Here is a 55661-nt window from a genome sequence, read left to right as displayed (position 1 = left end):
CACCGACTCGTTCACCGGGCAGGGCACGGCGCCCGACCTCCCACCGTTCTCCATCCCGGAGGCCGAGCGGCTGCGCGTCGCCCTCGGCAGCGCCGTCGTGCGCATCGCACGACAGGAGCAGCGCGAACGCCAGCTCGCCGCGCAGGCCTCCCACGAGCTGCGGACCCCGGTGACGGCGCTCCGGCTCAGTCTCGAGGACCTGTCGATGTGGCCCGAGACGACGCCTGGAGTGGCGTCCGAGCTGACCCGAGCCGTGAGCGAGCTCGACCGGCTCGACGCTGCCGTCACGCAACTGCTGGAACGTCCCGACGACGGAGCAGCCGTCGACCTCGGACGCCTGGTCGCCCACGGGGTCGAGCGCTGGTCCGACTCGTCGGAGCAGCGCGCCACGGTCGTGATGGGCGAGACAGAGCCCCTACCCACTCGCATCGATCCTCACCAGCTGCTCGTGGTGTTGGAGGCGATGCTGGACGACTCCCGCGACGCCCCTGGCCCGATCGAGGTGGCGGTCCGCGCCGTCGGCGCCGGGGTCGAGATCCGTGTCGGCGACGCGGGGCCGCGGCGCATGGACCCCGGCCACGTCCACCGCCTCGGTCCGGACGACGAGGACCCGCTCTCCGTCGCCGGCGAGCGCGCCGAGGCCCTGGGCGGTCACCTGCGCGTCGACGACACGGACCGCCACTACCTCGTGCTCACGCTCCCCCACCGCGACTGACGACGACCCCCGCCGCTCGTGCCGTACCCTGACGCTCGTGCGGGCCCGACCCGCGCGGGCCTCTAGCTCAACTGGCAGAGCAGCGGACTTTTAATCCGCGGGTTGTGGGTTCGAGTCCCACGGGGCCCACCGTTGTGTGATGTCTCAAGACATTGCGGACAGCCCGGACCCTCATTGTGGGGGTCCGGGCTTCCTCTTCTTGGCGGGGCCGCGGGGTCGGCCAGTGGGCTGGTAGTCGCGGTCCGGGTCGATGGTGAGCTCGCGGAGGAGCTCGCCGGTGGTGACGTTGACGACGCGGACGTGCAGGTCGTGGGTGAGGACCAGGACGTGGGTTCGGGCGTGGGTTCGCCCGATCCCGATGTGTCGGAGCCGGCCGGCGACTCGGAGGGTGACGGTGCCGTTGGAGCCGACTTTGTCGGTCCGGACCCGGTCGTAGGTGTCGGCGGACCGGTCGCTGGTGGGGGTGGCTTTCGGCCGTGCGGTATAGGCCGTGGCCGGGGTCGCTCGGTGCGGCAGCGAGCGGTGGGGCCGGTCGTGGTTGTAGTCGCTGACGAACTGATCGAGCAGTGTCTGGAGGTCGGTGATCGTGGCCGGTTGGACTGGTTGGGCGCGGAGCCACCTCTTCAGCGTCTGCTGGAATCGTTCGATCTTGCCGCAGGTGGTCGGGTGGTTCGGGCGGGAGTTCTTCTGCCGGACGTTCAGCTGCCGGAGCTCGTGCTCGAGGTGGTTGCGTCCGCCGCGGCCGCCGGAGAATCGGGTGGTGGGGGCACCTCCCTGCACGAAGTGCTTGGGGGAAAGACCATGCCGTTGTCGGTCAGCACCGACGCCGGCAGTCCGTGATCTTCAGTCGTGGCGCGGAATGCGGCAGTGGCGGGTCAGGATCCGGTGGATCGTCGACCGCGGAACCTGATGTCCGTGTCGGTGCGCCAGGTGCCAACTAATGGTGTCGGCGCCCGCGTCATGACCCCGCGTCGTGAGGTCGTCGCGCAGCGCGAGGATCCGCTCGACCACCACCGCTGCCCTGGGAGACACCGTAGGTGCGGGCGACCTCGCTCTACGACGAACCCGACAGGACGGCGGTGATGACCAGGTGACGCTTCGACATGCACCAGCATCAGGTGCCGCCGGATCGTCGGTTCAGCAATTCCGAAGTCGTGAGACACGCCCATTCCGATGACGCGGGACACCCCATCCCGATGTCGTGGACCAGGACACCACGGGGCCCACCGTCTCAACCGTGGTCGTGTCCTGCGACGTCGCCGTTGCCGGTGGAGCCACGGTCCCCTCGCATGGCGCTCGAGCTGGTTCTGGCTTCGTCCGTCGATCTGGTCCGGGTCCAGTCCGCCGAGACCTGGATCCCGCGCGAGAACCGCTAGAACGAGAGGGATCTCTCCGACGGATCGTCATGCTTCGGGCATGACGCGCAGGCGACCTTCGAATGTGGTCCCTCGTCGAAGCACCGTCCGGATCGAGGGCGGGGCCGTGGGCCGAGACTCACGATGCCGGGAGGACGAGGTCCCATGTGTTCCCGTCGTCGTCACTGACGACGACGCCCCGGTCGTCGGCGACCGCGACAGCGAGCCCACCGCGCACCGGATGCACCGCCACAGCGACGGCCGGCCCCTGGGACGCGCCGAGACGCTCGAAGGTACCGGGCATGACGGCTGAGCCTCTCCAGATCGTGGAGTCGGCTGCGACGCCGACGACACCACCTTCGCGGGTCGGGTCCGCGGCGACGACCACCAGCAGGGGCGCGTCCTCGACCGGCGCGAAGGTCCGTCCGGCGTCGCGACTGACCAGCGGTCCGTCCTCGGTGGTGACGACGACGATCGCGGGGTCCACGTGATCGACGGCGAGGTCTCGCGCTTCGACCGTGGCGCGGTCCGTCCAGGTCGTCCCACCGTCCTCGGAGACCGCCAGCGCGTCGCGGTCAGCAGGGAGTCCTGCGACGACGTCGGGGGTGGCGTCGGACGTCGCCAGTCCGTGGAAGTCGGTCTGCCCGGCGAGCGCCACCGATTCCCAGCCGCGCTCGGGGGTGTGCCGCACGAGGCCGATGTCGGGCGGCACGAACACGTCGTCGGTAAGGTCACCGGGATGGCCGGAGGCGAGGATGTCCTCGCCGGCGCCGGCCATGCCCATGGCGTCGAACTCGACGTCACCGACGAGCTCGGCGGTGCGCTCGGCAGCGTCGATCGCGTAGACGCCGTGGTGGCTGGCGACGAACAGCTCGCCGGCATCGTCGAAGGCGAGCGCGTGGACGTGTCCGAGGTCCGGCGGTGCAGGGTCATCGGCCGATGGTGCGCAGCCGGCGAGGGTGAGACCGGCGAAGCAGAGGGCTGTCAGTCGGGACGGTCGGGTCATGTCATCTCCAAGGGGTGCGAGGTGGCAGTGCTGTGCGAGGCAGTAGGGAGAGGCGTGCCGGGGCAGACGTCGCGTCCACCCCGCCCAGACCTCCCGTCAGAGGGTCTGGAGCAGACGTTCCATCTGCTCGATCTCGGCCGAGCGCAGCTCCGCCAGGTCGGCCGCCGACATCATGCCGCTCATCGAGCCGTGGTCCATCCCGCTCATGTCGTCGGGATCGACGCCCCAGTCATCGAGCCAGCCCTCCAGCTGCTCGACCTCCGGCTCGAGGCCGTCCTTCTCGAGCACGATGTCGGACACCTCGATCACCTGCTCGTGGTGAGGCAGCACCATCGTGGCGAACCTGACGTCGGCGTCGTTGACGTCGGCGTCGGCCTGGCCCGTCTCCGCGGCACCGGAGCGGGTGTCGTCGGGGCCGGCGCAACCGGTCAGGCTCACGGTGAGCGCGAGGACGATGGCAGCCGTCGCGGGTGTGGTGTTCTTCATCTCTGGTCCTGTCGTTCAGTCGTGGGTGCGGGCGACGACGGGGCCCGCCCGAAGGGTCGGCTGGAGAGCACCACCCGGTGGGTGGGCGCCAGCGTCCCTCAGGTCCGACTGATGCAGAGGACGTGCAGACAGGGTGGCCGAGGCGGTCGAGCCGTGACCGACGGCAGCCACCGGGCGTCGCGCAGACGCAAGGGCGTCAGCGACCACCGGGCGAACAGGCGTGGCCGCAGCAGGAGCAGCGAGATCGCCACCGCGAACAGCAGCGACAGGCACATTCCGGCCATCCCGGCGTGGGAGTCCGCACACTCCGGACAGGAGTGACCGGCCGTGGCACGGGCCTCGGGAGCGACCGACCCGTGAACGGCGTCGGAGTGAGCGCCCGGCACCACGGTCGACGACGCAGCGGGAGCACTCGTGCCGTGCAGCCCGATCGTGTGCATCGTGAACAGTCCGGCGAGCACAGCGGCCAACGCCGCGAACCTCACGCTCCGACGATGCCTCAGGGCGCTCGAGGGGGACTGTCCTTCCACCACGCCAGACTAACCGGCAACACCCGGGACTCAGTCGGATGACGACGCCTGACCTGTGCGTCCTCAGTGCGCGAACGGGTTGAACGTCCGCCCCATCACGTACTGGGCGCGGAACGGCACCGGACGCATGGCGTGGGAGAGCACCTTGTTCACCCGACCCGGGACGCAGACGGGCTTGCCCTTCTGGACGGCGGTCCACCCCTCGCGGACGACCTCGTCGGACTCCTGCCACAGGACCGACGGCAGCTTCGCGGCGGCATCGGCGCTGCCCATCGTCTGGTGGAACTCGCTGCGGGTGAATCCGGGGCACAGGGCCGTGACGTGCACGCCGAACGGCTTCAGCTCCATGTCGAGCGCCTGGGACATGTTCAGGACGTAGCTCTTGATGCCGGTGTAGAGCAGGCTCTCGCCCGGGGGCGCGAAGGCCGCGAGCGACGAGACGTTGACGATGCGGCCCCAGCCGCGCTCCTTCATGCCCGGCGCGAGGAGGTGTGCCAGCTCGGTCACCGCCGTCACCATCACCTGGATCTCCGCGGCCAGCGACGACCAGTCGGTCGCGAGGAAGGCCTCGCTCCCCGACAGGCCGGCGTTGTTGATGAGGACGTCGATCGCGAGACCACGCTCGCGGAGCTCCTCGACGATCGCCCTCGGCGCCGCCGGGTCGCTGAGGTCCGCCACCACCACCTCGACCCTGACCTGGTGTCGCTCCGCAAGCTCCTGGGCCAGCGCGTCCAGCTTGTCCCTGCGTCGGGCGACGAGCACGAGGCTCATGTCCTCGGCGGCGAGGTGACGGGCGAACTCTGCACCGATGCCGGACGAGGCGCCGGTGACGAGGGCGGTGCGGGACGTGCTCATGCGTGCTCCTTGGGGAGGGGTGGGACGTGCTGGAGGAGGAAGTCGACCTGGTCGGCGACGACCGTGTCGAAGAGCGGCGCGACGTAGGGGTCGAAGTGCCCGCCGTCGTAGACGCGCACGGTGGAGCGCCGGATGCGAGAGGCGGCCCGCTCGGCGACGCGTCGCGGCGTGATCGCGTCCTGTGCGGCGATCTGCACGAGGACGGGGCAGTCGATGCCGGCGACGTGCCGCTGCGGTGAGTAGAAGCCGATCCTCAGGGCGATGCGGGCGGCGACCGTCTGGGGATAGGCGTCCTCTGTCAGGCCCGACTCGTGCAGGAGCCGCAGCATCCCGGGACGAGCGTCGGGGGAGGTCATCATCGCGGTCTCGCCCGGCCGTCCCACGCAGAGCACGTGCACCGGTTCGCGACCGAGCTGCGCGGCCACCACGTCGCGGACAGCAGGGCCGATGGTCCGCAGCGCGGCGCGCACGCCCGCCGAACGGAGCGCGGCCGGGCCGCTGACGTGCGGCACCTGCGCGATCACGGCAGCCAGGGGCTCGCCCCGGCCGCCGAGCGTGAGCACGTGCCCGCCGGCGAACGACGTGCCCCAGGCGACGACCCGGTCGGCGTCGACACCGTCGAGCGACCTGGCGAAGCGCAGGGCCGCCCGCCAGTCGGCGTGCTGCATCGCGATGTCGAGCACCTGGCGCGGTCGACCCTCGCTCTCGCCGAAGCCCCGGTAGTCGAAGACCACGACCGCGTAGCCGGCCGCGGCGAACCGCTCCGCGTAGGCGTAGAGCCGCAGGGCCCGCACCGAGCCGAACCCGTGGGCCATCACCACGACGGGCGTCCGGCGTGCGGTGCCGGGTCGGTGGACCCGCGCGGCGCACCGCGTGCCGCCGGAGTCGAACCACTCCTCCGAGACCACGATGCCGCCGTCGACCGACTCGCCCATGTCTCCTCCTGACCCGGCGTGCCACCGCTCTTGAATGATGTTCAAGAGGCTACCGGATGTCTTGAACGTCATTCAAGATAAGGTGACGTGTGCCTCGCAACAGACGTCCGCAGGACCGGGAGACCAAGTCCGCGGAGATCGTCGCCGCGGCGGCGACCCTGTTCGCCGACGTCGGGTACGAGAAGACGACGATGGCTGCCGTCGCGCGGGCCGCCGGCGTCACCACGACGACGATCTACTGGTACGTCGAGGACAAGGAGGCACTGCTCCTCGCGGTCCTCGACCACCTGCTCGCCACGATCCTGGGCGACCTCGAGCAGCTCGTCGACCGGTCGCCCACCGACCAGCTGCTCTGGATCGTCGAGCGCCTGCAGGAGCAGAGCCGCCTCGTGACCACCGTCCACGCCCTCGCGACCACGTCGGAGGCGGTCGGAGCGTGGCACGACGGGTTCCACGAGCTCACCGACGCCATGCTCGCCGAGGGCCTCCGGGAGGTCGGCGTCCCCGAGGAGCGGGTGCCCGCGATGACGCGCCTCGGGGTCTTCGCGATCGAGGGTCTGCTGATGCACCCCCTGCCGCCCCAGGAACAGCGGGCGGTGCTCGAGCTCCTCACGACCGGCCACGGGCACGGGTGAACGAGCGTCCTCGCATGGTCGTGGGCTACGTCGCGTTCTCCTCGCTCCAGTGACCAGGGCGAGCGAGTCAGCGACCCGCTCCTCCTGACGCCGGCACCTGGCCGGCCTCGCGGAGTCCCGCCGCGTCGTGGCAGGACGCTCACCGCAGCTGAGCCGTCGGGCCGTCGAGGGATGTCAGTGGTCGAGCGTATGTTCGTTACATGGACATCGGAACCACCGCATGCGACCGGCCGCTCGCTCTCGCGGCCCGGACGCTCGCGATGGCAGAGGCTGCGTCGTACGTCGCGATGGTCCGGTTCCGTGACGCCGAGGTGGCGCGGATCGAGGCGTCGGCCTCGCCGATGCGCGCCCTGGTCGAGCGATCGATGATCGCTCTGGAGATCGGGCAGGAGATGGGCTTGTCGCAGGCACAGGTCAACGCGCGGCTCGCCATCGCCGACCGGATGATCGAACGCGCGCCAGTCTCGTGGGTGGCGTTCCTGGACGGGCGGATCGATGCCGCTCGGGTGCGGGAGATCTCCACCGGCCTGGACCGACTCGAGCGGGAGGAGTCCTGGGCGCGGCTGGACGAGGCGGCGCTTCGCTACGCGACCACCCACACCACCAGCGAGCTACGAGCCTGGGTCAAGCGCTTCCTCACCCGGGTGGAACCGGAGGAGGCCCTGGACCGAGCAGAGAAGGCTCGGGCCGACCGGTACGTGCAGGTGACGCACCTGGACGACGGCATGTCCTGGCTCTCGGCCTACCTCCCGTCCCACCAGGCGACCGCGGTCATGAAGCGACTCGACCGCGCCGCCCGCACCCCCGTCGACGAGGACGATGATCGGACGCTGCCGCAGCGTGCGGCCGACATGTTCGTCTCGTGGCTCACCCACGGCGAGACCACCGACCTCCCGACCATCAGTGGCGACGTCGCTGTGATGATCCAGGCCGATGTCCTCACCGGACTCGCCGACGGCCACGCCGAGTCCTCCGACGGCGAGTGGTCGGTGCCGGCGTCGTGGATCCTCGACGACCTCGACGCGGACGACACCTTCTGGCACCGCATCATCACCGACCCGATCCACGGGGACACCTTGGCTCACGACTACGCCGGCAGGTTCGCCCCCGAGACCCTCGCCAAGGCGATCAGGTTCAGGGACGGAGTCTGCCGAGCACCCGGATGTCGAGTTCCGGCGGAGAGATGTGACCTCGACCATCGAGAACCTTGGCCCACCGGGGCGACGAACGGATCGAACATGTGGGCACTGTGTCGACGGCACCACTCCATGAAGGGCCACGGGGTCCTGCAGTGGACCCTGCGCTCCGGCCGCACCATCGACACGGCCCCGTCCGAGCACGCCCCCCGCCCAGCACCACCCACGATCCTCGGCGACGGCTTAGCCCGCATGATCATCGAGTACACCGCCGCCTGAGCGTCAGCCGTCCTGGCGCCGGTCCGTCATCTCGTCGTAGAGCAGGTCCGACGGCAGCCGGGCACCCGAGCGGAAGATCCCGCGACTCAGCGACAACCCGCCGACCGGCGCGGTCAGCAGCTGCAGGACGATCGCCATCGCGAGCTTGACCCCGTTCTGCACACCGGGCGCGGCGATCATGACGGCGAGCAGCACCAGCACCAAGCCGAGGGTGCCCGACTTCGTCACGGCCGTCAGCCGCGTGTACGGGTCGGGGAACCTCACCAGTCCGACGGCCGCGACGACGAACAGCCCGACCCCGACCACGATCATCGACGCCGCGACCACACTCGCGACGGCCCCGAGGACGTCCGCCGGACTCATCGGTCGCCACCGTCCTCACGCTCGGCCCGCGTGGCACCGAGGTAGCGGCCCAGGACGAGGGCCGAGATGAAGCCGATCACCGTCACGACGACGACCAGGTCGATGAGCAGGTCCCGGTCCCAGACCAGGCTCAGCAGCATCAACGACCCGACGAGCACGAAGAACACGTGGTCCGCACCGACCGCACGGTCGGCCTCGTCCGGACCTCGGACCACCCGGTACAGCGCCGGCAGGACGGTCAGTGCCAACACGGCGAGACCGACCCACCCGAAGGCCTCCAGCAGCGACACGCCCATCACCCCTCCTCCTCGGCCACGAGGTCGCGAGCAGGACGCACGACCCGCAGCAGACGGTCCTCGAGCTCACGGAGCTCGGCATGGAAGTCCCGCGCGTCCGCGGGTGCGTAGAGCCCGAGCACGTACAGCACCTGGTCGTCGTCCCGCTCGTCGACGTCCACGTCGATCGTCAACGTCCCAGGCGTCAAGGTGATGAGGCTCGTGAGCGCGGTCAGCTCCATGGGCGAGAGCCGACGCGTCCGGTAGGCGACGATCGCGGGCGTCGAGGCGCTGCCCGGCGTCAGCAGGTCAGCCGCGACCTGGGCGTTGGCCCTGAGCATCTGCCAGGCGAACCACACGGCGAACCCGGGGAACCGGAGCAGTCGGCGCACGATCGTCACGGCGTCAGCACCGCCTCGACGTAGGCGGTCGAGTCGCTGAGTCCCTCGCCGGCGGTCATGCTCAGCTCGAGCAGCACCTCCGCGCCCAGCCCGATCGTCACCGTGCACGCGGCCAGGAACGCCGCCGGCAGGATCAGTCGACGCGGCACCCTCGTCGGCCGCTGCACCCGGGCGGTGACGAACTCCGGGCGCAGCCTGCCCGAGGAGGGGTCGGTGACGTCCGGGGCGGTCGCTGCGGTGTCGAGCGGCCCCTCGCGCTCGAACTCCGGGTCGGGCCCCCAGAACACCCCGTTCCAGATCTTCAGCATCGACAACAGCGTCAACAGGCTCACGACGACGGCGAACGCGGCCGCCACGTACGACCCGGCCGACAGGGACTCGCGGATCACCAGCGCCTTGGCGACGAACCCCGACAGCGGGGGGATGCCGACGAGCGACAGCGCGCTGACGATGAACACCAGACCGAGCCAGGGCTCGCGTCGTGCGTAGCCGCCGAGGTGGCTCAGCCGTCCGCTGCGGGCGTGGTGCTCGACGGCTCCGCAGGCGAGGAACAGCGCGGCCTTCACGATGATGTGATGAACCATGTAGAAGATGCCTGCGGCCATCGCGAGCGGTCCGAAGAAGGCCAGCGGCACCATGATGTACCCGACCTGGCTCGTCATGTGGAAGCTCAGCACCGCGCGCATCGTCGACTCACCGAGCGCGCCCAGGACGCCCACGACCATCGTCGCGAGCAGCACCACCAGCCACACGGTCTCCAGGCCGCGACCGTCGTGCAGGAGTCCGTAGACGCGGAAGACGCCGTACACGCCGATCTTGGTCAGCAGTCCCGAGAGCAGGGCGGTGACCGCCACCGATGCGAACGGGTAGGACCGCGGGAGCCAGGAGTGCACCGGCACGAGGGCGGCCTTCGCGCCGAGCGCGAGCAGGACCACCCCGGCCGCCAGCGCCACCGCCGTCGAGTCCGACGCACGCCCGGCGAGCTCGGCGAGGTTGACGGTGCCCGCCGCGCCGTAGACGAGCCCGATCCCCGACAGCAGCACCCCGGAGACGAGGAGGTTCACGCCGAAGTAGATCCGTCCTGCTGCGACCGCCGCCGCCGACCCGCTGCGCGTCAGCAGGACGTAGGACGGGATGAGCGCCACCTCGATCATCACGAACAGGTTGAACAGGTCCCCGGTGAGGAAGGCTCCCAGCACCCCGGCCGACAGCACGAGCACCAGCGGGTGGAAGAAGGGGTCGACGTCGTCGTGGGTGAGGACAGCGAACACGCTGCACACCAGGACCATCAGGGCGGCCACGGTGAGCATGAGGGCCGCGAAGGTGTCCAGCACGAACGGGATCGACACGCCGGGCACCCAGCCGGAGACCTGTTCGACCACGAGGTCACCACCGCTGACCGCGACCAGGCCGACCACCGCGCCGACCAGCATCGCGGTGTGAGCGCTGAACGCCACCGCGCGCTGCGCCACGACGGACCTTCGGACGGCCAGGGCGATGCCGCCGGCGAGGATCGGCAGCCAGACGAAGGCGGGCAGCAACGGCTGCAGGACCTCAGTGCTCATCAGCGGCCTCCTCCTCGACGTCGCTCGGCGCTCCGTCGTCGTCCCCACCGTGCCCGGCAAGCGCGAGCAGGTAGACCGTCAGGGCGAAGGTGATCACGATGGCCGTGAGGGCGAAGGCCTGCAGGAGGGGGTCCGACAGCCCGGCCGACGACCGACCCTCGCCGACGTAGGCGGGCTCGCGACCGTCCTGCCCGCCCGCGGCGAGGATCATGACGTTGGCGGCATGACCGATCAGGACGAACCCGAGCGTCGCGCGGACGAGCCCGCGCTGCAGCACCAGGTAGACGCCACCGGCGACCAGGACCGTCACGAGCACCACTGCGCTCATCGGATGGCACCTCCCGTAGGGGTCGCGCCGCGCGAGAACCGGTCCATGGCCGCGACGACCAGACCGAGGACGGCCAGGAAGACCCCGAGGTCGAAGATCAGCGACGTGGTCAGACTCAGGTCGAGGCCGAGGATCTCGATCGAACCGGTGAGCGGACGCAGGAAGGACCCGTCGAGCAGTCCCAGCGCGCCGGCCGCGACGGCGACGACCAGCCCCGCGGTGAGCAGGACGGCCGGGTCGAGGCGCGACCGCGCGTCCGCCCCGCGAGGCAGACGCGCCAGGACCAGGGCGAGTGCCGCCGCGAGCGCCCCCACGAACCCGCCTCCGGGCTCGTAGTGCCCACGCAGCAGCAGCCACGCCGAGACGGCGCAGATCACCGGCACGAGGATCCGTGCGGCGCTGCGGATGACGGTGCGGTCGCCGGGCAGGTCCATGGACCGCGCCCGCACGTCGGGCGCGGCGTCCGCCCGAAGGAACGCGAGCAGGCCGATCGCCGCCACGGCCAGCACCGTCATCTCCCCGAACGTGTCGAGGCCGCGGAAGTCGACGAGGATCGCGTTCACCAGGTTCGTGCCGCCGGCGGCGTCCTCGGACTCCTCGACGTACCACTGCGCCGCTGCGGTGGGCCCGCTGCGCCCCGTGAGGAGCAGGGTCGCGGCACCGGCGGCGAGTCCCACCGCGACGGCCAGCGCCGCCGCACCCACCCGCCGTGTCCTCGGCGTCGGCGCGAACCGTGCGGGCAACCGCTGCAGGACGAGCACCGCGACCGCGACGGTGAGGATCTCCACGAGCATCTGGGTCAGGGCCAGGTCGACACCGCCGAGCAGCAGGAACCAGGCCGCAATCAGGAAGCCGACGACACCGAGCACCACCACCGCCCCCAATCGGGAGGGGCTCAGGCACAGGCCGAGCACGGCCAGCGCCGTCAACGCGACGACGACCCAGTCCTCGGGTCGAGAGACCGGCGGACCGACCCCGTCGACCCCGCCGAGCACGACGACGCCGACCGCGAGCACGACGAGCGAGAGCAGCGGCCACACCAGGTGGGGTGCCAGCTCACCCGAGCGCGCCGGCGCCGCGACCCGGTCGCACGCGCGCAGCAGGGCCGCGTAGGCGCGGTCGTAGACGTCGACGCCGCGCACCCGCAGGTCGAGCCGCTGCAGCGCGCGGTCGACGGGCTCGCGGGCCCGGAACAGCATCAGACCCAGCAGCACTGTCGCGATCGACATCGCGAACGCCGGGGAGGTCAAGGGATCGGGGACCAGGCGCAGGTCGGCACGCGCGGACTCCGCGAGCACGGTCGCCTGGACCGACCGGTCGAACAGCGGGTTGAGCTGGGCGACGAACAGGCCCAGCAGCAGACCGACGACCGCCGGTACCGCCGCCGGAGCGAGGAAGCTCGGCGCGGCGTCGTAGAGGCGACGCTGCTGCGTGGGACCGGCGAACGCGCCCCACACGAGGCGGACGCTGTAGGCGAAGGTGAAGGCCGCCGAGAGGACGGCGACCCCCCCGACGACGAGGCCCCACGTGCCGGGGAGGTCGAGGAACGCGTAGTAGCTCTCTTCCTTCGACACGAACCCGAGGAACGGCGGCAGCCCGGCCATCGACATCGCCGCCATCGCGGTGAGGACCGCCGTGAACGGCATGACCCGGTACAGGCCGGAGAGCTCGCGGATGTCCCGACTCCCGGCCTCCCGGTCGATCACTCCGACGAGCATGAACAGGGTGGCCTTGAACAGGGCGTGGGAGAAGGCGTGCAATCCTGCGACGCTCAGTGCGTCCTGGGTGCCGACGCCCACCAGGGCGACGATCCAGCCCAGCTGGCTGACGGTCGAGTAGGCGAGCAGGGCCTTGAGGTCGTGCTGCTGCAGCGCGAAGAGCGCACCGATGACGGTGGTGATCAGACCGATGGTCACCAGGACGAACGTCCACCACCAGAAGTCGGTGAACGGCTGGGAGAAGCGCATCAGCACGTAGATGCCGGCCTTGACGAGCGTCGCGGCGTGCAGGTAGGCACTCACGGGCGTCAGGGCGACCATCGCATCGGGCAGCCAGAAGTGGAAGGGGAACTGCGCCGACTTCGTGATCGCGGCGTAGATGACCAGGCCGCCGATCCACGGCGCGAGCGGCGAGTCGGTGACCTGGTCGGCGTCGGCGAGGATGGCCGTGAGGTCGGTGGTGCCGGTGACGTGCCACAGGAGCAGCACGGCGGCCAGCAGCGCCAGGCCTCCGGACGCGGTGACGACGAAGGCCCGCGTGGCCGGCTTGGCCTGGTGCAGACCCTGCGCGCCGATGAGGAAGAACGAGCACAGCGTCGTGATCTCGAAGAACACGAACAGGACGATGATGTCGGCCGACAGGACCATCCCGAGCATGGCCGTGGCGAACAGGCTGAGCAGCATGTACAGCCGGCCGTGGTCGTACTGCTCGCTCAGGTACCGGGCGCAGTAGGCCATGATGAGCGCGCCGACGCCGAGGGCCAGGATCGCGAAGATCAGGCTCAGGCCGTCGAGCCGCAGCCGCAGCGCGACGTCGAGGCTCGCGATCCAGGTCCACCGGCCCTCCACCACGCCACCGGACAGCACCTCCGGCGCTCCGCGCAGCACCAGGGCGAGCGCGAGCAGGAAGAGCCCCGCCATGGGGTAGCCGGCGTCGCGCCCGAGCCGGTACGCCAGCGGACGAGCCACGACGACCGCGACCAGCATGGTCGCGAGGGCCAGCAGCAGCGTCACGGGACGTCCTTCCCTCAATCCATCGGCGGGGGCGATCCTGCGGCCGTGGTCGCCGAACATCTTCGCACAGCCGGGCAGGGTCCACTCGACGGTACCGCGATGTCCGCGAGCACGGCGGCGGAGCCGTCAGCGGCTCGGGTCGACCAGGATCTTGGCGTGCCTCTCCGGGTCGGCGAGGGCATCGAACGCGTCGGCCACACCGTCCAGGCCGACCGTCCCCGTCACGAGTGGGCTCGGGTCGACCTTTCCCGACGCGACCATCTGCAAGGTCTCGTGGAACTCGGCCGGGTCGTAGCAGAACGCGAACCGCAGCTCCACCTCCTTGTTGATCGCCATGACCGGACGGAACGAGTCCGGCTCCATGCACACCCCCACGACGACGATCCTCGTCAGCAGCGGGGCCTCGGCGATGATCGAGTCGAGGATGCCGGGCACGCCGACACACTCGAAGACCACCGGACCGCTCGGCCGGGCACCGAGACGCTCCCCCAGCCGGAACACGCTCTGCCAGGGCACGATCGAGACCGCCCGCAGCCGCTCCATCGTCGTCATGCCGAGACCCATGAGGTCCTCCGCGCTGGTCAGGTAGCGCTTGTCCGACGCGAAGCGCGCCCAGGGCGACTCCGAGGACGGGTCCACCACCACGTCGGCACCGCACCGTCGGGCCAGCTCGCGACGACCCGCGGACAGGTCGCTGGCCACCACCGTGCGCACCCCTGATGCCTTGAGCATCAGGATCACGGCGAGACCGATCGGCCCGCAGCCGATGACGACGGCGACGTCCTTGGCACCGACGTCCCCCTTGCGCACCGCATGCCAGGCGACGGCGAGCGGCTCGGTCATCGCGGCGTGCTCGACCGGGACGTTCGACGGCACCTCGAAGGCGACGGCCTCGGAGACCGCGACGTACTCGGCGTACCCGCCGCCGGCCTTCGGTGACAGGCCCGTCATGTGCAGGCCGTCGGGCTGACGCAGCAGCGGCAGCGCGACCACCGAGGTCCCTGGCGCCCACCGACGCTTGGTCCCGGGCCCGTACTCGACCACCTCGCCGACGAACTCGTGGCCCATCACCACCGGGGTGTCGGGACGCATGAAGTCGTCGTAGCCCACCTCGGCGGCGACGTCCGCGGCGGCGTCGGCGTGGACCCGCGCGTGCAGGTCGGACCCGCAGATGCCGGTCCGCTGCACCTTCAGCAGCACCTGGCCCTTCGCCGGGACGGGGGTCGGGGTCTCGCGGACCTCGAGGTTCTGGTGCTCGCAGACGACGGCTCTCATGGGGTCATGATGCCCTCCGCCGGTCCGCGGGACCGGCCGAACGGTCGGATCGGACGGTTCCGATGGGCCCCCGGGGAGCCGATGGACCATGATGGACCCATGGATCTCGACGTCGCCGTGCTCGTGCTCCGCGTCGTCGTGGGCGCGGTGTTCATCGCGCACGGCTGGAACCACGGATTCGGGCCCGGCGGGTTGGACGGCACGGCAGGGTGGTTCGAGAGCATCGGGCTACGGCCGGCCCGCCTGCAGGCCGCCGTCTCCTCGTACCTGGAGATCGCCGTCGGCGTCGCGCTGATCGCCGGGCTCCTCGTCCCGTTCGCGGCCGCCGCGGGGATCGGCGTCATGGTGACCGCGTACGCCACCGTGCACCGTCCTAACGGCTTCTTCATCACCAGCGAGGGCTACGAGTACGTCATGGTGCTCGTCGCGACCCTCACGGTCCTGGCCACGCTCGGCGGCGGCTCGTGGTCCGTCGACGAGCTCCTCGGTACCGATGTCAGCAGCTGGGCGGTCGGCATCGGTGCGCTCGGCGTCGGGATGCTCGGGGCCGTGGCGATGCTCGCCGTCTGCTGGCGTCCGCCGGCCGACGACGAGGCGTGAGACGCTGCGGCTCGCGGCCGATAGCCTGACGCTCATGTCCGTCCGGCCCGTGCGAGCCCCCGACCGCCGCCGTCAGGAGCTGCTCGACGCGCTCGTCGAGGAACTCCTGCGCGACGGCTTCGGGCGACTCAGCGTCGAGGAGATGGCCCGGCGGCTCGGGTGCTCCAAGTCGACGCTCTACGTCGTCGCGGAGAGCAAGGACCTCATCGTCGCCGCCGCCGTCCGAGCGTTCTTCCGGCGCGCGACCGACCGCGTCGAGGAGGAGGTGCGACGCACCGCCGACCCCGTCGAACGCGTCGGCACGTACCTGGAGTCCATCGCCACCGAGCTGTCCGCCGCGTCACCGCGGTTCTTCGCCGACCTCGACACGCACCCGTCCGCCGGAGCGGTGTACCGGCGCAACACCGAGGCCGCCGCCGACCGGGTGCGCAGCCTGCTCGCCGACGCCGGCGACCTCGACGTGGACCCCGTCTTCGTCGGCGCGGTCGTGACCCTCGTGATGGAGGGGATCCACCGCGGACGCGTCACCGAGGCCACCGGGCTCGGTGACGCCGACGCCTACCGCAACCTCGCCCGACTCCTCACCGCCGGCCTGCGCTGAGTCCGCGGACCGAGCCGGACGTGGGCCCGGACGTGGCCTCGACACGCGGGGACCCGCTCCTTCGTCGCCGTCCCCGCTACTCGACCACCGAGACCTGGACCGCTCGGCTGGCCGAGGGATCAGCGCTTCAGGAAGCCGTCGATCAGGTCGCGGGAGGCCTGGGTGCCCGAGGACTCCGAGATCGAGACGGCCTCCGCGTCGAGCTGCTCGTCGAAGGACCGGTCCCAGGCGCTGCGGAGCAGGCGACGGGCCCGCCCGAACGCCTCGGCCGGGCCGGCGGCCAGCTGCTCGGCCAGCGCTCGAGCCTGCTCGAGGTGCTCGCCGTCGTCGACGACGCGCGTCACGATGCCCCAGTCCTGCGCCTGCTCGGCGGTCAGGCGACGCGGCGTGAGCGTCAGCTCCAGCGCCCGCTGCAGACCCACGGCCCGCGGCAGCAGCCACGACTGACCGCCATCGGGGGTGAGCCCCACCGACGTGTACGCGGTGACGAAACGCGCCGACCGGGCCGCGACGACGAGGTCGGCCGAGAGGCAGAACGACAGGCCGATGCCCGCAGCCGCACCGTGCACGGCCACGACGACGGGCTTCTCGAGCGCGTCGAGCAGCCGCACCCCGCGGTGCGCCGCCTCGGCGAGCTCCCGCACGAACGCGGGACGGTCCTCCGCTGCGGCCATCGCCGCGAGGTCGCCGCCGCTGCTGAACATCCGTCCGTTGCCGCTGACCAGCAGCACCCGGGCGGAGTCGTCGTCGCCGACCTGCTGCAGCGCCCGCTCGAACTCCTCCCCCGCGGCGAGGTCGAGGGCGTTGGACGCCTCGGGGCGATCGAAGACCAGGTGCGCGACGCCGTCGGTGACGTCCAGCCGGATGCTCATCGCGTCACCGCCGTCGAGAAGTGCGCAACGTACACGGAGGACGCGTCGAGGTGTCGTGTGTTCACTCGCTCACGCTCGCTCATCGGGGAGCCATCCGCAACGCGCCGTCCATCCGGATGACCTCGGCGTTGAGGTAGTCGTGCTCGACGATCATCGTGACCAGCCGGGCGAACTCCTCCGGGCGCGCGAGGCGCTGCGGGAACGGGATGCCCGCCGCCAGCCCGGCGCGAACCTCCTCGCCGACCGTCGCCAGCATCGGGGTGTCGACGATGCCGGGGGCGATCGTGTTGACCCGGATGCCGTGCTGCGCGAGGTCACGCGCGGCCGGCAGCATCATCCCCACGACGCCGCCCTTGGACGAGGAGTAGGCCACCTGCCCGATCTGTCCGTCGAAGGCCGCGATCGAGGCGGTGTTGACGACGACTCCGCGCTGCCCGTGCTCGTCAGGCGCGGTCTGCGCGATCGCCTCCGACGCCAGCGCCATCACGGTGAACGTGCCGACGAGATTGACCTGCACGACCTTGGCGAACAGGCCGAGGTCGTGGACGCCCCTGCGGCCGAGGACGCGGGCCGACGGTCCGATGCCGGCACAGCTGACCACGGTGCGCAGCGGGGCGAGGTCGGCGGCCACGCCGACGGCGTGACGCACCTCCTGCTCGTCGGTGACGTCGGCGGCGACGTAGCTGACGCCGTCGACCGGGGGTGCGTCGGCGATGGCAGACCCGAGGTCGACGGCGACGACCTGCGCACCGCCGTCGGCGAGGGCCCGCGCCGTCGCGGCGCCGAGCCCGGAGGCTCCGCCCGTGACGAGGGCCGAGGTGTCCGTGAGCTGCATGGGGTGACTCCTACCTGAGGTGGCGGCTGATGACGAGACGTTGGATCTGGTTGGTTCCCTCGAAGATCTGCATCACCTTCGTCTCGCGCATGTAGCGCTCGACCGGGAAGTCCTTGGTGTAGCCGGCACCGCCGAGCACCTGGACGGCGTCGGTGGTGACCTTCATGGCGTTGTCGGTGGCGACGAGCTTGGCCACCGACGCAGCTCGACCATAGGGCCTGCCGGCGTCCTTGAGGCGTGCGGCGTGCAGGTAGGTGGCGCGGGCGGAGTCGACGGCAGCGGCCATGTCGGCCAGCAGGAAGCCGAGTCCCTGATGGTCGATGACGGCACGGCCGAACGCCTCGCGCTCCTTGGCGTAGGCGACGGCCGCCTCGAGGGCGCCCTGCGCGACGCCGACGGCCACGGCGGCGATACCGAGACGGCCCGCGTCGAGCCCGGCGAGCGCGATGGACAGGCCCTCGCCCTCCTCGCCGAGGCGTCGCTCGACCGGCACGCGCACGTCGTCGAAGAGCATCGTGGCCGTCGTCGAGCCCATCAGGCCCATCTTCTGCTCGGGGTGGTCGGCACTCAGGCCGGGCGTGTCGGCAGGCACGAGGAAGCAGCTGATGCCGGCAGCGCCGTCGTCGCTGGTGCGAGCCATGACCTTGTAGAAGTCGGCCTGTCCACCGTGGGTGGTCCACGCCTTGGCGCCCTTGATGACGTACTCGTCCCCCTCGCGGACGGCCCGGGTGCGCATGGCGGCGGGGTCGGAGCCGGCGTGCGCCTCGGAGAGGCAGTAGGCGCCGAGCTGGGCGCCGCCGAGCATGTCGGGCAGCCACTGCTGCTGTTGCGGTGTGCCGCGGGTGAACAGCCCGAAGCAGCTGAGGGCGTGCACGCTCACGCCGACGCCGACGCTCGCCCAGACGCGAGCGATCTCCTCCACCACCTGGAGGTAGACCTCGTAGGGCTGGCCGCCGCCACCGACCTCCTCCGGGTAGGGCAGACCGAGCAGACCCGCTCGACCCAGGGTCGCGAAGACCTCGCGCGGGAAGGCCGCGGTGGCCTCCGCCTCGTCGACTCGCGGCCTGAGCTCGGCCTCGACGATCGTCCTCGTGAGCTCGAGGAGGTCAGCCGCCTCCTCGGTGGGCATCAGACGGTCGACGGTCACGCGCGCTCCTCGGTGGGTCTCGACGGTCTTGGGTACCAGAACTACTCCTACAGTACTGGTCGTCGGACCCGCTACCGTCAGCACATGCGCGCCTCGCCATGGGTCTGGGCCTTCGCAGCCGTGACCACCGTCCACCTCGTGCTGCTCGGGCTCGACCTCTCCCCGTGGGACAGCGTCACCAAGTGCCTGCTGGCACCCGTGCTCATCGGCTGGACCGCGAGCGCCGACGGTCCGCGCGCCCTCGTCGCCTTCCTGACGTTCTGCCTGCTCGGCGACCTCTTCCTGGAGATCGACGGGTGGTTCGTCGCGGGCATGGCGGCGTTCGCGATCGCCCACGTCATCCTCGTCACGCACCTCGTGCGGCTCGGCGCGGCACGCCGACTGCGAGCGGCACCCTGGCTCGCGATCGCCTACGTCGTGGCCGGCGGCCTCCTCGTCGCATGGATCTGGACCGACCTGCCGGCAGACCTCGTGGTGCCCGTCCCCTTCTACGCCGCCCTGCTCGTCGCCACCGCAGCGACCTCGGCCGCGATCGGTCGTGTCACCGGTGCCGGTGGCCTGGCGTTCCTCGTCTCCGACGCCATCATCATCCTCGGCGTCACCGAGCAGATCCCTCCGGACGCCGCAGCGACCCGGCTGGCGATCATGGTCCTCTACGCCGCGGCCATCGCCCTCATCACCGCCGGCCTGCTGCGCCGCCAGCCCGACCCCGACCGTGGGGACCACACCGCTGCGGCGAGGAGCAGTGCGGCGTGAGGGGGGACGTCGTCTACCGCACGGTGGTGCGGTGCTTCGCCGGCGTGTTCGCCCTGCTCGGGCTGCGCATCCGCGTCCACGGCGAGCACCACCTGCCCACCACCGGCGGAGCGGTCCTGGCCATCAACCACACGAGCTACCTGGACTTCGCGCTCGTCGGGTACGCAGCGCGCGAGCGTGGACGGCTGGTGCGGTTCATGAGCAAGGCCTCGGTCTTCGAGCTGCCCGTCGTCGGCTGGCTCATGCGCTCCATGCGCCACGTCCCGGTCGACCGTCACAGCGGCGCGAGCGCGTTCCGCCAGGCACGCCGTGCCTTGGGCGGCGGCGAGCTCATGGGAGTCTTCCCCGAGGCGACGATCAGCCGGTCGTTCCGGATCAAGCGGCTCAAGCCAGGAGCCGCCGCCCTGGCGCAGGCCGCCGACGTCCCCCTCGTCCCGTGCATCCTGTGGGGTGGGCACCGGGTCGCGACCGTCGATCGCCGGCCCAGCCTGCGCCGGGGCGTCGCGGTGACCGTGCTCGTCGGCGATCCCATCGTCCCCACACCCGAGGACAGTTCCGTCACCCTCACCGCTCGCTTGCGCACGGCCATGGAGCGACTCCTGGACGAGGCGGTCGACAGCTATCCCGACCAGCCACGCGACGACGCCGACCTGTGGTGGGTCCCCGCCGACCGCGGTGGGACCGCACCCGACGTCGCCACCGGTGACGCGCTCGATCGCGAGGCGCTGCGTCGCATCGGGGCACCGACCGACTGAGAACGCCCGTCCCGCTCCCGAGGAGACCGTCCGATGACCCTGCCGTCCGTCCACCGCGTCGATGCCAACGCCCTGACCTTCGACGTCCGCGTGGCCGGCCCTGACGACGGGGTGCCCGTCGTGCTCCTGCACGGCTTCCCCGAGACGTCCGCCACGTGGGGCGAGGTCGTCCCCGCGCTGGTCGACGACGGACACCGAGTCATCGCGCCGGACCAGCGCGGCTACTCACCGGGTGCACGTCCCGACGGCGTGGAGGCCTACGCCGTCGAGCATCTCGTGGACGACGTCCTCGCGATCGCCGACGCCCTCGGCGTGGACCGGTTCCACCTCGTCGGTCACGACTGGGGGGCCTCCGTGGCGTGGGTGCTCGCCGCTCACCACCCCGAGCGTCTGCACTCCCTGACCGCGTTCTCCGTCCCGCACCTCGCGGCCTACAACCGGGCTCTGCGCGAGGACTCCGACGCCCAGCAGCGAGCCTCGTACATCGGGCTGTTCCGACAGGACCGGGCCGCCGACCTCCTTCTCGAGGACGAGGCCGCGCGCCTGCGCGCCATGTACGACGGTGCCGTGCCCGAGGAGCAGGTCGAGACGTACGTGCGGCACCTGAGCGAGCCGGGTGCGATGCGCGCGGCCCTGCACTGGTACGGCGCGATGACCCCGGCGCTCGGTGACCTGCCCCCGGTCCGCGTGCCGACCACGTTCGTGTGGAGCGACCGTGACTCCGCGATCGGGCGGGCCGGCGCGGACGCCTGCGGCGACCACGTCGACGCCGACTACCGCTACGTCGTGCTCGAGGGCGTCACGCACTGGATCCCCGAGCAGGCACCCCACGCCGTGGTCGAGGCCGTCCGTGCGCGGATCGCCTCCGCCGGCTGACGCTCGGCCGAAGGACTCAGCCGGCCAGGGGCCACCCGGCGGGGTCGTCCAGGTCTCGTCCCGCGCGACGGGCGTAGGCGTTCCAGTCCTCGGCGCGGTGGGCGTACCACTCGCGCTGCCGTCCCATGAGCGCGTCGAGGTCGGCCGAGCCGACGTGGACGTGGCACGCCGCCTGCTCGATCGCCACCGCACGCGCCGCACGAGCGTCGACGGCGGCGTCGTGCGCCCCCTCCAGCGGGACGCCGTAGTAGGCGGCCACGTCGCCGAGACGGCGCGCACCGAGCTCCCCGGCCTCGATGCCCCAGTCGAGGACGAGCGGGTCGACCACCAGCAGACGCTCCCAGTCGGGCTCGTCGAGGTGGTGGCGACGGGCCTCGGTGCGCAGCATCGTGAGGTCGTAGCCGGCGTTGAAGACCACGAGCGGCACCCGACGCTCGACGAGCGTGCCGACCCAGTCGAGGACGACCCCGATCGCCTCGGGTGCGGCCGGGGCGCCCGCCACCATGACGTCGGTGATGCCGTGCACCGCACCGGCGCCCGGCGGGATCGGCACGCCGGGGTTCACGAGCCCGGTGATCTCGAAGCCCGGCTCGTCGAGCAGCGCGTAGGAGACGACGCGGTCGACGAAGGGGTCCACGCCGGTGGTCTCGAAGTCGAGCGCCGCGAGCGGGCCGTGGTGCCAGCCGCTGTGAGCCCCCCGCGCGGGCGGTCGCGGCGAGCAGGCGAGGCACCAGGTGCGCCAGCGGCCGGGGCGACCGGTCAACGCACCGTCACCGGCAAGCACGTGCTCCTCGCACGTCGCGCACAGACCGTCGAACCTGTTGGGCCTCACGGCACCTCCTGAACCTGCGTCGACCCTAGAGCCGAGGACCGACACACGACCGCATCGACACGCCTGCCGACCGACGACCGCTGGTAGGTTCGGTGGACCCGAGGAGGCTCATGTCCCGCATCCGCACCGACCCGACCGGCCGCACCGTGCTCGTGACGGGTGCCGCGAGCGGCATCGGCCTGGCACTCGCGAGGTCGCTCGCCGCCGAGGGCTCGCGGCTCGTCCTCACCGACGTGGCGGCCGAGGGCCTGGATCGGGCCGTCGCCGAGCTCCGGGACGCCGGTGGCGACGTCGCGCACCACGCAGCCCTCGACGTCGCCGACCGTGCCGCCGTCGACGCGTTCGCAGCCGCCGTGCACGAGCGGGTCGGACCCGTCGGCGTGGTCGCGAACGTCGCTGGGATCTCGACGTGGGGACGCCTCGAGGACCTCTCCCCCGAGCACTGGCAGCGCACCGTCGACGTCGACCTCATGGGTCCGATCCACGTGCTCTCGGCGTTCGTCCCGTCGATGATCGAGGCCGGCGACGGCGGCCACGTCGTCAACGTCTCGTCGGCCGCCGGCCTCCTGGGACTTCCCCTGCACGCCCCGTACAGCGCGGCGAAGTTCGGGCTGCGCGGCGTGAGCGAGGTGCTGCGGTTCGACCTCGAGCAGCACCGGATCGGCGTCACGCTCGTGTGTCCGGGTGCGGTCCGCACGCCCCTGGTCGGCACCGTCGACATCGTCGGCGTCGACCGCGACCGACCCGACGTCGCCTCGCTCGTCGAGCGGTTCGAGCGGCACGCGGTGAGTCCTGAGCACGTCGCCGCGTGCATCGTGCGCGGCATGCGACGGGGTCGCTACCTGGTGCTCACGTCGCGTGACATCGCCGCCGGCCACCTGGCGCAGCGCTACGCTCCACCGCTCTACGACGCCGCGATGCGTCTGCTCAACCGACGGGTGCAGAAGGTGCTTCGACCGCCCGCAGCGCGCTGACCTCGAAGCGTCTGGCCGACGTGGCCCTCGGTGCGCGACAGGTGAGCACGGCGGCGGGTGCGGCGACGGCCGAGACGGTCGCCTCGAACACGGCCGGCAGCGGGACGGTCGCGGTCAGTCGCACCTGCCAGGTCCGGTCGTCCAGCTGCCGGCAGTCGTGCCCGATGACCGAGCGCGGCGCAGCGGGACCCCACCGCCGAAGCCCGGCGACGGCGACGGCCTGGGCGACAGGCGGCAGCGCGCTGGAGCCTCGCACGTACTCGGCGCGGACCCGGCCGGCGAGGTGGTCGCCGATGACGTCGACGACCGACTCCTCCTCCAGAGCGCCGTAGTAGGTGCCGTCGGGCACGATGACCACGTTCGGCGCGAAGCGGTCGCCACCGACGTGGCTGCTCTCCCACGTCGCGTCGGGCCACCGCTCGGCGAGGGCCGCCGCGACGGGCCGCCCCCGCACGGCGCAGCACGTGTCGTGCCGCCCGTGGGCGCACACGAGGAAGGCCGGCTCGCTCGTCCAGTCCTCGCTCGAGGCGGCAAGGGTCGGCACGGCCGTGGCGACGAGGTCGGACGGCTCGGTCCAGGTCCCCCAGCGGATCCGTCCGGCGTCGACGTCGACCACGGCCCAGGCGCGACGCTCCGTCGGCTCGCGCCGTCCCGTCCGCCGGATCAGGAAGGTCCGACCCTCCGCCGCTCGTGTGGCCTCGACCAGCGCCGGCACGACGTCGACGACGCCCTCGGACTCCAGCGCGTGGAAGGGCCACGGGCCGGGGTGCTCGATGAGCAGCAGCCGGCTCAGGTGCAGCGCGGTGCCGACGATCGGGTCACCCCGGTCGCGGGCGGACTCGGCGCACAGAGGCGCGGACGCGTCGCCCACTCAGACCGACCGGACGACGCCCGCGGCGAGGAGCTCCCGAGCGAGGTCGGCGAAGCGCTCGTCGGCGGCGGGGATGGACAGGACGCCCGTCTCCAGCAGCACGCGCACGGGCTCGACCGAGTGCTCGTCGAGGTCGACGGCGCCGGCACGCGTCACGAGCCTCGAGCCCTCGATCCGCGCACGCAGGTGCTCGCGGAGCTCGAGGCGAGACGATGCTCCCCCGACGTCCTGGGCGGCCCGGAGCTGGGCGAGGGGGCCGACACCGCTCGCGCGCGCCGAGGCGTCCACCCGCGGCGACATCCGCGCGGCGATGGTCGCGTCGTCCACCGCGTCGATCGCTGCGTGCAGCCGCTCGCGCACCAGTGCGAGGTCGGCACCGAGGTCCGCCTCGTCGGCGACGTCGACGCCGAACGGCAACGAGGCTCGGACCTGCTCGTCCGCCGCCAGGTCGGCGAGCGCGACCTCGAGCAGATCGCGTGCCAGCTGGCGGCGGGTCCAGGTGTGGACGCCGAAGGTCAGGTGGGTGCTGACGTCACCCAGGGCCGTGGCGGCGTGCAGGTAGCCGCGCGGGAGGTACAGGCAGTCGCCCGGGCGCAGCACCTCGTCGATCGTCGGCTCGGTGCGCGCCGCGGCCGCGACGTCGTCGCGCCGGTCCGTCCACGGCTGGTCGCGCAGCGGCGACGGATGGACCGGCTCGTGGATGCGCCAGCGCTTCTCGCCGGAGATCTGCAGGACGAACACGTCGTGCACGTCGTAGTGGTCGTCGAACCCGCGCGACTGCGGCGGGGTGACGTAGGCGTTGACCTGGACGGGGTGGCCCAGCTCCGCGGCGAGGTCGCCGGCGAACGAGCCGACGGGCGCCCACGTGCGGTGCAGCGCCTGGAGCACGAGCGTCGCCCCCGAGGCGAAGAGCTGGGTCAGCCGGGTGTCGTCCAGCTGGTCGGCGATGCCTGCCCCCACACCCCCTCCGGAGGTGAACGCCGAGGCAGGGAGGGTGCTGCCGTCCTTCGCCACGCGCAGGAACGGCGTGCGCAGTCCCCGACCGGCGATCAGCTCGTCGACCGCCGCCTCCCCGAAGAGGTCGGAGAAGCCGCCTGGGAGGTCGCCGGCGGGCGTCAGGACCGCCCGTCGTCCGAAGTCCTCCCGTGCGAAGCGGTCGGGGTCGGCGACGAGCCGGGACAGCGCCGTGCCACCGGCCCCGACGAGCGTGTCGTCGGGACCGGTGGCACGAGGAACGGCTGAGAGCGTCACGGCTCAGACGGAACCGTCCGCGCCACCGTCGGCGCCGCCGTCCTGCACGCCCGGCGTACCCTCGGCACCACCGTCGGCGGGACCCTCGGCACCACCGTCGGCGCCACCGTCCTGCACGCCCGGCGTGCCCTCGGCTCCGCCGTCGGCGGGTCCTTCGGGAGTCGTCTCGCTCATGTGGTCCTCCTCGGTCGTCCGCGACCGTGGGTCGGCCGCTCTGTCCAGCCTGGCACCGCGAGGACGGCTCGCAAGTCGGATCAGGAACCGACGAGCGCCCGCCAGTCGGCGCCGGTCCAGACGCCCGTGGCCGGTCGTCCGAGCTGCTTCTGCCTGGCCTTGACGGCGGCGGTCGTCGGCGCCCCGAAGTAGCCCGTCACCTGCTTCAGCGGCAGGCCCAGCGCACGCTGGAGCACGAGCACGTGCCGGCCGGTGTCGAGGCTCCTCATCGACAGTCCGGCGTAGTTCTTCGCCCCGAACGCGCGCGCCGACGCCGGGGTGTACTCCTTGGCGACGTTCGTGCGCACCGTCGACGTCCTCAGGATCGCCCACGTCGGCTGGTCCAGCGCCCCGGTCTTGGGCAGGTTGTTGGCGCGCTGCCAGGTGATGAGCGCCGACCGGAGCCCGAGGTCGAAGGTTCCCGTCTCGGCACGCCCGAGCAATCGCTGGGCCGTGGCGACGGCCGAGTGGCGATGGCCGTACTCGAGCGTCGGCATCGTCGTGCTCTTCATCAGCGGGCTCACCGCCGGGCACCGGGTGCGGTTGACCCTGGTGTCGACCGCCGACGGCTGGTTCGCGAAGCGCTGGCACGGCCCGTAGTCGACCGGCTGCGGTGCGCCCTTCCACCACGAGGTGTTGCCGCGGGCGCCGTTCCAGGAGAACGAGATGTGGATGTGGTCGGCGTGGCCCGAGCTGGGTCGCCACCCGTCCTTCGAGCGGTAGGACGCCCAGATCATCTTGTTGTAGATGACGTACATGATGCCGAGGCGTCGAGCCATCTCGCCGTCGTTGCGGGTCAGCCACGCGAGGAAGTCCGCGGCCGCGGCACGCTCCTTCGGCTTGTTCACGTCGACCATCCAGTCCCAGGCGCGCCCGTCGGAGTGCTCGGACGTCCCCTCGGCGCAGGTGCGCGCGGTGTTGCCGATCCCGCCGACGCCGTAGGTCTTCATGACGAGGGCGCGCAGGTCGGCAACCCCCTTCGGCGTCCCCGGCTGGCAGGCGTTCTGCGGCGTGTACGTCGGGACGGGGTCGAGGGCACCCATCGACCCCGGCACCGGCAGACCCGTGGGCTTCGACGGGAACGGGGTCGGACGGGGTGGGGCGGCCTGGCTCGGTGCCGTGAAGGTCGCCGAGCAGACGACGACGGCAACGGCGACAGCGACGATCCTGCGCATGGTTCTCCCTTGGAAACGGGCCGCTCTCCCTGCGGCCAGACCCAGTGTGAGTCCCACGCGTCACACCCGCCACGGGAATGATCGAACTACACCGTCGTACTTCTGACCTACCCGCAGGTGCACGACGCCAGGGCGGCGGCGACCCGGTCGAGGGCGGCCTGGGTCTCGAACGGGTTGATCCCCTCGGTGTCATCGGCGAGCACCGCGAAGACGACGGGGACGCCGCGGGCGTCGAGCGTGTACCCGGCGAGCGAGTGGACCCCGGTGAGCGTGCCGGTCTTGGCGCGGACCACACCCGCACCGGCGGCCGCCGAGTCCTCGAACCGGTCATCGAGGGTGCCGGTGAAGCCGCCGATCGGCAGACCGGTGAGCAGCTGCGGCCAGTCGCGGCCACCGGCGGCACGGGCGAGGACGGTCGACAGCGTCGTCGGGTCGATCCGGTTGGAGCGTGCCAGGCCGCTGCCGTCGTCCAGGCGCAGCCCGTCGATCGGGACGTCGGCGGCGGAGAGGGCGGACGCGATCGCCCTCGCCGCACCCTCGAAGGTCGCCGGCTCCCCCTCCGCGATCGCCACGTGGCGGGCCATCACCTCGCTCGCCTCGTTGCTGCTCGACGCGGTGAGCGCCTCCACCGCTTGGGCGACCGTCGGCCCCTCGACCCTCGCGACGGGCGTGGTCCCCGGAGCGCTCACCTCGGCGATCCGTCCCACGAGGTCGATGCCCTCAGCCTGCAGGCCCTGGGCGAACGCACCTGCCGCCTCCCGAGCCGGGTCGGAGGTGCGACGCCCGTCACGGATGCCGCGGTCGACCCACAGGGCCGTGACGGGAGTGACGACCTGGTTGCGCAGGTAGGACTCCTCCCAGCCCGCGCTGCCGACCGGTCCGGTGAACAGCGACGCGTCGTACCCGACGGAGACCTGCCCGACACCGGCCTCGCGCAGTGCGACGGCGGTGCGCTCGGCGAGGGTCCGGACGTCGGCCCGCGCGATCCGGTCGTCCTCCTCCGGCTCCCGGGCCAGATAGGGATCGCCGCCCCCCACGAGGACCACGCGGTCGCCGTCGCGCTCGACGGTGGTCTCGAACCGTCGCTGGGGGTCCAGGACGGCGAGCGCTGCGGCGGCGGTGAGCACCTTGGTCGTCGACGCCGGGACCAGCGCGTCGGGTCCGGTGCGCAGCACCTCCTCGCCGGAGACGGGGTCGACGACGGAGATCGCGACACGTCCCCCGAGGGCGTCGGCAGCGAGCGGACCGTCGACGGCGGCCGCCACCGCTGCGGGGTCCAGTCCACCCGCGACGGGCTCGTCGGGTCGCACCGTGCTGACGGTCGCGGACCGGTCCAGGGCGAGCGGGTCGGCCACCGCCTCCGGACCGCAGGGCCCGCCGCACACGAGGGTGTTGAGCCGGCCGGTGGTCCACGCCGCGGCCGTGCCCACTCCTGCCAGCACCAGCAGGAGCACCGCGGCCAGGAGGAGGACCGCGGCACGGCGCCCGGACCTCCGTGCTCGGCTCTGACTCACATGGGTCAGACTAGGGGCACCCGTCGACGACAGCTGGAAGGCCCGAACCCGTGATTTTCGATGTGACCGTGGAGATCCCGAAGGGCGAGCGCAACAAGTACGAGGTCGACCACTCCTCGCACCGCATCCGCCTCGACCGCACCCTCTTCACCTCCACGCAGTACCCGGCCGACTACGGGTTCATCGACGACAGCCTCGGGCTCGACGGCGACCCGCTCGACGCGCTCGTCCTCCTGCCCTCGCCCACGTTCCCCGGCTGTGTCATCACGTGCCGGGCCATCGGCATGTTCCGCATGACCGACGAGGCCGGTGGCGACGACAAGGTCCTGTGCGTCCCTGCCACCGATCCGCGACAGGAGCACCTGCGCGACATCCACCACGTCGCGGAGTTCGACCGGCTCGAGATCGAGCACTTCTTCACCGTCTACAAGGACCTCGAGCCCGGCAAGTCCGTCGAGGGGTCGACGTGGACGGGTCGCGCCGAGGCCGAGGCCGAGATCCAGCGCAGCTTCGACCGCTTCAAGGACAACGGCGGCTACTGAGCCCGGGGACCGAGGATCTGCAGGGTCGACGTGGACGATCGACTCCCCGTCCACGCGACGACCGTCAGGACCGCGACGTGCCGCGCAGGAGGGCTCGCATCGTCTCGGCGAAGACGTCGACGTCGAGCTCGGGGTCGAGCGAGCGCATGGCACCGAGCCCGATGCCGAGGCTCAGCAGGGCCGTGGCCGCCTTGCGCGCCTCGATGTCGATCACGATCCCGGCGTCGGTGGTGACCTTCTCGATCAGGACGCCCGCGGCGTCGACGAGCATGCGGTGGCGCTTGACGAGCTCCTCGGCGACCCACGGGCTCGTCCGCGCGATCGCCGCGAACTCCACCTCCAGCGCCGTCCAGCGCGGGTGGCCGAGCTTCTCGCGCGCCCACTGCGCGAAGGCGTCGATCCGGCCGTCGATGTCGGCGTCGATGGTGAAGGCGGCCACGACGCCCTCGATCTGCTCCTCGTGGATGGTGTCGAGCACCGCCATGCAGAGCTCTTCCTTGCCGGCGAAGTTGGAGTAGACCGCGCCCTTGGAGAACCCGGCCGCCACGGCGACCTTGTCGAGCGACGTGGCGTTGTACCCGACGTCCAGGAAGAGGTCACGGGCCACCTCGATGAGGCGCTCGCGCGTCCGGGCCTGGCGTTCGGCGCGGGTGAGACGCTCGGACTCCATGCTCACTGGCGGCCCCCTTCCGTGGGTCACGACACCTTGGCACACGATTCGCATACCGATAGTATCCGAACGTGATCTCCACTGACATCCTCATCGTCGGCAGCGGCTTCTCCGGGCTCGGCATGGCCGTGAAGCTCCGCGAGGCCGGCCGCAACGACGTCGTCGTCATCGAGAAGGCCGACGACGTCGGCGGCACCTGGCGCGACAACACCTATCCGGGCGCCGAGTGCGACATCCAGAGCCACATGTACTCCTTCTCCTGGGACCTCAACCCGGGATGGAGCCGCGAGTACTCCGCGCAGCCGGAGATCCACGACTACATGCGCAAGGTCGCGGCCAAGCACGGCCTGTACGACCTCATCCACTTCGGCACCGAGATGACGGGAGCCACGTGGGACGAGCACACGCTCCGCTGGACGGTCACCACCTCCAAGGAGACGTACGAGACCCGCATCCTCGTCTCCGGCATCGGCGGCCTGCACATCCCCAACATCCCGACGCTCGAGGGCGCGGAGTCGTTCGCCGGCCCCCGGTTCCACTCCGCGCAGTGGGACCACGACGTCGACCTCACCGGCAAGCGCGTCGCGGTCGTCGGCACCGGCGCCAGCGCCATCCAGTTCATCCCCCAGATCGTCGGCGACGTCGCCCAGCTCGACGTCTACCAGCGGACGGCGCCCTGGGTCGTGCCCAAGCACAACCACGACATCGAGGGCCGCAAGGCGTCGGTCCTGCGCAAGGTTCCCGGCGCCACCCGCGCCTACCGCAACGCGCTCTACTGGTTCAACGAGGCGCAGCAGGTCGGCTTCACCGGCCCGGCGCAGAACGTCACCAAGCTCGTCGAGAAGCGCGTCTCCGACTACATCCGGCGCACCGTCGACGACCCGGCCGTCGCCGAGAAGCTCGTCCCCGACTACCGCCTCGGCTGCAAGCGGGTGCTCAAGACCGACAACTACATCCCGGTCTACAACCGCGACAACGTCGAGCTCGTCACCGACGGGATCGCCGAGGTGACCCCCGAGGGCATCCGCGCCAAGGACGGCACGTTCCGCGAGGCCGACGTGATCATCTACGGCACCGGCTTCCACGTGACCGACGCGTTCGAGTGGGTGCACGTCACCGGCAAGGGTGGTCGTGACCTGTCCAAGCACTTCGACGCCGAGGGCATCGAGACCTACCTCGGCATCACCGTCACGCACTTCCCGAACTTCTTCTTCATGCTCGGCCCGAACACCGCGCTCGGCCACAACTCCGTCGTCTTCATGATCGAGCAGCAGACGAAGTGGATCATCCGGATGCTCGAGGTGATGGACGAGCGCGGCGCGGAGGCCGTCGAGCCCACCCCGCAGGCTCAGCGCGAGTTCAACGACGAGCTGCAGGCCAAGGTCGAGAAGGGCGTGTGGAGCCAGGGCGGCTGCACCAGCTGGTACCTCGACAGCAAGGGCAAGAACCGCACCATCTGGCCCGGGTTCACGTTCCGCTACTGGTGGCGGACCCGCAAGGTCGAGACCGACGACTTCGCCTGGCAGAAGGCCGCCTGAGACCGGCCCCGTCTCCGCTAAGCGCTTGCTTACCGGCGCGGCCCGGGCCTAGGGTCGGGCCATGCGTGCCGTGCAGATCACCTCCCTCGACGGGCCCCAGGCCGTCGACGTCCACGACGTCCCCGACCCCGTCCCCGGCGACGACCAGGTCCTCATCCGCGTGAGGGCCGCCGGCGTGGCCTTCCCGGAGGTCCTGCAGTCGCGTGGGCTCTACCAGCTCAAGCCCGACCTGCCGTTCGTCCCCGGTGCCGAGGTCGCCGGCGAGGTCGTCTCCGCCCCGGCCGAGTCCGGTCTCGCCGAGGGTGACCGCGTCTGTGCGCTGCCGCTGCTCGGAGGACTCGCCGAGCTCACCGTCGCTCACCACAGCACCGTGTTCCGTCTGCCCGACGACGTCTCCTTCGAGGCCGGTGCAGCACTGCCGTTCAACTACCTCACCTCCTACTTCGCCCTCGTCGAGCGCGGGCGCATGGCCGAGGGCGAGACCGTCCTCGTCCACGGCGCCGCCGGCGGCATCGGCACCTCCGCCATCCAGGTCGCCAAGGCGTTCGGTGCCGGTCGCGTCGTCGCCGTCACCTCCACCGCCGAGAAGGGCGCCGTCGCCCTCGACGCCGGTGCCGACGAGTTCGTCCTCGCCGACGGCTTCCTCGACGCGGTCAAGGAGTCCGGCAAGGTCGACGTCGTCGTCGACCCGGTCGGCGGCGACCGGTTCACCGACTCCCTGCGCGCCCTCAAGGACGACGGTCGCCTGCTCGTCATCGGCTTCACCGCCGGCCAGATCCCCGAGGTCAAGGTCAACCGCCTGCTGCTCAACAACATCAGCGTCGTCGGTGTCGGCTGGGGTGCCTACGCCATGAAGCGGCCCGGCCACTTCGCCAAGGAGTGGGCGGCCATCGAGCCGCACGTCGCCTCCGGCGCCCTCACCCCGCCGATCGGGGCGACGTTCCCGATGGAGGAGGTCACCGACGCGCTCCTCACGATCGACGAGCGCCGCGCCACGGGCAAGGTGCTGCTCGTCCCGTGAGCTGGTTCCTGCTGCTGACCCCGGCGCAGACCACCGGCATCCTGCTCCAGGGGTGGGACGTCGTCTCCGGACGGGTCCTGCCCGAGGCCGAGGCGACGTTCGCCGACGCCGACGTCGCGCGCGCCGCGCTCGGCCACCCGGATCCGCAGACGGATGCGACGGGCGCGGCCGTCGGACGGTTCGTCGACTTCCTGCTGCTGCCGGACGACCTCCCCGTGCTCGACGTCCGCGACGGCGTGCTCGCGCCCACGCGGGCGCCGTCAGGCACGTCCTACTGGAGGATGGAGGCCGACGGCAGCCGCCACCTCATCTCCTGGTACGACACCCCGGCGTTCGGGTGGCGCAACATGCGCGGCCCGGTGTGGCCGGCGAGCGAGGTCGGGCTGCGGGCGCGGTGGCGCGACCTCGACGTCGTCGCGGCGCTCGAGGCGGGCGTCGACGGGCTGCACCTCGTGGCGCGGTCGGCCGAGGGCGAAGACCCGCCCGAGGGGTTCGAGTGGACCAAGACGCGCGTCTCGCGCCGGACCGTCCCGCTCGAGGAGTGCGAGACGTACGAGCGGGTGGCGCTCGTCGTGCAGGACGGCGTGCCGGGTCGGGTCGTCGACGTCACCGACGGCACCGCCCGCGTCCTGATGGAGGGCCCGGTCACCGGCTCCCGCGAGCTCGGCCCCGACGCCCACCTGCTGGAGGTCGGCGTCGAGGAGCTGTCGAACCTGCTCACCCGCGAGATCCCGCGGTCGGTGGGCTGAACGAGTCCGCGCACAACCCACCGGCCAGGTCAGTCGGGACGCTCCAGGAGCGCTCCATCCGGCGCAGGGAACGCTCGTTGCGGACGTCGGGCTCGGCGACGACGCGCTGCCGGTCCCAGCCGGACAGGCTTACCTAGACAGATGGGACCCGGTGCTCTCGAGGGAGCACCCCTGTCGGCCATCTCCCGTGGGCCGTGCCACGCTGGTCCGATGGAACGCTTCGACGGCTTCCCCGAGGCGGCGCTCGACTTCTACGACGACCTCGAGCTCGACAACACGAAGGCCTTCTGGGAGGAGCACCGGCACGTCTACGACGCCTCGGTGGCCGCTCCGATGCGGGCACTCGTCGCGGGGCTGGAGGAGGAGTTCGGGCCGGCCAAGGTGTTCCGCCCGTACCGCGACGTCCGCTTCGCGAAGGACAAGACGCCGTACAAGACCCACCAGGGCGCGTTCGTGTCCGCGGGTCCGTCGACGGGCTTCTACGTCCAGGTGGGCGCTCCGGGCGTGCGCACCGGAGCCGGTTTCTACCGGGCGGAGCCGCCCCACCTGGCCGCCATCCGCACGGCCGTCGACGACGACCACCAGGGCCAGCGCCTCGAGCGCATCGTCTCGGACCTGGCGTCGGCCGGCTGGGAGATCGGCGGCGACCGCGTCAAGACCGCGCCGCGCGGCTGGGACGCCGACCACCCACGCATCGACCTGCTGCGCCACCGCTCCCTCGCCCTGTCCAGGGACCACGGCTTCGCCCCCTACGTGCACACCGCCGAGCTGCTCGAGCGCGTCCGAGCCGACTGGCGGCAGGCCAGACCGCTCGTCGACTGGGTGGTCGAGGCGGTTCGCGAGGGCGTCGCGAATCAGCCCGCGGGCTGACGACGACCGCCACCCGGCCGGACAGGTTCGGGCCCATGCGAGGCGACCCCGGAGGCGGTGAGGTGCTCGGCCTGCTCGGCGTGGCCAACACGGTCGGCCTGTCGGTGCTGGAGCGACGCCGCGAGCACGCCCTGCTGCGGGCGCTCGGCCTCACGCGCCGCCAGCTGCGACGGGTGCTCGCCGCCGAGGGGTTGCTGCTGGCGCTGGTCGCCGCGCTGCTGGGGACCGGCATCGGTGTGCTGTACGGCTGGCTGGGGCTGGCGACGGTCATCGCGCCGACGCTCCCCTCGGCCGGGCTCGTCGTGCCGTGGGGGCAGCTGACGACGATCGTCGTCGTCGCAGCCGTCGCGGGTCTCGCCGCGTGCGTGCTCCCAGCACGTCGTGCCGCAGGCATCGCGCCGGCGCAGGGGCTGACGCTCGACTGAGCCTCGACCCGGCCCCGAGGTGCGGCAGACTCGCCGCATGAGCGACTCCACACTGACCTCCTTCTGGCGCGCGACCAACACCCTGCACGCGGTGGTGTACTTCGCACCCGACGCCAAGCAGCGCTACGAGGCGCTCGGGCTGAAGGGCTACTGGATGGGCTACTTCGCCTCACGCAGCGCCTCGCTCGGCACTCCGCCGGCCGACCTCGTCACCGCGACGTTCCACGGCTTCGCGCCGTCGATCGTCGAGCGAGCCATCCCCGACGCCTGGGGTCGGGTCGACCGCGACGCACTGCTCGCCGAGCGGGCCGCCGTCGCCGCCGACGCCCTGCGTCCTGGTCTCGAGGGCCACGACGTCGACGCGATGACGACCCGACTCGCGGGGATCGCCGCCGGGCTCGACGTCGCCGGCAAGCCCCTCGCCGCCGCGCAGCGCGAGCTCGACGCACCCGACGATCCGGTGCAGGCGTTCTGGCACCACCTCACCGTCGTGCGAGAGTTCCGCGGCGACTGCCACATCGCCGTGCTCATCGCCGCCGGACTCGGGGGCACCGCCGCCAACGCCCTGCAGGTGGCCGTCGGCAAGGCCCCGGCGGAGCAGCCGGCCCTGCGCGGCTGGGACGAGGCCGCGTGGGCGGCGGGCGTCGACGACCTACGCCGGCGCGGCTGGGTCGACGACGACGGCGTCGCCACCGACGCGGGCCGGCAGGCGCGCGAGCGCATCGAGGACGCCACCGACCGCGCCTGCGCCGCGTTCATGGACCGCGAGGCCACCGCGCACGCCGTCTCCGTGAGCGACGCCGTCCGTGCCGCCGCGCGCAGCGTCGTGGGCTCCGGCGTCGTCGCGTTCCCCAACCCCACCGGCAGCGCCCGCCCCTGACCCCTCGCGAGCCACTCCCTCCGGTCCCGACAGCCCTCGACGAGCACCCGCACCTGCGACTGGTGCGTTTGCGATCGCCGGGCGACGTCCGCCGGTGGCTCGCGACGCTCGGGCACCCGGCAGACTGACCCGTGTGACCGACAGTGCAGGGACCGACCCGACGAACCGCTCCCTGATCGACTCGTGGCGCTTCGCCGTCGGCACCCTCACCGTCATCCCCGTGAGCCCGCCACGCAGCGGTGACCGGGCGGTGTCCGGACCGGCGATGGTGCTCGCTCCGCTGGCCGTCGTCCCACTCGGCCTGCTGGTGGCACTGGTCTGCCTGGCCGGCCGCGAGCTCGGCCTTGCGTCGATCGGCGTCGCGGCCGCGGCCGTGGGGGCGCTCGCCCTCGGCAGCCGTGCCTTCCACCTCGACGGACTCGCCGACACCGCCGACGGCCTCACCGCCTCCTACGACGCCGAGCGGTCCCTCGCGGTCATGAAGACCGGCGACGTGGGCCCTGCCGGTGCCGGGGCACTCGTGCTCACCCTCGGGATGCAGGTCGGCGCGATCACCGCGTTGCTCGGACTCGACCACGGCCCGTGGTTGGCCGGGCTGATGGTCATCGTCTCCCGCGGGGTCCTGACGCTGACGTGCCTGCGTGGGGTGCCCGCAGCGCGCACCGGCGGGCTCGGTTCGGCGTCCGTCGGTGCCGTCCACCCGGCCGTGACCGTCGCCGTCTGGGTCGCGCTGACCGCAGCGATGTCGGCGATGTTCGTCGTCGGCGGCGAGGCGTGGTGGCGCGGACCCGTCAGTGCCGTCGTCGCGGTGGTCGTCGTCGCGATCGTCGTGCGGCGCGCGGTGAAGCGTCTCGGTGGCGTCACCGGTGACGTGTTCGGCGCGAGCATCGAGCTCGCCCTCGCCGCTCTGCTGCTCTCGGCGACGTAGGCCGTCAAGACGGGCTCAGAGCGAGAGGACGCGCCCGGCGACCACCAGCAGCACCTCGTCGCACTCGACCGCGAACCGCTGGTTGACGACGCCGAGCAGGTCGCGGAAGATCCGGCCCGACCGGTGCTCGGGGACGACGCCCATCCCCACCTCGTTCGTCACCACGACCACGGTCCGTTCGGTGCGGGCCATCGCGCGGACGGCGTCGTCGACCCGCGCCATCAAGACCGGCTCCCAGTCCTCGCGCACCTGGTCCCACCCGTCGAGCTCGTCGACCTGTGCGGTCAGCCACGTGCCGAGACAGTCGATCAGCACCGCGCCCTCGCCGTGCTTGATCGCGTCCGCGAGGTCGGTGGTCTCGAGCGTGCGCCAGTGCGACGGTCGACGGCCCTGGTGGACGGCGACCCGCGCGGCCCACTCCGGGTCGAGGTCCGGGTCGGCCGGCGGACCCGGTGCGACGTAGGTGACGACGTCCTCGGCGACGACGAGGGACTCCGCGTGGAACGACTTGCCCGAGCGCACGCCACCCGTCACGAGGACCTTCACCGGCCACCTCCGCTCCCGCCGTCGGACTCCGGATCCTACCGTCGCGGCGGGGCCCGGGACACCCCGCTGCAGCGCCCGTCCCGGTCCCGTCGGCAGGCCGAGTCCGCCGCGCCGGCCGCTCGCTCGGTCGACTGGACGCTCGAGGGGCTGCAGCAGCTCGTCATCGTCACGGCGGTGCCGTTCGCGCTGGTGATGCTGCTGATCATCGTCGCGTGGTGGCGCGACCTGCGCACCGACCCGCTCGCCCTGCGCCAGCGGTACGCCCACACCGCCATGAGCAACGCCGTCCTCGACGGCGTCGACCGCTACGGCGACGACTACACCGACTGGTACCGCCGCACCGACGAGAACGGCGACCCGTCGGTTACGACTACGCCACCGACACGTGGGCCGACGGGTGGAGCCCGGACGGGGAGGACGACGAGACCGGCCGCCGCTGACGTCGCGGCGCCGAACGAGCCTGCGTCAGGAGGCGGCGGGTGCGGTTCGCCGGAGCAGGAAGACGTCCATCACCCAACCCGCTCGCGCCTTGACGTCGGTGCGGGCCGCCTCGACGTCGTCGCGGACGTCGCCGACCCGACCCGCCACCAGCCGCTCGTGGGGCGTGCCGAGGTCGGCACCCCACCAGAGGTACCAGTCGTCGAGGCCGTCGAGGGCCACACCGCTGGTGAGCATCACGAGGACGTTGTCGGCACCGCCCGCGACGGCGTCGGCGAGGCGACGTTCGGTGGTGACGAGGATCGGCTGGCCCACCTCGTGCAGCACGATCCGGTGACGCGCGGCGAGCAGCTGCAGGGCCGAGATGCCGGGCAAGACGTCCCACGCGAACGTCACCCGGCCGCGCGCGAGGATCCGCTCGACGATGCGGATCGTGGAGTCGTAGAAGGCAGGGTCGCCCCACGTGAGGAACACGGCGTCGCCGTCACGGGCGAGCAGCTCGGCCTCGAAGGCCTCGGCGCGCGCATCGTGCCAGTCGGCGACGACCCGCTCATACCCGTCGCGAGTGGCGGTCGACGCCTTCCGGCGGTCGCGCTCGGGGTCGCGGACCGTCACGATCGGCAGGTCGGGTGCGTGCCGCGCGACGAGCGCCCGGCGCGCCTCGACGAGCGGGTCGTCGTCGCTCTTCCGCGCCACGAGGGCGAAGCGCGCCGCCCGCATCGCGGACACCGCCTCGACGGTCACCTGGTCGGGATGCCCGGCCCCGATCCCGACCACGCGCACCCGGCGCTCGCTCACTCCTCCCCCCGGCATGGGCGAGCGGTCACGAGGGGCGGTCCTCGAGGTCGCCCTCGACGTCGAGGTAGACCTGCTGCATCGCGGCGATCGTCTCCGGGTCCGGCTCGGCCCACAGGCCGCGGTCGGCGGCCTCGGAGAGCCGCTCGACGATGCCCCGCAGCGCCCACGGGTTCGACTGCTTCATGAACGCCTGGTTCGTCTCGTCCAGGACGTACTCCTGCGCGAGCTTCTCGTACATCCAGTCGTGCACGACGCCGGCCGTCGCGTCGAAGCCGAACAGGTAGTCCACCGTCGCCGCCAGCTCGAACGCACCCTTGTACCCGTGGCGCTGCATCGCGCCGATCCAGCGCGGGTTCACCACGCGGGCGCGGAAGACCCGTGCCGTCTCCTCGCCCAGGGTGCGGGTGCGCACCGCGTCCGGGGTGGTGGAGTCGCCGACGTAGGCCTTGGGCTCGCTGCCGGTCAGTGCACGCACCGTCGCGACCATGCCGCCGTGGTACTGGAAGTAGTCGTCGGAGTCGGCGATGTCGTGCTCGCGGGTGTCGATGTTCTTGGCCGCCACCTGGATGCGCCGGTAGTTGGTACGCATGTCCTCGGCCGCCGGCTCGCCGGACAGCTCGCGCCCGTACGCGAAGCCGCCCCACTGCGTGTACACCTCGGCGAGGTCGTCGTCGCTCTTCCAGTTGCCGGCCTCGACGACCTGCAGGATGCCCGCACCGTACGACCCGGGCGCCGAGCCGTAGATGCGGGTGGTGGCGCGACGCTCGTCGCCGTGCTCGGCGAGGTCGGCCTGCGCGTGCGCACGGACGAAGTTCTGGTCGTCGGGCTCGTCGAGCGCCGCGACCATGCGCACCGCGTCGTCGAGCATCTCGATGACGTGCGGGAACGCGTCGCGGAAGAACCCGGAGATGCGGACGGTGACGTCGATGCGCGGACGGCCCAGCTCCTCCAGCGAGACGACCTCCAGGCCGTTGACGCGACGCGAGGCCTCGTCCCACTCCGGACGGACACCGATGAGCGCGAGCACCTCGGCGATGTCGTCGCCCGACGTGCGCATGGCCGACGTGCCCCACACCGACAGTCCCACCGACCGCGGGTACTCCCCGGTGTCGGACAGGTGCCGCTCCAGCAGCGAGTCGGCCATCGCCAGTCCCGTGTCGTAGGCCAGGCGCGACGGGACGGCCCGCGGGTCGACGGTGTAGAAGTTGCGACCCGTGGGCAGCACGTTGACGAGCCCGCGCAGCGGCGAGCCCGACGGACCGGCTGGGATGAACCCGCCGTCGAGGGCGTGCAGCAGGTGGTCGAGCTCGTCGGTGGTGCGGTCCAGGCGCGGCACCACCTGGGTGGCGGCGAACTCCAGCACCTTCACCACCGTGGGGTCGTCGTGCAGGTGCGCCGCCGCCGACGGCTGCCAGTCCGCCTCCTCCATCGCCAGGACGAGTGACCGCGCCTGGGCCTCGATCTCGTCGATCGCGCCGAGCTGCTCGCTCCCCTCCTTGAGCCCGAGCGCCGAGCGCAACCCCGGGAGAGCACCGACCTCGCCGCCCCACACCTGCGTGGCGCGCAGCACCGCGAGCGTCAGGTTGACGCGCGCCTCGCCGGTCGGCGCCTGGCCGAGCACGTGCAGGCCGTCGCGGATCTGCGCGTCCTTGACCTCGCAGAGCCAGCCGTCGACGTGCAGCAGGAAGTCGTCGAACTCCTCGTCGTCGGGACGCTCGTCCAGGCCGAGGTCGCGGTGCATCTCCGCGGCGTGCATGAGCGTCCAGATCTGCTGACGGATCGCGGGCAGCTTGGCCGGGTCCATCGCGGCGATGTTGGCGTACTCGTCGAGCAGCTGCTCGAGCTTGGCGATGTCGCCGTAGGACTCCGCGCGCGCCATCGGCGGGACGAGGTGGTCGACGATCGTGGCGTGCGCGCGGCGCTTGGCCTGCGCGCCCTCACCGGGGTCGTTGACCAGGAACGGGTAGACGAGCGGCAGGTTGCCGATCGCGGCGTCCGTGGCGCACGACGCCGACAGCGCCGCGTTCTTGCCCGGCAGCCACTCCATCGAGCCGTGCTTGCCCAGGTGCACCACCGCGTGGGCCCCGAACCCGCCGTCGTCGACGCGCGCCTCCAGCCAGCGGTACGCGGCCAGGTAGTGGTGGCTGGGGGCGAGGTCGGGGTCGTGGTAGATCGCGACCGGGTTCTCCCCGAACCCGCGAGGCGGCTGGATCAGCAGCACCACGTTGCCCGCCTGGATCGTGGCGAGGACGATCTCGTCCGCGTCGTTGACGAACAACCGGCCCGGCGCCTCGCCCCACGCCTCGACGACGTCGTCCATGAGCGCAGACGGCAGGGCCGACGTCCAGCGACGGTAGTCGTCGGCGCCGATGCGGACGTGGCTGTCGGTGAGCTGGGCGTTCGTCAGCCACTCCTCGTCCTGCCCGCCGGCGTCGATGAGGGCGTGGATGAGCGCGTCGCCCGCGGCGGTGTCGTCCTCCATCGCCAGAATCGAGTGGACCGGACCGTCCGTCGGTCCGAGGTCGTATCCCGCGTCGCGCAGTCGTCGCAGCAGGCGCACCGTCGAGACGGGGGTGTCGAGTCCGACGGCGTTGCCGACACGGCTGTGCTTGGTCGGGTAGGCCGACAGCATCAGCGCGAGGCGTCGCTGCGACGTCGGCGTGTGCCGCAGCCGGGCGTGGTTGACGGCGATGCCGGCCACGCGGGCGCACCGCTCGGCGTCGGCGACGTAGCGGGGCAGGCCGTCCTCGTCGATCTCCTTGAAGGAGAACGGCGCGGTGATGATGCGCCCGTCGAACTCGGGGATCGCGATCTGGTTGGCCGAGTCCAGCGGCGTGACGCCGTCATCGTTCGCCTCCCACTCCTCGCGGCTCGACGTCAGGCACAGGCCCTGCAGGATCGGGATGTCGAGCGCGGCCATCCGCTCGACGTCCCACGCCTCGTCGTCGCCGCCGGCGCTCGCCGAGCCGGGCGTCGTGCCGCCCGCCGCAAGGACGGTGACGACCAGCGCGTCGAGCGTGCCGAGCTCGGCGTAGAGCTCGTCGGGAGCCGAGCGCAGCGAGGAGCTGAAGATCGGGACGCCGACCGCCTCGCCCGTCGCGTCGATCGCGTCGGCGAGGGCGTGGGCGAAGCCGGCGTTGCCGCTCGCCTCGTGCGCCCGGTAGTACAGGACTCCCACCCGGGCCTTGCCGTCGACATCGGCACCGGCCTCGCCCTCTTCTGCCGGCCTCGGGGCAAGGCCCCACGCCGGGACGGCGGCGGGCGGCTCGAAGCCCTCACCGGTCAGCAGGACGGTGTCGGAGAGGAACGCGTGCATCTGCGCGAGGTTCGCCGGACCGCCCTCGGCGAGGTAGACGTGCGCGTCGGCGGCGACGCCGATCGGGACGGTCGACATCTCCATGAGCTCGGCGTTCGGCGTCTGCTCGCCGCCGAGGACCACCATCGGCGTGCCGGTGTCGCGGATGCGCGCGAAGCCCGTGCACAGGTCCTGCGGTGAGCCGAGGATGCGAGCCACCACGAGGTCGGCCGACTCGATCGTCGCGGCCATGTCCTGGTGGCCGGGGCGGGCGGGATTCAGGTAGACGTAGTCCGCGCCGCTGGCCCTCGCGGAGAGCAGGTCGGTGTCGGACGTCGAGAGCAGCGCGATGCGCGTCATGGTTCCTCCTCGGGGTTCTCGCCCCGTTCGGCGGGCGTCGTCGCGGCGGTGTCTGGCTGGACCCGAGGGCCTCACAGTGGCGGAACCGCGCAGGACTCTCACCTGCTTCCCGTGACCCGCGACGACGGATCGGGGTCAGCCTAGGGCACGGTGCCCGCAGGGGGAACGGTCTGCCTCCACCCGCGGCCGGTGCTGCGGCGCCAGGACGCAGTCGCCGCAGTACCCACCGCCCGGGAGCCGGTAGTACAGGCAGCAGGACCGGCGCACGAACGGCTCGCCGGGCAGGGCCGCGTCGGCGAGCGCCGGGTGGTGCAGCAGCCGCGTGCGGAGGGCACCCGCTGCGCCGGCGAGGTCGGGCCGGCTCCGCGCCGCCAGGCGCAGGGATCCGTCGACGGCTGACGCGAGGTTGCCTCGCAGGACGGTCCTGCTCAGGCGGTGCCGGTCTGCAAGGAGGTCGACCAGCGGCAGGAGGAGCCGGCCGAGGGTCTCGTCGAGGGCGTCGCGGGTCCAACGCGTCGCGCTGAGCGGCACGGTGCCGGGCGTGCCCGGCCGCCAGCGCAGGGCGTCGACGGCCGGTCCCGGGAGGTCGAGGAGGGTGGCGCCCAGCGCCGGCGAGAGGAGCCGGGCGAAGAGTCCGAGCGACGCGGTCGACGCCGCGACGCGCGGCTCGACGTCGGCGCCTGCCATGCCAGACAGTGCCGCCCCGACGGTCTCGACGCGCCGTCCGAGCACCGCGGGATCGAGCAGGTCCGTGACCGGGTGCCAAGGACCGGGATCGCTGGCCGGCTGCACCGCGAAGAACTCCCCGAGGCGGGCCAGCACGCGGCGTACCTCGTGCTCGTCCATCGCCCCATGGTGCCGCACGTGGTGGGCGGGCGAGCCGTCGATCCCACCCCAAACCACCGAGACTCGACGTATCGAGACCGCCACCCTGCCGGCGGACACTCAGGTGCGGTCCTCCAGGAACGCGAGGGTGCGACGCATCGCGTCGGGCCAGTCGGCGGCGAAGGTGTGGTCCTCGCGGTCGTAGACGCGCAGCGTCACGTCGGCCCCCTCCTCGGTGAGGATCCGCTCGCTCTCACGTGTAGGTGCGCGACGACAGGTCCGCGTAGAACTCCGGTGACTCCTCCGGGGAGCCCCATCGCTCCCGCATCGCCTCGACCCGCTCGGGCCGGTTGGGCTCGGTGAACTGGCGGAGGTTGTCGACGAAGTCGCTGCTCACAGAGGCGTGCACCACCGCCGCGTCCACCACGTCCGGCTCCATCACCAGCGCGTTGAGCGTCACCCCGCCGCCCATCGAGCGGCCGAACATCGCCACCCGGTCCGGGTCGACGACGTCCAGCTCACGCAGTCTTGGCCGCGGCGAGCCGTGGTTGAGCACGACCGCCGGGAACGGACCGTCGCCGACGGGCTCGAGCAGCACGCCGGAGGCGGTCGTCTCGTCGCTGCGGTACGTCACCTCCCGGCGCGTGTATGCGCCGCGGTCCTCGACCGGGCCGACGCGCTCGAGTCGTCCGCCGCGGACGGGGCGCTCGAACCGTGCCGGCAGCGACACGTCGTCGAACGTCGGCTGCGGTGTCGGCTGCCGTGGGCCTCACAGGTCGAGCATCCCCGCGAGCACCCGAACCTGCCGCCCGTCAGGCGCTGGCCGGGCGATCGGCGAAGACCACCTGTGGCACGAGCCAGACGTAGACGATCATCGCGAGCAGCTCGACGAGCGACTGCGTCACGACCACGATCGGCACGATCTCCCAGCCGGCCGGCAGCGCCAGCGCGAGCGGCAGCACGATGAAGGAGTTGCGCGTCCCCATCGTGAACGCGAGCGTCCGGCCCTGCTCCAGCGGCAGCCGGACGAGGGTCGCCAGCAGGCGGGCCGCGCCGAGTGCGAGGGCGAGGTAGGCACCCGCCACGAGCCCGACGACCGCGAGGACGTCGAGGGAGCCGCGCACCGCGCCGACGTTCGCCGTGGCGACGGCGAGGATCACGGTCGCGAGCAGCGGCACCGGCCACCAGCCGAGCCGCTCGACCCACGCCTCCCGCGGCCCGCCCGCGGCGCCACCGCGCCCCACTCGCACCGTCAGCACCGCCAGCACCAAGGGCACCAGCACGACGAGCACCGCCGGCCAGACCTCGCGAGCGGGCACCACGACGCCGAGGTCGACGTCGGTGAGCAGCCAGAGGTAGGCGGGGAGCAGCATCAGCTGCACGAGCAGCGACACCGGCGCGAACGCCGTGGCCCGCACGGCGTCGGCCCGCCCCAGCTGGGCGAAGGTGATGAACCAGTCCGTGCACGGCACCACGAGCACGAGCACCAGGCCGAAGCGCAGCATCGGGTCGTCCGGGGTCAGTGGCAGCAGCGCCGCGACGAGTGCCGGGACGACGACGAAGTTCCCGGCCAACGCGGTCACGAGGAACCGCCGGTCCGCGAAGGCGGCACCGAGGGAGCCCAGCGGCAGCTGGGTGAACGTCGCGTAGAGCAGCAGGGCGAGCAGCGGCCACAGCGCCGGCTCGACCCACCGGTCGGCGTCGTCCCACCGCGAGCCGAGACCGAGGCCGACGAGCAGCGCGGCGAGGTACCACCAGACCTGGTGACGCTCGAGACGGTCGCGGCTCATCCCTGCGACTCTAGGCGCGCGGGCGCCCGGCCCCGTCAGCCGGACCGTGCGCCGGACGCGGGCGGCGAGTGCCTACGACGCGACGTAGGACCTCCCGATCACGTCGGATACCGTGGCGCCATGCTGCGGTGGCACCTGACGTCCGGCGCTGCGCGCTGGGTGCGCGGCGGCGTCGTCGCCGCGCTCACCGTCGGTCTGGGCACCGGCGCGCACGTCGCCGCCGGGGGGCACGCCCCGCCCGTCACGCTGCTGGCGCTCGTGACCATCGTGTTGACCGGCCTGGCCGTGGCCGTCGCGGGACGCCGGTTCGACGCGTCCGGCCTGCTCGGGCTGTTCCTGCTCGCCCAGACGGGCATCCACCTCACGGCGATGGCCGCCGCGCCGCACGGCTCGATGACCGACCCGGCGATGATCGCCACGCACGTCCTCGCGGCCGCGGCCCTCGTGCTCGTCGTGCTGCACGGCGAACGCGCCCTGCTCGCGTCGCTGGACCACCTGCTGCCACGCATCCGCGCGGACCGGACATCCGCACCACGGCCGCGGGCGACCGTCGTCGCCTGCTCGCCGCGTCCGCTCGTCGGCTCCGCGGCTCCCGCCGACCTCCTCGGTCGGGCCCCGCCCGTCCCCTCCTGAGCACCCGACCCATCGGGCGGCCGGCGGCCGCCCATCATCCCTCAGGAGAGACACCCATGCCCACGACCCGAACGGGTCGCTCGGTGCTGGTGCTGCTGCTCGCTACCCTGCCCCTGCTGTGGGGCACGTCCGCGACCGCGCACAGTGCACTGATCGACTCCGACCCCGAAGCCGACAGCAGCATCGAGGCGCTCCCCGAGCGCATCACCCTCACCTTCAACGAACCGCTCAACGACATCGGCCCCGCCATGATCGTCCGCCAGGGCGAGGAGACCGTGGCCGAGCTGGAGCCGCAGATCGACGGACCGGTCGCCAGCGCCGAGAGCCCCACCGACCTGCCCCCGGGCGACTACGACGTCGTCTGGCGCGTCGTGTCCGCCGACGGCCACCCGGTCAGCGGCACCATCTCGTTCACGCTCGCCGGGGACGCGTCTGCGCCGGACGAGACGGCACCGGAGCCCGGGTCCGAGACCACCGAGGAGACCGCTCCGGAGTCGGCGCCGACCGACGAGGCCGTCGCCGACGACGACACCGAACCCGCGGCCGCGAGCTCCACGCCCTGGCTGATCCTCGGCGCGGTGGCGCTCCTCGCGGCCGCCGCGCTCGTCCTGCTGCTCCTGCGGCGCCGCCGGGACAACGACGACACGTCCGACGACACCGCGGCACCGACCCTCACGGACCCGAAGGACCCGTCATGACCATCACCCGCACCCTCGGCGCCGCCGCGGACGAGGACGGCCAGATGGTCATGCAGGAGAAGGAGGTCGGCATCGTCGTGCCCGCCGGCGGCAGCCACGAGCTGTCCCCCGGCGGCGACCACCTGATGCTGCTCGACCTGCCCGCGGACATCGAGCCCGGGCAGGACGTGCGCGTCACGCTGACGTTCTCCGACGACTCGACGATGTCGTTCACCGCGCCCGCGCGGTCGTTCGCCGGCGCGAACGAGGACTACGACCCCGAGGGTGGGGACGCGCACGACGACCATGACCACTGACCCGTCCGACGGGTCCGGTCGCAGTCGGAGTGGCCGCCGGGTCGGCCGGCGCCCGTCCGGGCGTCGCCACGGCTCCACAGACCCACGCGACGTTCGTCGCGTTCGACCTTCGGGAGGGCATCAACATCGACCGCCTCGACGACCGCTGGAACGACGGCGACCTGCTGCTGCAGGTGTGCGCCGACGACGAGCTGGCCGTCCGCCATGCCGTGCGCCTGCTGTCCAAGGAGGCGCGGACGTTCGTGACGGTCCGCTGGGTCCAGCACGGGTTCCGCGGACCGACCGGCGGCGAACGCCGCCCCCGCAACCTCATGGGCCAGGTCGACGGCACCGCCAACCCGGCACCGGGCGAGCTGGACGACCTCGTGTGGGTCTCCGAGCGGACCCGGTCGCAGTTCGGCGAGCAGCCGGACTGGCTGCTCGGCGGCACCACGATGGTCGTGCGGCGCATCGCGATGAACCTCGACACGGGGGACGAGCTCGACCTGGAGGCCGTCGGCCCGAACGGGCTGGAGGTCATCGGCCCGTTCGCGCACGTGCGACGCGCCCGCACCGACGACCGGAGCCAACGCTTCCTGCGCCGGCCCTACAACTTCGACGACCCGCCACTGGCCTGCCCGGCGTGCGACCGGGCCAGATGCTCGGCGCCGCCCTGCTCGCCTGACCGGTCTCTCACACCACCCGCCGTGGACACGCCGGTGCGGGGGTCGCTAGCGTGTGCCGTGCCAGTCAAGGGAATCCGGTGAGAATCCGGAGCTGACGCGCAGCGGTGTGGATGGCGGGACGAGCGTGACGCCACTGGGTCCTCGGACCTGGGAAGGTGCTCGCCCCAGGTGATCCGAGTCCGAAGACCTGCTGGCACTTCCACCCACCGGGTCTCGCGATCGGACCCCCGAGGCAAGGACTGCCATGTCCCGTCCCCAGATCACCCTGCCCTCGCGCCTGCTCCTGGGCGCCCTCACCGCCGCGCTGCTCGCCGGTTGCGGGAGCTCGGCCGGTGCCGACGGAGCGGACGCTCCCGTCTCCGCGGACGGCTTCCCCGTCACCATCGAGAACTGCGGCCGCGACGTCGCCGTCGAGCAGCCACCCGAGCGCATCGTCTCGCTCAACCAGGGCTCCACGGAGATCCTGCTCTCCCTCGGCCTGGCCGACCGCGTCGCCGGCGCCTCCGGCTGGACCGACCCGATCCTGCCCTCGTTGGAGGAGGCCAACGCCTCCGTCGAGCGGCTCGCCGACCAGGCCCCGTCCTACGAGGACGTGCTGGCCGCCGAGCCCGATCTCGTGACCGCGTCGTTCACCGGGACGCTCGGTCCCGGCGGCGTCACGACGCCGGACCAGCTGGCTCGGCTCGACGTGCCCGCCTACCTGTCGGCCGCGGAGTGCGACAAGAGCGAGGCAGGCAACACCGACGGCGCCCGCGAGGGCACCCTCGAGCTCGAGACGATCCTGCAGGAGGTCACCGACCTCGCCGCGATCACCGGCGTCCCGGAACAGGGCGAGGAGCTGGTCGCGGACCTGCGAGCACGCTTCGACGCGGCCGCCGAGGTCGACGCCTCCGGTGTGTCCGCCCTGTTCTGGTTCGCGAACGCCGAGTCCCCCTACATGGCGGGCTGCTGCGGCGGACCCGGGATCGTCGCGCGTGCCCTCGGGCTGGAGAACGTCTTCGACGACACCAGCGACGAGTGGCCGCAGATCGGCTGGGAGACCGTCGCCGACCGTGACCCCGACGTCATCGTCCTCGGCGACCTGACCCGCCGCAGCCAGACCGCGGAGACGGCAGAGGCGAAGATCCGCTTCCTGGAGACGAACCCGGCCACCCGTGAGATGACGGCGGTGCGCGAGGGCCGCTACATCTCCCTCGCCGGGGCGGAGCTGAACCCCTCGATCCGCATCGTCGACGCGCTCGAGGCGGTGGCAGACGGTCTGCGCCGGCACGGACTCGTCGACTGACGCCGTGCTCGCCACCCGGACCCGGCCGGCCCTGGCCCGCCCCGCCCTGTTGTGGCCACTCGGCGGAGTCGTGCTGCTCCTGTCGATCGCCACGGCGACGACCATCGGGCCGTCCGGCCTCGGACCGTCCGACGCGTTCGCCGTCACCGTCGCCAAGCTCGGCGGTCCGGAGTCCGGTCTCAGTCGCATCGCCGAGAGCATCATCTGGGACCTGCGGCTCCCCCGTGCCGTGCTCGCGGCCGTCTGCGGCGCGGGGCTCGCACTGTGCGGGGTCGTGCTGCAGTCGCTGCTGCGCAACCCGCTCGCCGACCCGTTCGTCCTCGGGGTCTCCTCGGGCGCCTCCACCGGCGCGGTCACGATCGTCGTGCTCGGCGTCGGTGCCGGGTCGGTGGGCCTGGCCTCCGGCGCCTTCCTCGGCGCGCTGCTCGCCTTCGGGCTGGTCCTCGTGCTCGGCATGGCCGCCGGCGGCACCACCGAACGGGTGATCCTCGCCGGGGTCGCCGCCACGCAGCTGTTCGCGGCCCTGACGTCGTTCATCGTGTTCGTCGCCGCCGACGCCGAGCAGACCCGCGGCGTGCTGTTCTGGCTGCTCGGCTCCCTCAGCAACGCGACCTGGCGCGAGGTGGTGGTCGTCGGCGCGTGCGTGCTCGTCGGGATCGTCGCCTGCCTGCTCACCGCCGCTGGCCTCGACGCGTTCATGTTCGGCGAGGACTCCGCCGCGTCGCTCGGCGTGTCCGTGCTGCGGCTGCGGATCGTGCTGCTCGTCGTCACGGCGCTGGTCACCGCCGTCATCGTCTCCACGTCGGGTGCCATCGGCTTCGTCGGCCTGGTGCTGCCCCACGCGGCACGGGCGATCGTCGGCACCCGGCACGGGCTGCTCGTGCCGACCGCCACCCTCATGGGCGCGATCTTCCTCGTCTGGGTCGACACGGCGGCACGCGTCGTCATCGCTCCGCAGGAGCTGCCCGTGGGCGTCGCGACGGCGCTGGTCGGCGTGCCGGCGTTCGTCGTCATCCTGATGCGCAGGTCCCGGCGGTGAGTCGTCAGGGACTGCACGCCGACCGCGTCTCCTGGTCCGCGGGCGGACGCGTCGTCGTCGACGACGTGCACCTCGTCGCCGCCCCCGGGTCGACCATCGGCCTCCTCGGTCCGAACGGCTCTGGCAAGTCGTCGCTGCTGCGGCTGCTGGCCGGGCTGCGGCCGACGAGCAGCGGCGTCGTGCGGCTCGGCGAGGAGGACGTCGCCCGGATGTCTCGGCGGACGGTCGCCCGGCGGCTCGCGCTCGTCGACCAGGAACGGTCGGTCGACACCGAGCCGAGCGTCGCGGACGTCATCGGGCTGGGACGGCTCCCGCACCGTCCCCCGTGGGCACCCGTCTCCGCGCGCGACGTCGAGGTGGTCCGTCGGTGCGCGGCCACCACCCGCACCGAGCACCTGCTCGAGCGCCGCTACTCCACGCTCTCCGGCGGTGAGCGGCAGCGTGTGCAGATCGCCCGCGCCCTCGCCCAGGAGCCGACGGAGCTGTTGCTCGACGAGCCCACCAACCACCTCGACGTCCGCCACCAGCTCGAGCTCCTGGCGCTCGTCGCAGCGGCAGAGACCACCACCGTCATGGCGCTGCACGACCTCAACCTCGCCGCCGAGCACTGCGACCAGCTGGTCCTGCTGCAGCACGGTCGCGTACGGGCGGCGGGACCGCCGACGGCCGTCGTCACACGAGACCTCGTGGCCGAGGTGTTCGACGTCGAGGCGGTCGTCACCGTCGACGACGGCACGCCGCACGTGCGCTTCCTGAGGGCCCGATGAGCGGCCCGGCGGTCACGGGCGTGACGGCGCGACGTCACCCTCCGGCGTGGCGGGTCCACGGCACACGTGATCATGAGGGGTGCGCGGCCCCCTCCCGCGCCGAACGGATCGTGAGGTGGTGACGGTGGAACGCGAACGTGCCGACCGGTGCCCCGGGGTGCTGCGGCCCTGGATCGCCGACGACGGTGCCCTCGTGCGCCTGCGGCTCGTCGGCGGGGCGCTGTCCACCCAGCAGCTGGCCGACCTCCTGCTCGTCTCCGGCCGTTTCGGTGACGGCGACGTGCACCTGACGCGCCGCGCCAACCTGCAGGTGCGCGGGGTGCCCCACACCGGTGGCGAGGCCGACCCGGCGTTCGTCGAGGCGGTCGTCGCCACGGGCCTGCTGCCGTCGCGGTCGCACGAGCTGGTGCGCAACATCATGGTCTCCCCGCTGACCGGCCGCCTGGGTGGTCGCGCCGACCTGCGTCCCGTGGCCGCGAGCCTGGATGCCCTGGTCTGCGCCGACCCCGACCTCGCCGACCTGTCGGCGAGGTTCCTCTTCGTCCTCGACGACGGCCGCGGCGACGTCGCCGGCCGTCCGCTCGACCTCGGCGCGATGGCGGTCGACGCGACCCACGCCCAGCTGCGCGTCGGCGAGCACTGGGGTGAGGTCGTCGCGCTCGACGACGTGCCGCAGGCCCTCGTCGGTCTTGCGCACCGCTTCCGCCACCTGCGCGGACCCGTTGACACGGACGCCCTCGAGGGTTCGAGCGCGCCGTGGCACGTCGCCGAGCTCGACGACGCCGGGGTCGCGATGCTCGACCTCCACCACGCCCGCGACCTGCGCACGCAGGTCAAGGCCCTGCCCCTGCCCGTCGGCCCCCTCGCCCAGGACGACGGCCGCACCGCGCTGCACGTCGACGTGCCGGACGGACTGCTCACCCACGACCTCGCCACGCGGGTGCTCGCCGAGGCCGGCCGCGACGTCGTGGTCACGCCCTGGCGCACCCTGGTGCTGCCCGACCTGGAGACCGCATGACCACCCTGAGGCCCCCGACGCGACGCTACGACTACGAGAGCATCGGCTCGGCGATCTACGACGACTCCTTCGCCACGATCCGCTCCGAGACCGACCTCTCCGGCGTCCCCGCCTCGGCCGAGAAGGTCGCGGTGCGGATGATCCATGGCACCGGACAGACCGACCTCGTCCGCGACCTCGTCGTCCACCCCGAGCTGGCGCCCGCGGCCCGCGAGGCGCTCGAGGCCGGCGCGCCCGTCCTGTGCGACGCGCACATGGTGGCCTCCGGCGTCACCCGGGCGCGCCTGCCGAAGGACAACGACGTCGTCTGCCTGCTGCGCGACCCGCGCGTGCCCGACCTGGCGCGCACGTGGGGGACGACGCGGTCGGCGGCCGCCGTCTCGCTGTGGGTCAACCGGCTCGAGGGGGCCGTGGTGGCGATCGGCAACGCGCCGACGGCGCTGTTCCACCTGCTGGAGATGCTCGTCGACGGCGCTCCGCGGCCGGCGGCGATCGTCGGGGTGCCGGTGGGCTTCATCGGCGCTGCGGAGTCCAAGGACGCGCTCGCCTCGTTCGCGGCCGACCACGGCATCGACGTCCCGTTCGTGACGGTGCGCGGTCGTCGCGGCGGCTCGGCGATGGCGGCGTCGGCGCTCAACGCCCTCGCCCAGGAGCGGGAGTGACCTCCCCCGTGGACGGCCCCGGGCGGCTCTTCGGCGTCGGCGTGGGGCCGGGCGACCCGGAGCTCATCACCCGCAAGGCGGCCCGGTTGATCGCGGCGGCCGACGTCGTCGCGTACCACCAGGGCGTCGGCAAGCGGTCCAACGCGCGGCGGATCGCTGACGACCTCGTGCCCGCGGGCGTCGTCGAGGAGGTCCTGCAGTACCCGGTCACGACGGGCACGACCGACCACCCGGGCGGCTACCCCGGGGCGATGGCCGACTTCTACGCCGAGTGCGCCGAGCGGCTGGCTGCCCATCTCGACGCAGGACGCGACGTCGTCGTCCTCGCCGAGGGCGACCCGCTCTTCTACGGCTCGTACATGTACCTGCACGACCGGCTGGCCGCCGACGCCGGTGGCCGGTTCGAGGCGGAGGTCGTGCCCGGGGTGCCGGCGCTCGCGGCGGCGTCAGCGACGGCGGCCCTGCCGCTCGTGCGTCAGACCGACGTGCTGACGGTGCTGCCCGGAACGCTCCCGGAGCCCGAGCTGGCGCGACGCCTCGCCGACACCGACGGTGCCGTGATCATGAAGCTGGGACGCACGTTCCCTGCTGTGCGGCGCGCCCTCGAGGCTGCGGGCCGGCTCGACGACGCCGTCTACGTCGAGCGGGCCTCGATGGCCGCGGAGCGCTCGATGCCCGTCGCGGACGTCGACGCCGACTCGGTGCCCTACTTCTCGATCATCGTGGTGCCGGGCGACGGCGTCGGCGCGAGGTACGACGATCCGTCCGATCCTCGACCATCGCCCGTCATCGAGCACGACACACCCGCCGAGCTCCTCGTCGTCGGCCTCGGCCCGGGTCCCGACGGCTGGCTGACGCCGGAGGTGACGCGAGCGCTCGGGGACGTCGACCACGTCGTCGGGTACGGACCGTACGTCAACCGGGTGCCGCAGCGTCCCGGGCTGACGCGGCACGCCTCGGGCAACACCGTCGAGGTCGACCGCGCCCGCGCCGCGCTCGAGCTGGCCGCACGCGGCGAGAAGGTCGCAGTGGTCTCCGGCGGCGACGCGGGGGTCTTCGGGATGGCGTCGGCGGTCTTCGAGGCCGCCGAGGATCCTGCGCTCGCGCACGTCCCGGTCCGGGTGCTGCCGGGCGTCTCGGCGGTGCAGGCGGTGGCCGCCCGTGCGGGGGCGCCCGTGGGAGCCGACTTCGCGGTGATGAGCCTGTCGGACCGCCTGAAGCCGTGGTCGGTCGTGGAGCGACGCCTGCGTGCGGTGGCCGAGGCCGACCTCGTCCTCGCCGTCTACAACCCGCGCTCGCGCTCGCGCACCACCCAGGTGGCGGACCTGCAGCAGATCATGCTCGAGCACAGGGCAGCGGAGACGGTGGTCGTGGTGGGCCGCGACGTCGGGCGCGAGGAGGAGTCCCTGACCGTCACCACCCTCGCCGACCTCGACCCGGAGTCCATCGACATGAAGTGCCTGCTCATCATCGGCGCCTCCACCACCCGCGTCGACCCCGCCGGCCGGGTCTGGACCCCCCGGTTCGTCACCCCCTGACCGGGACCGCGGTTTACCACGGTCCCAAGGAAAGCTTGTTCTTCCCGTGGCAGATCTGCCACGGGAACTGACAGGATGCCGTGGGAACTCGTCCGAGCGCTGAGCCGGTTCTCTTGTCAAGCCCGGGGACGGCTGCGTCGGGCCGCCGCCCGGCGGACACACACCGAGCTGACCTGCACGAGGGCATCATGGGACGTCGTCGGGCACAACCCTCGGCAACTGTGTTCTTCCCGCGGCAGATCTGCCGCGGGGAGTGAGGCTCTCCCTTGGGACCGTGGTAAACCGCAGTCAGCGGCGCTTGGCGGCGCGGTCGCGATCGGCGGAGTAGAGGAAGGACTCCGAGCCGTCGGGGCGGCCCAGGGCGGGGCCGACGAGGATGACGGCGGCCTGGCGCAGGTCCGCGGCCTCGACCTGGTCGGCGATGTCGGCCAGCGTCCCGCGCAGCACGACCTCCTGCTCCTGCGACGCGTTCGCCACCACCGCGACGGGTGTCTCCGCCCCGAGCCGCTCGGCCAGGCGAGCCGCGAGGTCGCGCGTGCGGGTGATCGCCAGGTGCAGGGCGATGGTCGCGCCGGTGGCGGCGAACGCCTCCAGGGACTCCCCGTCGGGCATCGCCGTCGAGCGTGCCTGCGTGCGGGTCAGGACCACCGACTGCACCACCTCCGGCACCGTCAGCTCGGCCCCGAGCCGCGCCGCGGCGGCCGCGTAGGCCGGGACGCCCGGGGTGACGTCCCACGGCACGCCGGCCTCGTCGAGGCGACGGGTCTGCTCGTGCAGCGCCGAGTACAGCGACGGGTCACCCGAGCACAGCCGCACGACCTCCAACCCGGCGCGGTGCGCACCCACCAGCTCCTCGGTGATCGCGTCGAGGTCGAGGTCCTGCGTGTCGACCCGACGTGCGTCGTCGCGGCAGTGAGCCAGGACGGCGTCGACGTAGGTACCCGCGTAGACGCAGACGTCGGCCGCCTCCAGCAGCCGCACGGCTCGCAGGGTCAGCAGGTCGGCCGCCCCAGGTCCGGCGCCGACGAAGTGGACGCTCACGCGCGTCCGTCCGACCCGCCGTCCGCGTCGGGCGACTCGACGGTCGACTGCTGCTCGTCGCGGCTCGGCAGGGGCTCGGCGAGACCGTCGCCCGCGGCGTCGGCGAACGGCTCCTCGGACGACGGCGTCGCCTCCGCGTCGTCGTCCGACGCGACCGGCACCGCGTCGTCCTCGGGCTTGGTGGCCGCCCACTGGGTGATGGCGCGCGCGGGCGTCCAGCCGGTGAAGCGACCGATGGGCTCGACGTGCTCGACGTGCAGGCGGGTGAGCTCGCCGCCGTGAAGCGTGAACCACTCCGCCAGGAGCCGCTCGGTCTCCAGCGTCACGCCGTGCACGACGATGCGACCTCCCGGTCGCAGCGCGCGCCAGCAGGTCGACAGCAGGCCCGGGTCGGTGGCGCCGCCGCCGACGAAGACCGCCACCGGTGTCTCGAGCGACTCCAGCGCGTCCGGGGCGCGACCGACGACGACCTCGACGTCCGGCACCCCGAGGGTGTCGGCGTTGCGGGCGATGCGCTCGGCGCGCTCGGGGAGGGACTCGATGGCGATCGCCCGGGTCGACGGGGCGTGCCGCGACCACTCGATCGCGACCGAGCCGGCGCCGGACCCGACGTCCCACAGCAGTCCCTCGTCGGGGGCGAGGCGGGCGATGGCGCTGGCCCGGACGTCACGCTTGGTGATCTGGCCGTCGTGCTCGAACGCGTCGTCGGGGAGTCCGGGGACCGCCGGGAGGGTGTGGCCACCGGAGCTGTGCACCTCGACGGTGACGAGGTTGAGCTGCGGTGACGCGTCGTCACCCCACGAGGCGGCGAGCCCGTGCCGGACGGACTCCTGCGGCCCCCCGAGCTCGGCGTGCACGCTCATCGCCGACGCGCCGAACCCGGCGCGGGACAGCTCGGCGGCCAGCACCGCCGGGGTGCCGCCGTCGGCGGAGAGGACGACGGCTCGCTGACCCTCGCGCAGCTGACGCAGCAGGCGCTGGTGGTCCCGCACGACCATGACGTCGTCACCGGCCCAGCGCATCCGCGCGAGCGCCAGGGAGACCGACGAGATGCCGGGCAGGACGGTGACGGCCTCGGGACCGAGGAGGTCGACGAGCGTGCTGCCGATGCCCGCGAGCATCGGGTCCCCGGACCCGAGCGCGACGACGTCTCCCTCGAGGGAGTCGAGCAGCTCGGGCAGGCTCTCTCGCAACGGTGAGGGCCAGGCGATGCGCTGTCCTCTGACGAGCTCGGGCAGCAGCTGCAGGTGCCGCTCCCCGCCGAGGACGACGTCCGCGCCCTTCACAGCGTCGCGACGACGACGGTCCAGCCCGTCCCAGCCGTCCGCGCCGATGCCCACGACCACGATGTGCTTGCCCATGGCCGGACAGTATCCGACCCGGGGGATCGCTCCGACGGTCCCACCCGCCCCACCGGCACCACCCGGCATCGCCCGTGCGGCCACCATCTGGACCGACCTCGTCCGAACGGGACCCCCCACGGGTAGCCTGAGGTCGTCCAACAGCTCGAGGTGCCCCGTCCGTCCAGGCGGCCGGGGAGAATCGGGAAGCCGGTGAGAGTCCGGCACAGGGTCCGCTGCGGTGACCCGCCCACCGGCCACGTGGTCGCAGGCGGGAAGTCCGAAGACCGGCCTCGGGCTGAACGCATGGCAGATCGAGCGGGAGCCCTCATGCCACAGCACTATCCGTTCAGCGCCGTCGTCGGTGCCGACCCCGACGACCTCGGCGACATGGCCCTCGCCCTCGTCCTCACGACCGTCTCCCCCGCGGTGGGCGGCGTGCTCGTCCGCGGCGAGAAGGGCACCGCGAAGTCGACGATGGTGCGCGCGCTCGCCGCGGTGCTGCCACCGATCGACGTGATCGCGGGCGACAGGTTCTCCACCGACCCGCTCGAGCGCGAGCCGATCTCGCCCGACGGACCGTTCGGTCCCGACACCGCCGTCGAGACGCGGCCGGTGCGGCTGGTCGAGCTGCCCGTGGGCGCCACCGAGGACCGCGTGCTCGGTTCGCTGCACCTGGAGAAGGCGCTCAGCGAGGGCGTCACCGCCTACGAGCCCGGGCTGCTGGCCCGGGCGCACCGCGGCATCCTCTACGTCGACGAGGTGAACCTGCTGCACGACCACCTCGTCGACCTCCTGCTCGACGCGGCCGCGATGGGCCGGGCCACGGTCGAGCGCGACGGTGTCTCGGTCGAGCACGCG

60 protein-coding genes, 1 tRNA gene and 3 riboswitches (1 of these 64 only partly in view) are annotated in these 55661 nt (G+C 72.4%); of the genes, 29 read left to right on the top strand and 32 right to left on the bottom strand.

The window, feature by feature from the left end; all coding sequences use genetic code 11:
- Together ABD213_RS05375 and ABD213_RS05370 are read left to right on the top strand one after the other, a co-directional pair.
- On the top strand, positions 1 to 715 hold the 3' portion of the coding sequence (locus ABD213_RS05375) for a histidine kinase dimerization/phospho-acceptor domain-containing protein (RefSeq protein WP_344325475.1). It extends 473 nt beyond the left edge of the window; only the last 715 of its 1188 coding nucleotides appear in the window; its start codon lies beyond the left edge, outside the window; the stop codon is at positions 713 to 715.
- A 56-nt stretch (positions 716 to 771) separates the two neighbouring features.
- A tRNA-Lys gene (locus ABD213_RS05370) sits at positions 772 to 844 on the top strand.
- Positions 845 to 886: 42 nt separating this feature from the next.
- On the opposite strand, the gene ABD213_RS05365 is transcribed toward ABD213_RS05370, so the two are convergent.
- The 7 genes from ABD213_RS05365 to ABD213_RS05335 all read right to left on the bottom strand — a co-directional run bounded on the left by ABD213_RS05365 (position 887) and on the right by ABD213_RS05335 (position 5882).
- Positions 887 to 1495 (bottom strand): integrase core domain-containing protein, encoded by a 609-nt coding sequence (locus ABD213_RS05365; RefSeq protein WP_344325472.1) that lies wholly within the window; start codon positions 1493 to 1495, stop codon positions 887 to 889.
- 63 nt (positions 1496 to 1558) lie between these two features.
- Positions 1559 to 1726: a hypothetical protein gene (locus ABD213_RS05360; protein ID WP_344325590.1), complete on the bottom strand. Its 168-nt coding sequence runs from the start codon at positions 1724 to 1726 to the stop codon at positions 1559 to 1561.
- Positions 1727 to 2209: 483 nt separating this feature from the next.
- Positions 2210 to 3076: a WD40/YVTN/BNR-like repeat-containing protein gene (locus ABD213_RS05355; RefSeq protein WP_344325469.1), complete on the bottom strand. Its 867-nt coding sequence runs from the start codon at positions 3074 to 3076 to the stop codon at positions 2210 to 2212.
- A 96-nt stretch (positions 3077 to 3172) separates the two neighbouring features.
- Positions 3173 to 3562, bottom strand: a complete 390-nt coding sequence (locus tag ABD213_RS05350; RefSeq protein WP_344325466.1) for a DUF305 domain-containing protein — start codon at positions 3560 to 3562, stop codon at positions 3173 to 3175.
- Positions 3563 to 3660: 98 nt separating this feature from the next.
- Complete coding sequence (locus tag ABD213_RS05345) at positions 3661 to 4047, bottom strand: DUF6153 family protein (protein WP_344325463.1); 387 nt, start codon at positions 4045 to 4047, stop codon at positions 3661 to 3663.
- Between the two features lie 108 nt (positions 4048 to 4155).
- A complete protein-coding gene (locus ABD213_RS05340; protein WP_344325460.1) occupies positions 4156 to 4947 on the bottom strand; it encodes an SDR family NAD(P)-dependent oxidoreductase in 792 nt (263 codons plus the stop codon).
- The gene (locus tag ABD213_RS05335) at positions 4944 to 5882 is read right to left on the bottom strand and encodes an alpha/beta hydrolase (protein ID WP_344325457.1); all 939 of its coding nucleotides are present in this window, start codon (positions 5880 to 5882) and stop codon (positions 4944 to 4946) included. The genes ABD213_RS05340 and ABD213_RS05335 overlap by 4 nt, the downstream gene beginning before the upstream one ends.
- A gap of 89 nt (positions 5883 to 5971) precedes the next feature.
- On the opposite strand from ABD213_RS05335, the gene ABD213_RS05330 reads away from it, so the two are divergent.
- Both ABD213_RS05330 and ABD213_RS05325 read left to right on the top strand, forming a co-directional pair.
- Positions 5972 to 6517, top strand: a complete 546-nt coding sequence (locus tag ABD213_RS05330) for a TetR/AcrR family transcriptional regulator (protein WP_344325454.1) — start codon at positions 5972 to 5974, stop codon at positions 6515 to 6517.
- Positions 6518 to 6717: 200 nt separating this feature from the next.
- On the top strand, positions 6718 to 7932 hold the full coding sequence (locus ABD213_RS05325) for an HNH endonuclease signature motif containing protein (RefSeq protein WP_344325451.1): 1215 nt from the start codon (positions 6718 to 6720) through the stop codon (positions 7930 to 7932).
- 3 nt (positions 7933 to 7935) lie between these two features.
- Here the strand turns inward: ABD213_RS05325 and mnhG are convergent, their stop codons facing one another.
- The 7 genes from mnhG to ABD213_RS05290 all read right to left on the bottom strand — a co-directional run bounded on the left by mnhG (position 7936) and on the right by ABD213_RS05290 (position 14871).
- Positions 7936 to 8295: a monovalent cation/H(+) antiporter subunit G gene (gene mnhG / locus ABD213_RS05320; RefSeq protein WP_344325448.1), complete on the bottom strand. Its 360-nt coding sequence runs from the start codon at positions 8293 to 8295 to the stop codon at positions 7936 to 7938.
- Positions 8292 to 8591: an MrpF/PhaF family protein gene (locus tag ABD213_RS05315; RefSeq protein ID WP_344325445.1), complete on the bottom strand. Its 300-nt coding sequence runs from the start codon at positions 8589 to 8591 to the stop codon at positions 8292 to 8294. The genes mnhG and ABD213_RS05315 overlap by 4 nt, the downstream gene beginning before the upstream one ends.
- Positions 8591 to 8971, bottom strand: coding sequence for a Na+/H+ antiporter subunit E (locus ABD213_RS05310; protein WP_344325442.1), 381 nt, complete (start codon positions 8969 to 8971; stop codon positions 8591 to 8593). The genes ABD213_RS05315 and ABD213_RS05310 overlap by 1 nt, the downstream gene beginning before the upstream one ends.
- On the bottom strand, positions 8968 to 10536 hold the full coding sequence (locus ABD213_RS05305) for a monovalent cation/H+ antiporter subunit D family protein (protein ID WP_344325439.1): 1569 nt from the start codon (positions 10534 to 10536) through the stop codon (positions 8968 to 8970). Before ABD213_RS05305 ends, ABD213_RS05310 begins: the two co-directional genes overlap by 4 nt.
- Positions 10526 to 10864, bottom strand: a complete 339-nt coding sequence (locus tag ABD213_RS05300) for a sodium:proton antiporter (protein WP_344325436.1) — start codon at positions 10862 to 10864, stop codon at positions 10526 to 10528. The genes ABD213_RS05305 and ABD213_RS05300 overlap by 11 nt, the downstream gene beginning before the upstream one ends.
- Complete coding sequence (gene mbhE, locus ABD213_RS05295; RefSeq protein WP_344325433.1) at positions 10861 to 13596, bottom strand: hydrogen gas-evolving membrane-bound hydrogenase subunit E; 2736 nt, start codon at positions 13594 to 13596, stop codon at positions 10861 to 10863. The genes ABD213_RS05300 and mbhE overlap by 4 nt, the downstream gene beginning before the upstream one ends.
- A gap of 126 nt (positions 13597 to 13722) precedes the next feature.
- Positions 13723 to 14871, bottom strand: a complete 1149-nt coding sequence (locus ABD213_RS05290) for a zinc-binding dehydrogenase (RefSeq protein ID WP_344325430.1) — start codon at positions 14869 to 14871, stop codon at positions 13723 to 13725.
- A 99-nt stretch (positions 14872 to 14970) separates the two neighbouring features.
- Between ABD213_RS05290 and ABD213_RS05285 the strand changes: the two genes are divergently transcribed.
- Positions 14971 to 15471: a DoxX family protein gene (locus ABD213_RS05285; RefSeq protein WP_344325427.1), complete on the top strand. Its 501-nt coding sequence runs from the start codon at positions 14971 to 14973 to the stop codon at positions 15469 to 15471.
- Positions 15472 to 15505: 34 nt separating this feature from the next.
- Positions 15506 to 16072: a TetR/AcrR family transcriptional regulator gene (locus ABD213_RS05280; protein ID WP_344325424.1), complete on the top strand. Its 567-nt coding sequence runs from the start codon at positions 15506 to 15508 to the stop codon at positions 16070 to 16072.
- 119 nt (positions 16073 to 16191) lie between these two features.
- Here the strand turns inward: ABD213_RS05280 and ABD213_RS05275 are convergent, their stop codons facing one another.
- The 3 genes from ABD213_RS05275 to ABD213_RS05265 form a co-directional block, all read right to left on the bottom strand.
- Positions 16192 to 16944: an enoyl-CoA hydratase/isomerase family protein gene (locus ABD213_RS05275; RefSeq protein WP_344325421.1), complete on the bottom strand. Its 753-nt coding sequence runs from the start codon at positions 16942 to 16944 to the stop codon at positions 16192 to 16194.
- A gap of 79 nt (positions 16945 to 17023) precedes the next feature.
- Positions 17024 to 17779, bottom strand: a complete 756-nt coding sequence (locus ABD213_RS05270) for an SDR family NAD(P)-dependent oxidoreductase (protein ID WP_344325418.1) — start codon at positions 17777 to 17779, stop codon at positions 17024 to 17026.
- A 10-nt stretch (positions 17780 to 17789) separates the two neighbouring features.
- The gene (locus ABD213_RS05265; RefSeq protein ID WP_344325415.1) at positions 17790 to 18926 is read right to left on the bottom strand and encodes an acyl-CoA dehydrogenase family protein; all 1137 of its coding nucleotides are present in this window, start codon (positions 18924 to 18926) and stop codon (positions 17790 to 17792) included.
- Positions 18927 to 19010: 84 nt separating this feature from the next.
- Here ABD213_RS05265 and ABD213_RS05260 point away from each other — a divergent pair, with 84 nt between their 5' ends.
- Genes ABD213_RS05260 through ABD213_RS05250 form a run of 3 tightly spaced genes read left to right on the top strand, consistent with a single transcriptional unit; the run spans position 19011 to position 21313 of the window.
- Complete coding sequence (locus tag ABD213_RS05260) at positions 19011 to 19682, top strand: lysoplasmalogenase family protein (RefSeq protein WP_344325412.1); 672 nt, start codon at positions 19011 to 19013, stop codon at positions 19680 to 19682.
- Positions 19679 to 20437, top strand: coding sequence for a lysophospholipid acyltransferase family protein (locus ABD213_RS05255; protein WP_344325409.1), 759 nt, complete (start codon positions 19679 to 19681; stop codon positions 20435 to 20437). The genes ABD213_RS05260 and ABD213_RS05255 overlap by 4 nt, the downstream gene beginning before the upstream one ends.
- A 33-nt stretch (positions 20438 to 20470) precedes the next feature.
- Positions 20471 to 21313: an alpha/beta fold hydrolase gene (locus ABD213_RS05250; RefSeq protein WP_344325406.1), complete on the top strand. Its 843-nt coding sequence runs from the start codon at positions 20471 to 20473 to the stop codon at positions 21311 to 21313.
- Between the two features lie 16 nt (positions 21314 to 21329).
- On the opposite strand, the gene ABD213_RS05245 is transcribed toward ABD213_RS05250, so the two are convergent.
- A complete protein-coding gene (locus tag ABD213_RS05245) occupies positions 21330 to 22145 on the bottom strand; it encodes an exonuclease domain-containing protein (protein ID WP_344325403.1) in 816 nt (271 codons plus the stop codon).
- A gap of 110 nt (positions 22146 to 22255) precedes the next feature.
- On the opposite strand from ABD213_RS05245, the gene ABD213_RS05240 reads away from it, so the two are divergent.
- Positions 22256 to 23119, top strand: a complete 864-nt coding sequence (locus tag ABD213_RS05240) for an SDR family oxidoreductase (RefSeq protein WP_344325400.1) — start codon at positions 22256 to 22258, stop codon at positions 23117 to 23119.
- On the opposite strand, the gene ABD213_RS05235 is transcribed toward ABD213_RS05240, so the two are convergent.
- The 5 genes from ABD213_RS05235 to dacB form a co-directional block, all read right to left on the bottom strand.
- A complete protein-coding gene (locus ABD213_RS05235) occupies positions 23073 to 23990 on the bottom strand; it encodes a ferredoxin family protein (RefSeq protein WP_344325397.1) in 918 nt (305 codons plus the stop codon). The genes ABD213_RS05240 and ABD213_RS05235 overlap by 47 nt on opposite strands.
- Positions 23991 to 25241 carry a cupin domain-containing protein gene (locus tag ABD213_RS05230; RefSeq protein ID WP_344325393.1) on the bottom strand — a complete coding sequence of 417 codons (1251 nt, stop codon included), beginning with the start codon at positions 25239 to 25241 and terminating at the stop codon, positions 23991 to 23993.
- Between the two features lie 3 nt (positions 25242 to 25244).
- Positions 25245 to 25415, bottom strand: a complete 171-nt coding sequence (locus ABD213_RS05225) for a hypothetical protein (protein WP_344325390.1) — start codon at positions 25413 to 25415, stop codon at positions 25245 to 25247.
- Positions 25416 to 25495: 80 nt separating this feature from the next.
- Complete coding sequence (locus tag ABD213_RS05220) at positions 25496 to 26629, bottom strand: peptidoglycan-binding domain-containing protein (protein ID WP_344325387.1); 1134 nt, start codon at positions 26627 to 26629, stop codon at positions 25496 to 25498.
- Between the two features lie 107 nt (positions 26630 to 26736).
- Complete coding sequence (dacB, locus tag ABD213_RS05215; protein ID WP_344325384.1) at positions 26737 to 28143, bottom strand: D-alanyl-D-alanine carboxypeptidase/D-alanyl-D-alanine endopeptidase; 1407 nt, start codon at positions 28141 to 28143, stop codon at positions 26737 to 26739.
- 50 nt (positions 28144 to 28193) lie between these two features.
- On the opposite strand from dacB, the gene ABD213_RS05210 reads away from it, so the two are divergent.
- Complete coding sequence (locus ABD213_RS05210; RefSeq protein WP_344325381.1) at positions 28194 to 28685, top strand: inorganic diphosphatase; 492 nt, start codon at positions 28194 to 28196, stop codon at positions 28683 to 28685.
- A gap of 64 nt (positions 28686 to 28749) precedes the next feature.
- On the opposite strand, the gene ABD213_RS05205 is transcribed toward ABD213_RS05210, so the two are convergent.
- Positions 28750 to 29355: a TetR/AcrR family transcriptional regulator gene (locus ABD213_RS05205; protein ID WP_344325578.1), complete on the bottom strand. Its 606-nt coding sequence runs from the start codon at positions 29353 to 29355 to the stop codon at positions 28750 to 28752.
- A gap of 71 nt (positions 29356 to 29426) precedes the next feature.
- Here ABD213_RS05205 and ABD213_RS05200 point away from each other — a divergent pair, with 71 nt between their 5' ends.
- The 7 genes from ABD213_RS05200 to ABD213_RS05170 all read left to right on the top strand — a co-directional run bounded on the left by ABD213_RS05200 (position 29427) and on the right by ABD213_RS05170 (position 35766).
- A complete protein-coding gene (locus ABD213_RS05200) occupies positions 29427 to 30893 on the top strand; it encodes a flavin-containing monooxygenase (RefSeq protein WP_344325378.1) in 1467 nt (488 codons plus the stop codon).
- A 61-nt stretch (positions 30894 to 30954) separates the two neighbouring features.
- On the top strand, positions 30955 to 31914 hold the full coding sequence (locus ABD213_RS05195) for an NADPH:quinone oxidoreductase family protein (RefSeq protein WP_344325375.1): 960 nt from the start codon (positions 30955 to 30957) through the stop codon (positions 31912 to 31914).
- A complete protein-coding gene (locus tag ABD213_RS05190) occupies positions 31911 to 32663 on the top strand; it encodes a hypothetical protein (protein ID WP_344325372.1) in 753 nt (250 codons plus the stop codon). Before ABD213_RS05195 ends, ABD213_RS05190 begins: the two co-directional genes overlap by 4 nt.
- A 210-nt stretch (positions 32664 to 32873) precedes the next feature.
- Positions 32874 to 33533 carry a DUF2461 domain-containing protein gene (locus ABD213_RS05185; protein WP_344325369.1) on the top strand — a complete coding sequence of 220 codons (660 nt, stop codon included), beginning with the start codon at positions 32874 to 32876 and terminating at the stop codon, positions 33531 to 33533.
- A gap of 35 nt (positions 33534 to 33568) precedes the next feature.
- Positions 33569 to 33958 (top strand): FtsX-like permease family protein, encoded by a 390-nt coding sequence (locus ABD213_RS05180; RefSeq protein WP_344325365.1) that lies wholly within the window; start codon positions 33569 to 33571, stop codon positions 33956 to 33958.
- Between the two features lie 37 nt (positions 33959 to 33995).
- Entirely contained in the window at positions 33996 to 34838 is an 843-nt protein-coding gene (locus ABD213_RS05175; protein ID WP_344325362.1) for an SCO6745 family protein, read from the top strand.
- A 133-nt stretch (positions 34839 to 34971) separates the two neighbouring features.
- Positions 34972 to 35766 carry an adenosylcobinamide-GDP ribazoletransferase gene (locus ABD213_RS05170; protein ID WP_344325359.1) on the top strand — a complete coding sequence of 265 codons (795 nt, stop codon included), beginning with the start codon at positions 34972 to 34974 and terminating at the stop codon, positions 35764 to 35766.
- Positions 35767 to 35781: 15 nt separating this feature from the next.
- Here ABD213_RS05170 and cobU read toward each other — a convergent pair whose 3' ends face one another.
- The 6 genes from cobU to ABD213_RS05140 all read right to left on the bottom strand — a co-directional run bounded on the left by cobU (position 35782) and on the right by ABD213_RS05140 (position 43818).
- On the bottom strand, positions 35782 to 36312 hold the full coding sequence (gene cobU, locus ABD213_RS05165) for a bifunctional adenosylcobinamide kinase/adenosylcobinamide-phosphate guanylyltransferase (protein WP_344325356.1): 531 nt from the start codon (positions 36310 to 36312) through the stop codon (positions 35782 to 35784).
- A gap of 465 nt (positions 36313 to 36777) precedes the next feature.
- A complete protein-coding gene (gene cobF / locus ABD213_RS05160) occupies positions 36778 to 37548 on the bottom strand; it encodes a precorrin-6A synthase (deacetylating) (protein WP_344325353.1) in 771 nt (256 codons plus the stop codon).
- A 25-nt stretch (positions 37549 to 37573) separates the two neighbouring features.
- Positions 37574 to 41203 (bottom strand): cobaltochelatase subunit CobN, encoded by a 3630-nt coding sequence (gene cobN, locus ABD213_RS05155; protein ID WP_344325350.1) that lies wholly within the window; start codon positions 41201 to 41203, stop codon positions 37574 to 37576.
- A 26-nt stretch (positions 41204 to 41229) separates the two neighbouring features.
- Positions 41230 to 41340, bottom strand: a riboswitch (cobalamin riboswitch).
- Positions 41339 to 42049 (bottom strand): (2Fe-2S)-binding protein, encoded by a 711-nt coding sequence (locus tag ABD213_RS05150; RefSeq protein WP_344325347.1) that lies wholly within the window; start codon positions 42047 to 42049, stop codon positions 41339 to 41341. Its footprint overlaps the riboswitch before it by 2 nt.
- A gap of 232 nt (positions 42050 to 42281) precedes the next feature.
- The gene (locus tag ABD213_RS05145; RefSeq protein WP_344325344.1) at positions 42282 to 42758 is read right to left on the bottom strand and encodes an alpha/beta hydrolase family protein; all 477 of its coding nucleotides are present in this window, start codon (positions 42756 to 42758) and stop codon (positions 42282 to 42284) included.
- 82 nt (positions 42759 to 42840) lie between these two features.
- Positions 42841 to 43818: an arsenic resistance protein gene (locus ABD213_RS05140; protein ID WP_344325341.1), complete on the bottom strand. Its 978-nt coding sequence runs from the start codon at positions 43816 to 43818 to the stop codon at positions 42841 to 42843.
- 120 nt (positions 43819 to 43938) lie between these two features.
- Between ABD213_RS05140 and ABD213_RS05135 the strand changes: the two genes are divergently transcribed.
- The 10 genes from ABD213_RS05135 to ABD213_RS05090 all read left to right on the top strand — a co-directional run bounded on the left by ABD213_RS05135 (position 43939) and on the right by ABD213_RS05090 (position 52419).
- Positions 43939 to 44451, top strand: coding sequence for a hypothetical protein (locus ABD213_RS05135; protein ID WP_344325338.1), 513 nt, complete (start codon positions 43939 to 43941; stop codon positions 44449 to 44451).
- A gap of 56 nt (positions 44452 to 44507) precedes the next feature.
- Positions 44508 to 45149 (top strand): copper resistance CopC family protein, encoded by a 642-nt coding sequence (locus tag ABD213_RS05130; RefSeq protein WP_344325335.1) that lies wholly within the window; start codon positions 44508 to 44510, stop codon positions 45147 to 45149.
- Positions 45146 to 45445: a copper chaperone PCu(A)C gene (locus ABD213_RS05125; RefSeq protein ID WP_344325332.1), complete on the top strand. Its 300-nt coding sequence runs from the start codon at positions 45146 to 45148 to the stop codon at positions 45443 to 45445. The genes ABD213_RS05130 and ABD213_RS05125 overlap by 4 nt, the downstream gene beginning before the upstream one ends.
- 29 nt (positions 45446 to 45474) lie before the next feature.
- Positions 45475 to 46191 carry a Dyp-type peroxidase gene (locus ABD213_RS05120; RefSeq protein WP_344325329.1) on the top strand — a complete coding sequence of 239 codons (717 nt, stop codon included), beginning with the start codon at positions 45475 to 45477 and terminating at the stop codon, positions 46189 to 46191.
- Positions 46155 to 46319, top strand: a riboswitch (cobalamin riboswitch). It overlaps the preceding gene by 37 nt.
- A 35-nt stretch (positions 46320 to 46354) precedes the next feature.
- Positions 46355 to 47395: an ABC transporter substrate-binding protein gene (locus tag ABD213_RS05115; protein WP_344325326.1), complete on the top strand. Its 1041-nt coding sequence runs from the start codon at positions 46355 to 46357 to the stop codon at positions 47393 to 47395.
- Positions 47396 to 47399: 4 nt separating this feature from the next.
- Positions 47400 to 48434 (top strand): FecCD family ABC transporter permease, encoded by a 1035-nt coding sequence (locus ABD213_RS05110; protein WP_344325323.1) that lies wholly within the window; start codon positions 47400 to 47402, stop codon positions 48432 to 48434.
- Positions 48431 to 49201 (top strand): ABC transporter ATP-binding protein, encoded by a 771-nt coding sequence (locus ABD213_RS05105; RefSeq protein WP_344325320.1) that lies wholly within the window; start codon positions 48431 to 48433, stop codon positions 49199 to 49201. The genes ABD213_RS05110 and ABD213_RS05105 overlap by 4 nt, the downstream gene beginning before the upstream one ends.
- A gap of 124 nt (positions 49202 to 49325) precedes the next feature.
- Positions 49326 to 50219, top strand: a complete 894-nt coding sequence (locus ABD213_RS05100) for a nitrite reductase (protein WP_344325317.1) — start codon at positions 49326 to 49328, stop codon at positions 50217 to 50219.
- Positions 50216 to 50881 carry a precorrin-8X methylmutase gene (locus ABD213_RS05095; RefSeq protein ID WP_344325314.1) on the top strand — a complete coding sequence of 222 codons (666 nt, stop codon included), beginning with the start codon at positions 50216 to 50218 and terminating at the stop codon, positions 50879 to 50881. The genes ABD213_RS05100 and ABD213_RS05095 overlap by 4 nt, the downstream gene beginning before the upstream one ends.
- Entirely contained in the window at positions 50878 to 52419 is a 1542-nt protein-coding gene (locus ABD213_RS05090) for a precorrin-2 C(20)-methyltransferase (protein WP_344325311.1), read from the top strand. The genes ABD213_RS05095 and ABD213_RS05090 overlap by 4 nt, the downstream gene beginning before the upstream one ends.
- A gap of 288 nt (positions 52420 to 52707) precedes the next feature.
- Here the strand turns inward: ABD213_RS05090 and ABD213_RS05085 are convergent, their stop codons facing one another.
- Complete coding sequence (locus ABD213_RS05085) at positions 52708 to 53460, bottom strand: cobalt-precorrin-4/precorrin-4 C(11)-methyltransferase (protein ID WP_344325308.1); 753 nt, start codon at positions 53458 to 53460, stop codon at positions 52708 to 52710.
- Positions 53457 to 54821, bottom strand: a complete 1365-nt coding sequence (gene cbiE, locus ABD213_RS05080) for a precorrin-6y C5,15-methyltransferase (decarboxylating) subunit CbiE (protein WP_344325305.1) — start codon at positions 54819 to 54821, stop codon at positions 53457 to 53459. Before cbiE ends, ABD213_RS05085 begins: the two co-directional genes overlap by 4 nt.
- Before the next feature lie 131 nt (positions 54822 to 54952).
- Positions 54953 to 55110: riboswitch (cobalamin riboswitch) on the top strand.
- A 20-nt stretch (positions 55111 to 55130) separates the two neighbouring features.
- Between cbiE and ABD213_RS05075 the strand changes: the two genes are divergently transcribed.
- Positions 55131 to 55661: magnesium chelatase ATPase subunit I (locus ABD213_RS05075; RefSeq protein WP_486303321.1), on the top strand; the 531-nt coding region annotated here is incomplete at its 3' end.

This window comes from Aeromicrobium halocynthiae (genome assembly GCF_039531385.1).
Lineage (GTDB): Bacteria > Actinomycetota > Actinomycetes > Propionibacteriales > Nocardioidaceae > Aeromicrobium > Aeromicrobium halocynthiae.
The sequence above is the reverse complement of the archived record's forward strand: the minus strand, read 5'-3'. Positions and strand labels throughout refer to the sequence as shown.

Coding starts and splice junctions, on each gene's coding strand:
- ABD213_RS05270 (WP_344325418.1), bottom strand. CDS start 17,779: ATGCAGCTCACGGACACCTCGGCCCTCGTCACGGGCGGAGCCTCCGGG.
- ABD213_RS05185 (WP_344325369.1), top strand. CDS start 32,874: ATGGAACGCTTCGACGGCTTCCCCGAGGCGGCGCTCGACTTCTACGAC.
- ABD213_RS05305 (WP_344325439.1), bottom strand. CDS start 10,536: ATGAGCACTGAGGTCCTGCAGCCGTTGCTGCCCGCCTTCGTCTGGCTG.
- ABD213_RS05140 (WP_344325341.1), bottom strand. CDS start 43,818: ATGAGCCGCGACCGTCTCGAGCGTCACCAGGTCTGGTGGTACCTCGCC.
- ABD213_RS05150 (WP_344325347.1), bottom strand. CDS start 42,049: ATGGACGAGCACGAGGTACGCCGCGTGCTGGCCCGCCTCGGGGAGTTC.
- ABD213_RS05290 (WP_344325430.1), bottom strand. CDS start 14,871: ATGAGAGCCGTCGTCTGCGAGCACCAGAACCTCGAGGTCCGCGAGACC.
- cbiE (WP_344325305.1), bottom strand. CDS start 54,821: ATGGGCAAGCACATCGTGGTCGTGGGCATCGGCGCGGACGGCTGGGAC.
- ABD213_RS05125 (WP_344325332.1), top strand. CDS start 45,146: ATGACCATCACCCGCACCCTCGGCGCCGCCGCGGACGAGGACGGCCAG.
- ABD213_RS05355 (WP_344325469.1), bottom strand. CDS start 3,076: ATGACCCGACCGTCCCGACTGACAGCCCTCTGCTTCGCCGGTCTCACC.
- ABD213_RS05240 (WP_344325400.1), top strand. CDS start 22,256: ATGTCCCGCATCCGCACCGACCCGACCGGCCGCACCGTGCTCGTGACG.
- ABD213_RS05280 (WP_344325424.1), top strand. CDS start 15,506: ATGTCCGTCCGGCCCGTGCGAGCCCCCGACCGCCGCCGTCAGGAGCTG.
- ABD213_RS05315 (WP_344325445.1), bottom strand. CDS start 8,591: ATGGGCGTGTCGCTGCTGGAGGCCTTCGGGTGGGTCGGTCTCGCCGTG.
- ABD213_RS05180 (WP_344325365.1), top strand. CDS start 33,569: ATGCGAGGCGACCCCGGAGGCGGTGAGGTGCTCGGCCTGCTCGGCGTG.
- ABD213_RS05325 (WP_344325451.1), top strand. CDS start 6,718: ATGGACATCGGAACCACCGCATGCGACCGGCCGCTCGCTCTCGCGGCC.
- ABD213_RS05220 (WP_344325387.1), bottom strand. CDS start 26,629: ATGCGCAGGATCGTCGCTGTCGCCGTTGCCGTCGTCGTCTGCTCGGCG.
- ABD213_RS05335 (WP_344325457.1), bottom strand. CDS start 5,882: ATGGGCGAGTCGGTCGACGGCGGCATCGTGGTCTCGGAGGAGTGGTTC.
- ABD213_RS05130 (WP_344325335.1), top strand. CDS start 44,508: ATGCCCACGACCCGAACGGGTCGCTCGGTGCTGGTGCTGCTGCTCGCT.
- ABD213_RS05350 (WP_344325466.1), bottom strand. CDS start 3,562: ATGAAGAACACCACACCCGCGACGGCTGCCATCGTCCTCGCGCTCACC.
- ABD213_RS05285 (WP_344325427.1), top strand. CDS start 14,971: ATGGATCTCGACGTCGCCGTGCTCGTGCTCCGCGTCGTCGTGGGCGCG.
- ABD213_RS05300 (WP_344325436.1), bottom strand. CDS start 10,864: ATGAGCGCAGTGGTGCTCGTGACGGTCCTGGTCGCCGGTGGCGTCTAC.
- ABD213_RS05340 (WP_344325460.1), bottom strand. CDS start 4,947: ATGAGCACGTCCCGCACCGCCCTCGTCACCGGCGCCTCGTCCGGCATC.
- ABD213_RS05135 (WP_344325338.1), top strand. CDS start 43,939: ATGCTGCGGTGGCACCTGACGTCCGGCGCTGCGCGCTGGGTGCGCGGC.
- ABD213_RS05175 (WP_344325362.1), top strand. CDS start 33,996: ATGAGCGACTCCACACTGACCTCCTTCTGGCGCGCGACCAACACCCTG.
- ABD213_RS05250 (WP_344325406.1), top strand. CDS start 20,471: ATGACCCTGCCGTCCGTCCACCGCGTCGATGCCAACGCCCTGACCTTC.
- ABD213_RS05225 (WP_344325390.1), bottom strand. CDS start 25,415: ATGAGCGAGACGACTCCCGAAGGACCCGCCGACGGCGGAGCCGAGGGC.
- ABD213_RS05260 (WP_344325412.1), top strand. CDS start 19,011: ATGCGCGCCTCGCCATGGGTCTGGGCCTTCGCAGCCGTGACCACCGTC.
- ABD213_RS05195 (WP_344325375.1), top strand. CDS start 30,955: ATGCGTGCCGTGCAGATCACCTCCCTCGACGGGCCCCAGGCCGTCGAC.
- ABD213_RS05095 (WP_344325314.1), top strand. CDS start 50,216: ATGACCACCCTGAGGCCCCCGACGCGACGCTACGACTACGAGAGCATC.
- mnhG (WP_344325448.1), bottom strand. CDS start 8,295: ATGAGTCCGGCGGACGTCCTCGGGGCCGTCGCGAGTGTGGTCGCGGCG.
- ABD213_RS05275 (WP_344325421.1), bottom strand. CDS start 16,944: ATGAGCATCCGGCTGGACGTCACCGACGGCGTCGCGCACCTGGTCTTC.
- ABD213_RS05205 (WP_344325578.1), bottom strand. CDS start 29,355: ATGGAGTCCGAGCGTCTCACCCGCGCCGAACGCCAGGCCCGGACGCGC.
- cobN (WP_344325350.1), bottom strand. CDS start 41,203: ATGACGCGCATCGCGCTGCTCTCGACGTCCGACACCGACCTGCTCTCC.
- ABD213_RS05115 (WP_344325326.1), top strand. CDS start 46,355: ATGTCCCGTCCCCAGATCACCCTGCCCTCGCGCCTGCTCCTGGGCGCC.